Annotated in this window: 35 protein-coding genes and 1 pseudogene (1 of these 36 only partly in view); 19 read left to right on the top strand and 17 right to left on the bottom strand. The window is 69.3% G+C overall.

Going from position 1 to position 45,207, the window contains the following annotated elements:
• Nucleotides 1-607 precede the first annotated feature (607 nt).
• Entirely contained in the window at nucleotides 608-859 is a 252-nt protein-coding gene (locus tag L324_RS25830; RefSeq protein WP_037313903.1) for a hypothetical protein, read from the top strand.
• A 118-nt stretch (nucleotides 860-977) separates the two neighbouring features.
• On the opposite strand, the pseudogene L324_RS25825 reads toward L324_RS25830, so the two are convergent.
• Nucleotides 978-1,654, bottom strand: a pseudogene (locus L324_RS25825) (peptidylprolyl isomerase).
• Between the two features lie 217 nt (nucleotides 1,655-1,871).
• On the opposite strand from L324_RS25825, the gene L324_RS25820 reads away from it, so the two are divergent.
• Complete coding sequence (locus L324_RS25820; protein ID WP_037313896.1) at nucleotides 1,872-2,474, top strand: hypothetical protein; 603 nt, start codon at nucleotides 1,872-1,874, stop codon at nucleotides 2,472-2,474.
• 13 nt (nucleotides 2,475-2,487) lie between these two features.
• Here L324_RS25820 and L324_RS25815 read toward each other — a convergent pair whose 3' ends face one another.
• Complete coding sequence (locus L324_RS25815; RefSeq protein WP_037313929.1) at nucleotides 2,488-2,757, bottom strand: DUF2631 domain-containing protein; 270 nt, start codon at nucleotides 2,755-2,757, stop codon at nucleotides 2,488-2,490.
• Between the two features lie 95 nt (nucleotides 2,758-2,852).
• Between L324_RS25815 and dxr the strand changes: the two genes are divergently transcribed.
• The 6 genes from dxr (at nucleotide 2,853) to map (ending at nucleotide 10,330) form a co-directional block, all read left to right on the top strand.
• Nucleotides 2,853-4,058, top strand: coding sequence for a 1-deoxy-D-xylulose-5-phosphate reductoisomerase (gene dxr / locus L324_RS25810; RefSeq protein ID WP_037313894.1), 1,206 nt, complete (start codon nucleotides 2,853-2,855; stop codon nucleotides 4,056-4,058).
• Between the two features lie 3 nt (nucleotides 4,059-4,061).
• Complete coding sequence (locus tag L324_RS25805; RefSeq protein WP_037313893.1) at nucleotides 4,062-5,303, top strand: M50 family metallopeptidase; 1,242 nt, start codon at nucleotides 4,062-4,064, stop codon at nucleotides 5,301-5,303.
• A gap of 118 nt (nucleotides 5,304-5,421) precedes the next feature.
• Nucleotides 5,422-6,573 (top strand): flavodoxin-dependent (E)-4-hydroxy-3-methylbut-2-enyl-diphosphate synthase, encoded by a 1,152-nt coding sequence (gene ispG / locus L324_RS25800; protein WP_037313891.1) that lies wholly within the window; start codon nucleotides 5,422-5,424, stop codon nucleotides 6,571-6,573.
• A gap of 154 nt (nucleotides 6,574-6,727) precedes the next feature.
• Entirely contained in the window at nucleotides 6,728-7,582 is an 855-nt protein-coding gene (locus tag L324_RS25795) for a GNAT family N-acetyltransferase (RefSeq protein WP_037313889.1), read from the top strand.
• Between the two features lie 61 nt (nucleotides 7,583-7,643).
• On the top strand, nucleotides 7,644-9,449 hold the full coding sequence (locus tag L324_RS25790) for a penicillin-binding transpeptidase domain-containing protein (protein WP_037313887.1): 1,806 nt from the start codon (nucleotides 7,644-7,646) through the stop codon (nucleotides 9,447-9,449).
• 23 nt (nucleotides 9,450-9,472) lie between these two features.
• Complete coding sequence (gene map / locus L324_RS25785; protein WP_037313886.1) at nucleotides 9,473-10,330, top strand: type I methionyl aminopeptidase; 858 nt, start codon at nucleotides 9,473-9,475, stop codon at nucleotides 10,328-10,330.
• Between the two features lie 73 nt (nucleotides 10,331-10,403).
• Here map and L324_RS25780 read toward each other — a convergent pair whose 3' ends face one another.
• On the bottom strand, nucleotides 10,404-11,093 hold the full coding sequence (locus L324_RS25780) for a FadR/GntR family transcriptional regulator (RefSeq protein WP_037313884.1): 690 nt from the start codon (nucleotides 11,091-11,093) through the stop codon (nucleotides 10,404-10,406).
• A gap of 48 nt (nucleotides 11,094-11,141) precedes the next feature.
• Between L324_RS25780 and L324_RS25775 the strand changes: the two genes are divergently transcribed.
• Nucleotides 11,142-12,389 carry a CynX/NimT family MFS transporter gene (locus L324_RS25775; RefSeq protein ID WP_037313882.1) on the top strand — a complete coding sequence of 416 codons (1,248 nt, stop codon included), beginning with the start codon at nucleotides 11,142-11,144 and terminating at the stop codon, nucleotides 12,387-12,389.
• 55 nt (nucleotides 12,390-12,444) lie between these two features.
• The gene (locus L324_RS25770; protein ID WP_235783649.1) at nucleotides 12,445-12,954 is read left to right on the top strand and encodes a hypothetical protein; all 510 of its coding nucleotides are present in this window, start codon (nucleotides 12,445-12,447) and stop codon (nucleotides 12,952-12,954) included.
• Between the two features lie 95 nt (nucleotides 12,955-13,049).
• On the opposite strand, the gene L324_RS25765 is transcribed toward L324_RS25770, so the two are convergent.
• Complete coding sequence (locus L324_RS25765) at nucleotides 13,050-14,444, bottom strand: mycothione reductase (protein ID WP_037313880.1); 1,395 nt, start codon at nucleotides 14,442-14,444, stop codon at nucleotides 13,050-13,052.
• A 262-nt stretch (nucleotides 14,445-14,706) separates the two neighbouring features.
• Between L324_RS25765 and L324_RS25760 the strand changes: the two genes are divergently transcribed.
• A complete protein-coding gene (locus L324_RS25760) occupies nucleotides 14,707-15,540 on the top strand; it encodes a S1 family peptidase (protein WP_037313878.1) in 834 nt (277 codons plus the stop codon).
• Nucleotides 15,541-15,573: 33 nt separating this feature from the next.
• On the top strand, nucleotides 15,574-16,056 hold the full coding sequence (locus L324_RS25755) for a GNAT family N-acetyltransferase (RefSeq protein WP_037313876.1): 483 nt from the start codon (nucleotides 15,574-15,576) through the stop codon (nucleotides 16,054-16,056).
• Here L324_RS25755 and L324_RS25750 read toward each other — a convergent pair.
• The 6 genes from L324_RS25750 to L324_RS25725 form a co-directional block, all read right to left on the bottom strand.
• The gene (locus L324_RS25750) at nucleotides 16,022-17,209 is read right to left on the bottom strand and encodes an 8-amino-7-oxononanoate synthase (protein ID WP_037313874.1); all 1,188 of its coding nucleotides are present in this window, start codon (nucleotides 17,207-17,209) and stop codon (nucleotides 16,022-16,024) included. The genes L324_RS25755 and L324_RS25750 overlap by 35 nt on opposite strands.
• 631 nt (nucleotides 17,210-17,840) lie before the next feature.
• Nucleotides 17,841-19,343: a DEAD/DEAH box helicase gene (locus L324_RS25745; protein WP_037313871.1), complete on the bottom strand. Its 1,503-nt coding sequence runs from the start codon at nucleotides 19,341-19,343 to the stop codon at nucleotides 17,841-17,843.
• 369 nt (nucleotides 19,344-19,712) lie between these two features.
• Nucleotides 19,713-20,771, bottom strand: a complete 1,059-nt coding sequence (locus L324_RS25740) for a lytic polysaccharide monooxygenase auxiliary activity family 9 protein (protein WP_037313869.1) — start codon at nucleotides 20,769-20,771, stop codon at nucleotides 19,713-19,715.
• Between the two features lie 135 nt (nucleotides 20,772-20,906).
• Complete coding sequence (locus L324_RS25735; protein ID WP_037313867.1) at nucleotides 20,907-23,696, bottom strand: beta-L-arabinofuranosidase domain-containing protein; 2,790 nt, start codon at nucleotides 23,694-23,696, stop codon at nucleotides 20,907-20,909.
• Between the two features lie 219 nt (nucleotides 23,697-23,915).
• Nucleotides 23,916-24,869, bottom strand: a complete 954-nt coding sequence (locus L324_RS25730) for a serine protein kinase RIO (protein WP_037313866.1) — start codon at nucleotides 24,867-24,869, stop codon at nucleotides 23,916-23,918.
• 247 nt (nucleotides 24,870-25,116) lie between these two features.
• Entirely contained in the window at nucleotides 25,117-27,942 is a 2,826-nt protein-coding gene (locus L324_RS25725) for an ATP-binding protein (RefSeq protein WP_037313927.1), read from the bottom strand.
• 309 nt (nucleotides 27,943-28,251) lie between these two features.
• Here L324_RS25725 and L324_RS25720 point away from each other — a divergent pair, with 309 nt between their 5' ends.
• The 3 genes from L324_RS25720 to L324_RS25710 all read left to right on the top strand — a co-directional run bounded on the left by L324_RS25720 (nucleotide 28,252) and on the right by L324_RS25710 (nucleotide 32,570).
• On the top strand, nucleotides 28,252-29,415 hold the full coding sequence (locus tag L324_RS25720; protein ID WP_037313864.1) for a S8 family peptidase: 1,164 nt from the start codon (nucleotides 28,252-28,254) through the stop codon (nucleotides 29,413-29,415).
• Nucleotides 29,415-30,962, top strand: a complete 1,548-nt coding sequence (locus L324_RS25715; RefSeq protein ID WP_037313862.1) for a S8 family peptidase — start codon at nucleotides 29,415-29,417, stop codon at nucleotides 30,960-30,962. The genes L324_RS25720 and L324_RS25715 overlap by 1 nt, the downstream gene beginning before the upstream one ends.
• A 75-nt stretch (nucleotides 30,963-31,037) precedes the next feature.
• On the top strand, nucleotides 31,038-32,570 hold the full coding sequence (locus tag L324_RS25710; RefSeq protein WP_037313860.1) for a phytoene desaturase family protein: 1,533 nt from the start codon (nucleotides 31,038-31,040) through the stop codon (nucleotides 32,568-32,570).
• A 53-nt stretch (nucleotides 32,571-32,623) separates the two neighbouring features.
• On the opposite strand, the gene L324_RS25705 is transcribed toward L324_RS25710, so the two are convergent.
• Together L324_RS25705 and yaaA are read right to left on the bottom strand one after the other, a co-directional pair.
• Nucleotides 32,624-34,075, bottom strand: a complete 1,452-nt coding sequence (locus tag L324_RS25705; protein WP_037313858.1) for a trypsin-like serine protease — start codon at nucleotides 34,073-34,075, stop codon at nucleotides 32,624-32,626.
• 87 nt (nucleotides 34,076-34,162) lie between these two features.
• Nucleotides 34,163-34,918 (bottom strand): peroxide stress protein YaaA, encoded by a 756-nt coding sequence (yaaA, locus tag L324_RS25700; RefSeq protein ID WP_037313926.1) that lies wholly within the window; start codon nucleotides 34,916-34,918, stop codon nucleotides 34,163-34,165.
• A gap of 59 nt (nucleotides 34,919-34,977) precedes the next feature.
• Between yaaA and L324_RS25695 the strand changes: the two genes are divergently transcribed.
• Together L324_RS25695 and L324_RS25690 are read left to right on the top strand one after the other, a co-directional pair.
• Entirely contained in the window at nucleotides 34,978-35,946 is a 969-nt protein-coding gene (locus tag L324_RS25695) for a GNAT family N-acetyltransferase (protein ID WP_037313856.1), read from the top strand.
• A 72-nt stretch (nucleotides 35,947-36,018) separates the two neighbouring features.
• A complete protein-coding gene (locus tag L324_RS25690; RefSeq protein WP_037313854.1) occupies nucleotides 36,019-36,954 on the top strand; it encodes a hypothetical protein in 936 nt (311 codons plus the stop codon).
• Between the two features lie 34 nt (nucleotides 36,955-36,988).
• On the opposite strand, the gene L324_RS25685 is transcribed toward L324_RS25690, so the two are convergent.
• Together L324_RS25685 and L324_RS25680 are read right to left on the bottom strand one after the other, a co-directional pair.
• On the bottom strand, nucleotides 36,989-37,891 hold the full coding sequence (locus L324_RS25685; RefSeq protein ID WP_037313852.1) for a 2-hydroxyacid dehydrogenase: 903 nt from the start codon (nucleotides 37,889-37,891) through the stop codon (nucleotides 36,989-36,991).
• A 28-nt stretch (nucleotides 37,892-37,919) separates the two neighbouring features.
• On the bottom strand, nucleotides 37,920-38,276 hold the full coding sequence (locus L324_RS25680; protein WP_037313850.1) for a VOC family protein: 357 nt from the start codon (nucleotides 38,274-38,276) through the stop codon (nucleotides 37,920-37,922).
• A gap of 127 nt (nucleotides 38,277-38,403) precedes the next feature.
• On the opposite strand from L324_RS25680, the gene L324_RS25675 reads away from it, so the two are divergent.
• Both L324_RS25675 and L324_RS25670 read left to right on the top strand, forming a co-directional pair.
• Nucleotides 38,404-40,152 carry a proline--tRNA ligase gene (locus L324_RS25675; protein WP_037313844.1) on the top strand — a complete coding sequence of 583 codons (1,749 nt, stop codon included), beginning with the start codon at nucleotides 38,404-38,406 and terminating at the stop codon, nucleotides 40,150-40,152.
• Entirely contained in the window at nucleotides 40,152-41,105 is a 954-nt protein-coding gene (locus tag L324_RS25670; RefSeq protein WP_037313842.1) for a DUF8017 domain-containing protein, read from the top strand. Before L324_RS25675 ends, L324_RS25670 begins: the two co-directional genes overlap by 1 nt.
• Before the next feature lie 303 nt (nucleotides 41,106-41,408).
• Here the strand turns inward: L324_RS25670 and L324_RS25665 are convergent, their stop codons facing one another.
• The 3 genes from L324_RS25665 to L324_RS25655 form a co-directional block, all read right to left on the bottom strand.
• Nucleotides 41,409-43,616, bottom strand: coding sequence for a bifunctional lysylphosphatidylglycerol flippase/synthetase MprF (locus L324_RS25665; RefSeq protein ID WP_235783647.1), 2,208 nt, complete (start codon nucleotides 43,614-43,616; stop codon nucleotides 41,409-41,411).
• Between the two features lie 70 nt (nucleotides 43,617-43,686).
• Complete coding sequence (locus L324_RS25660; RefSeq protein ID WP_037313840.1) at nucleotides 43,687-44,544, bottom strand: DUF8017 domain-containing protein; 858 nt, start codon at nucleotides 44,542-44,544, stop codon at nucleotides 43,687-43,689.
• A protein-coding gene (locus tag L324_RS25655) for a DUF8017 domain-containing protein (protein WP_037313838.1) crosses the window boundary here: on the bottom strand, nucleotides 44,541-45,207 show its 3' portion. It continues 242 nt past the right edge of the window; only the last 667 of its 909 coding nucleotides appear in the window; the start codon falls outside the window, past its right edge; it ends in the stop codon at nucleotides 44,541-44,543. Before L324_RS25655 ends, L324_RS25660 begins: the two co-directional genes overlap by 4 nt.

Here is a 45,207-nt window from a genome sequence, read left to right as displayed (position 1 = left end):
GAGAGGTAAGGCAAACGTGGCGTGATCGACTCGATGCCGTGAAGGTCCCCTTGCCTACCCTCAAGGTAGCGAAGGAGGCCTTCACTACTTGGCGACCTGCGTGGGACTGCCTCGCGAGACGGGGGCTTGTCCACAAAGGACCGTTTCGGCGACTCGGTGTCCGGTTGATGCCTAAAGGCACGTTCCTGAACGGGGTCGTGAGTGGTAAAGAGCGTTCTAACGCTCCTTGCCACTCACGACCACCTCGCGAAACCGCACAAACGACCCAAGCCGGACACTTTCCTCAGAAGAGTGTCTCTCGGAGTCGCGGCCCGGCTTCTGTCAGCCAGTCCGGACGCTCGCCGGGGCACGACATCTTTGCCTTACCCCTCAATATGCCGTCGAAAAAGAATGATCATTGCCGGATCTCGGGGTTGGCACCTTCGAGCATTCGGCCCGGGATCTGCTTACTGGATTGAGGGGAACGGTCTACCCTGCTCGTGGCCGACACCTATGACGCGGACCAGAGGGGAGCCGCCACCGTCGCCCCCCTCGGGGGGAGACGACAGGAAAGACCGCGTCGACGCGTGGTGGTGCGCAGGAAATCATCAAAGCTGGAGCTGGCCGGGTGAGCAAAGTGGAGCAGGTCGTTGACCTGAAGTTCGTGGCAGCGCCAGGAGAAAGCGTCGAGGTGTGCTTCGAGCCGACGGGAACCACGTTCGCCCTAAGCGACGGCGAGGCGATCTTTCTCCGGACCGCAATCTCGAACATCGCCTCGCTTGAGATTGTCTCGTGGCCTAACGGGATTGGGGTTTGGGTTCCCTGCCCTGGTGACTTCGCGATCATTGATTCAAAGGGGAACGAAATCGATACACTCTGATTCGCTCTCCGTAAGAGAGTGCCGGTGCTCCGGATATGTTGCGGGGCTGCTGATGACAACGCCCAGTCGGCGGTACCTCGTTTTTTGACTGCTTATCAATGGCGGCGGGAGTTAGTCCCTAGAAACCGACGGTCGCCTTCTGGATCTTCACCGGCTTAGCGGGCAGCCCGTCGGCGGGCCGTTCGGATCCGTCGGGATGATCCCGTTCGCCACGATCCGGTCCAGCACCTCCATACCCCGCACGACCTTGCCCATCACCGAGTAGTTCTTCGGGATGTTCGCGAACGAGTGCACGATGAAGAATTCGCTGCCGTTGGTGCCGGGGCCCTGATTGCCCATGGCGATGGTGCCGCGCTCGTAGGTCTCGGTGCCGTCGACCTCGTCCGCGAACTTGTAGCCCGGCCCGCCCTTTTCGGCTTCGTAGATGTCGCCGCACTGCAGGACACCGAGGCGCGCGGAGTTCGTCAGCCGCCAGCACTGGCTGTGGTCGTAGAAGCGCTGCAGCGCCAGGCTCGCCAGGTTGTGGACCGCGCACGGAGCGGCGCCGGCGCGGTTCAAGCGCACAGTCACCGGGCCGTAGTTGAAGCGGAAGGTGACGTCGACGGTGCCGCGGGTCAGCGCGAAGGGGAGCGGTCGCAGGACCGGGCGGGCCGCGGGGTTTTCCGGTGTCGGCGTGAACTCGCAGCGCACGATCGGCAGGGACGCCGAGGACGCGGGCGCGGCGTTGGCGACGCCGGGCAGCAGGACGGCGGCGAGTGCGGAAACGACAGCGGTGACACCCCAGCGCAGCTTCATGAGGGGGAACCTAACCCAAAAGGGTGGCCGCCGGGTAGCGCTTCACGCGGGCGCGCTGCGGGTGATCGCGGAGTCGGTCCGTGAAGTCCTCCTTGCCTACCCTGAAGGTAGCGAAGGAGGCCTTCACTACCTAGGCGGGTGAGGGTGGCGGTCCAGGTGGTCGTGACCGGCGATTCGGGCTAGAACACGAATCGCCACTCACGACCAACGGAGCCGCATGTTCACCGCCGCGTACCTCGCCCTCTCGCTCGTCCTGCTCCCGCCGACGGAGATCCGGCCCGACCAGGTCGAGCACATCGCCCTGCCCTGTGCCCAGGCGGGCGCGTCGGCCGACGACGGGGACGCCGCCAAAACCCTCAACCAGCAGCTCGGCGCGAAGATGCGCGGCTACATGAACCCGTACAACACGTCGTGCGCCAGAGTGATCGTCGACACCGTCCAGAGATCGGGCCTCAACGATCGCGCGGCGGCCATCGCGATCGCGACGGTGATCGTCGAGTCGAGTATCGCCAACCTCGACGGCGGGATGGGGGACTCCGTCGGGCTCTTCCAGCAGCGCGCGAGCTGGGGTTCCTTCGAACAGCGGACCGACCCGGTCTGGGCGACCGGCAGGTTCCTGGCCGTGATGCGCCAATTCTTCCCGAACGACTCGTGGAACACCGCAGCCATCGGTGACGTCGCCGCGGCGGTCCAGCGGCCGGCGGCGAAGTACCGGTATCGCTACGGGGTCGAGGCCGCCGACGCGGTCGTGATCGTCAACGAGCTGTGGGCCCAGAACGGCAACTGGCCCCCGTCCTCGCAGGAGAACGGGGGCCGGTGAAGCCGTGCAGGAGCTACTTGCGCCAAGCCGTGCGCTGCTTGCGGATGTCCAGCACCAGCGCGAACATGACCGCCAGCGACAGGCCGATCAGCCACAGGTTCTCGGTCCAGCCGTGGTGGTTGCCGTACAGCATCACCAGCAGGATGATCGCGGTCAGCCAGCCCGCGATCCGCGTCGCCTTCGGGAAGGAACCGTGCCAGCCCCACTCGGCCGACGGCTCGTCGCGGGGGTCAACGGTGTCGACGCCCACCCGGCCGCGCTTTTCGACCGCCTTGCTCGCCACGATCAACTCCTCAAAACCCGATGGTTCGCTTGCCCGCGAATGATCCCACACCTGGCTGCACGCGCCCGACGGGGCCCGCGCGACAATGACCCCCGATGACTACCTCGCGAAGTGTGCTCGTGCTCGGTTCGACCGGTTCGGTCGGCGCCCAGGCCCTCGACGTCGCGGCCCGTAACCCGGGGCTGTTCCGGGTCGCCGGGATCGCCGCGGGCGGCTCCGACCCCGCCGCGCTGGCCGCGCAGGCCCTGGCGCACCAGGTCGACGCCGTGGCCATCAGCAGGCCGACGGCCGTGGAAGACCTGCAGCTCGCGCTGTACGCCGAGGCGCAGAAGCGCGGCTACTCCAGCGGCGACTTCAAGCTGCCCCGCATCTTCGCCGGGGCCGACGCGGTCATCCAGATGATCGACGCCACCCCGGTCGACGTCGTCCTCAACGCGCTCCCCGGCTCCCAGGGGCTTCCGCCGACCCTGCGCGCGCTCGCCACGGGCGCCACGCTCGCGCTCGCCAACAAGGAGTCGCTGATCGCGGGCGGGCCGCTCGTGCTGGCCGCGGCCAAGCCCGGCCAGATCGTCCCGGTCGACTCCGAGCATTCAGCGATCGCCCAGGCCCTGCGCGCCGGTCGTGAGGCCGAGGTCGCCAGGCTGGTCCTCACCGCCTCCGGCGGGCCGTTCCGCGGCCGCAAGCGCGCCGAGTTGGCCGACGTCACGGTCGAGCAGGCCATGGCGCATCCGACCTGGTCGATGGGGCCGCTCATCACGATCAACTCGTCCACCCTGGTCAACAAGGGGCTGGAGCTGATCGAGGCGAAACTCCTGTTCGACATCGAGACCGACCGCATCGACGTGGTCGTCCACCCGCAGTCGATCATTCACTCGATGGTGACCTTCGTGGACGGCTCGACGATCGCCCAGGCCAGCCCGCCCGACATGCGGCTGCCGATCGCGCTGGCCCTGCACTGGCCGGACCGTGTCCCCGGTGTCGCGGCCGCATGTGTCTGGGACAAGCCCGCGAGCTGGACTTTCGAGCCGCTGGACAACGAGGCGTTCCCCGCGGTCGAGCTGGCCAGGCACGCCGGGACCGTCGGTGGCTGCGTCCCGGCGGTGTACAACGCGGCGAACGAGGAGTTGGTCGCCGCTTTCCTGGCACAGAACACCGGCTTCACCTCGATTGTGGACACTATTGCCCAGGTGGTGGAAGCCGCCGACGAATGGCGTCGCGAGCCTCGCGACGTGGACGACGTACTTGCTGCCGAGCGCTGGGCTCGCGCGCGTGCCGGTGCGCTGATCGGTAAGGGGAAGTAGCGCGTGGTCTTCATTCTCGGGATCGTGCTGTTCGCGCTGGGCATCTGCCTGTCGGTCGCACTGCACGAGGCCGGTCACATGTGGGCGGCCAAGGCCTTCGGCATGAAGGTCCGGCGCTACTTCATCGGCTTCGGGCCGACGATCTTCTCCTTCCGCCGCGGCGAGACCGAATACGGTCTCAAGTGGATCCCGCTCGGCGGATTCTGTGACATCGCGGGCATGACCGCGCTCGACGAGGTCACCCCGGACGAGTCGAAGCGCGCGATGTGGCGCTTCAAGACCTGGAAGCGCACCGTCGTCATGTCCGCGGGCTCGGCGATGCACTTCATCCTCGGCTTCATCATCCTCTACTTGATGGCCGTGACGATGGGCCTGCCGAACCCGGCCGCGCAGGCCGCTCCCACCGAGGCCGTGATCAGCGCCACGTCGTGCGCCCGCCCGGCCACCACCATGGAGCAGCTCAACGACACCTCCTGCCCGCCCGGCGCCCCGACTCCGGCGAAGACCGCCGGGCTCCAGGCGGGCGACAAGGTGGTTTCCGTCGCGGGCAAACCGATCAAGACCTGGCGCGAAATGCTCGCGGCCGTCCAGGTCGCGAGCGGCCCGACGCCGTTCGTGGTCGAGCGGAACGGGCAGCGGCTCGACCTGACCGTGGACGTGCCGAGGGTGCAGCGCCTGGTCGCCGACGGCTCCAACAAGACCATCGTCAAGGACGTCGGCATGATCGGCGCCTCGCCGATCCAGAACACCGCGCCGGCGCTGCTGACCTATGGTCCGGTCGACGCGATCGGCGGGACGCTCAGCTTCACCGGAACGATGTTCTCCGAGACCGCCCAGCGGCTGATCGAGTTCCCGTCGCGGATCCCGGCGGTGGTGGACTCCATCTTCGGCGGCGAGCGCGACCCGAACACCCCGGTCAGCGTGGTCGGTGCCAGCCGTATCGGTGGTGAGGCCGCCGAGCGTGGTCTGTGGGAGATCTTCGTCCTCCTGCTGGCGAGCCTGAACTTCTTCATCGGCGTGTTCAACCTGCTGCCGCTGCTCCCGCTCGACGGCGGGCATATCGCGGTCGTCTGGTACGAGCGGGTCCGGGACTGGTTCCGGAAGATGCGGGGCAAGGCGGCGGGTGGTCCGGTCGACTACACGAAGCTTTCCGCGGTCACGATGGTGCTCGTCTTCATCGGCGGCGCGGTCACTCTGCTCACCGTCACAGCCGACATCGTGAACCCGGTCAAGCTGTTCCAGTGACGGGCGGCCCCGGTTACGGAGCACGCTGTCAGGACCGTTGGGCTGCCCAGGTAATGCTGCTCACCGTGACGGCTGACGTCGTGCGTGTCCGCCGATCGGGGTAGGTACGCTTGGAGGCGTGACTGTCGCTCTTGGTATGCCAGCGCTTCCTCCTCCCGTCCTCTCCGAGCGTCGTAAGACCCGACAGCTGCAGGTCGGGTCGGTCGGCGTCGGCAGCGAGCACCCGATCTCGGTGCAGTCGATGACCACCACGCTCACCTCCGACGTCAACGCGACGCTGCAGCAGATCGCCGAACTGACCGCTGCGGGCTGTGACATCGTGCGGGTCGCGTGCCCGTCGGCGGACGACGCCGAGGCGCTGCCCGCGATCGCGAAGAAGTCGCAGATCCCGGTGATCGCCGACATCCACTTCCAGCCGAAGTACGTGTTCGCCGCGATCGAGGCCGGTTGCGCGGCGGTCCGGGTGAACCCGGGCAACATCCGGAAGTTCGACGACCAGGTCAAGGAGATCGCGCGGGCCGCGAAGGACCACGGCACGCCGATCCGGATCGGCGTCAACGCGGGCTCGCTGGACAAGCGGATCATGGACAAGTACGGCAAGGCGACCCCGGAGGCGCTGGCCGAGTCGGCGCTGTGGGAGGCGTCGCTGTTCGCCGAGCACGACTTCCACGACGTCAAGATCTCCGTGAAGCACAACGACCCGGTCGTCATGGTGCGCGCGTACGAGATCCTCGCCGAGCAGTGCGACTACCCGCTGCACCTCGGCGTCACCGAGGCCGGCCCGGCGTTCCAGGGCACCATCAAGTCGGCCGTGGCCTTCGGCGCGCTGCTGCGCCAGGGCATCGGCGACACCATCCGCGTTTCGCTGTCCGCGCCGCCGGTGGAAGAGGTCAAGGTCGGGATCCAGATCCTGCAGTCGCTGAACCTCAAGGAGCGCAAGCTCGAGATCGTGTCCTGCCCGTCGTGCGGCCGCGCGCAGGTGGACGTCTACACACTCGCCGAGCAGGTGACCGCCGGCCTGGAGGGCATGGAGATCCCGCTGCGCGTCGCGGTCATGGGCTGCGTCGTCAACGGCCCCGGCGAAGCGCGTGAGGCCGACCTCGGCGTCGCGTCGGGCAACGGCAAGGGCCAGATCTTCGTCAAGGGCGAGGTCATCAAGACCGTGCCCGAGCACGCGATCGTCGAGACACTGATCGAAGAGGCCATGCGGATCGCCGAGGAGTCGGGCCAGACGATCGGCGAGGGAGAGCCCATCGTCACCGTCGGCTGAGTGGTCGAGACCACGCCAGGAAAGGTCCTTTCCTCGCAAAATTTGCGAGGAAAGGACCTTTCCTGGCGCATGTGGGCCTCCACCAGCCAAGGTTCTCTCAGCGTGTCGTAAAGCTTGCGTTCCGTTTAAGGCGCTCATCTGGCACCCTGGAGTGGTGTTGCGGCTTGCAGGTGCACGGCTGCTCGATGATCGGGACTATCCGGCGGTCCGTGCCGCGCTCGCCGCAGACCCGGTCGGCAGCTGCATGGTCAGTGCCAGGGTGGAGACCGCGGGTCTCGACCCCTGGCGGCTCGGTGGTGAGCTCTGGGCCGCCGATTCCCGTCCCGTGCGCGCGGGCAGGCTCCAGGGCCTGTGCTTCTCCGGGCCGAACCTGATCCCGTTGCGCGGCAACGCCTCCGCCTTGCGCTCCTTCGCCGATCGCGCCCTGCGCCGCCAGCGGAGCTGTTCCTCACTGGTCGGCCCGGCCGAACAGGTACTCGGTCTGTGGGACGAACTCGAGCCCGAATGGGGCCCCGCCCGCGAAGTACGCCACGACCAGCCGCTGATGGCGCTCGACGGGATCCCGTCCGTGGCCTGCGATCCGCTGGTCCGCGCGGTGCGCCCGGAAGAACTCGACAAGTACCTTCCCTCCGCGATCGCGATGTTCATCGAAGAGGTCGGTGTCGACCCCCGCCACGGCGACGGCGGCGCCGGTTACCGGGCCCGCGTCGCGGAACTGATCGCCGCCGGCCGCGCGTTCGCGCGGTTCGAGGACGGCGAGGTCGTCTTCAAGGCCGAGATCGGGGCGATGTCCTCGACGGTCGGGCAGATCCAGGGTGTCTGGGTGCATCCGGAACGCCGCGGCGCCGGACTCGGCACGGCGGGCACGGCGTCGGTCGTGACCAGGCTCGTCCGCGGGATGAACCGCACCGCGAGCCTGTACGTCAACGCCTACAACAGCCCTGCCCTCGCCGCCTACCGCCGGATCGGCTTCCAGCAGGTCGGGCAGTACGCGACGGTTCTGTTCTAGCCACTGCCGGGATCGGCGTTGCGTCCGGTCGGAACCCGCCGGTACTGGCAGGATCCGGTGCATGCCAGCAGGTCGTCGTTTCGCCGTCGTCGTGCTCGCGGGGGTGGTGGGCCTGGCGGCCGCCGGCTGCGGTCTGTTCGCCGATTCCGGCCCCGACGACGCCATCAGCGGCTTCCTCAACGGACTCTCTTCCGGTGACACCGCCGCCGCGGCCTTCTTCACCGATTCGCCGGACGCCGCGCGGTCCTCGGTGGAGATGGCGCGGAGAGCGCTTTCCCCGGAGTCGATCAAGGTCGCCGAAACGAAGGTGCGGCACTCGTCCGGAGCGGACGACGGGACGGCGACCTATCGGCTCACCTGGAATCTCCCTCGCGGCCGGGTCTGGACGTACCAGGCCGACGCGCAGGTGCACTCCACTCAGGACGGTTGGAAGGTGCGGTGGCTGCCGACCGTGCTCCATCCGCAGCTGGCCGCGCAGCAGACGATCGCGCTGAAGTCCGAGCCGCCGGACCTCGCGCCGGTGCTGGATCGCGACGGACTGCCGTTGCTGCGCCCGCAGACCGTCGTCAGCGTGGTGCTCGACCCGGCGAAGGCGGGGGATCTGACGGCGGTCTCCGACAAGCTCGGCGCCGCGCTCAACCGGTTCGAAGCGTCGGTGACCGGGCAGTCGATCCGCGACGGGGTGAAGACGGTCAAGCCAGGGGCCGGGTATCCGGTGATGATCCTGCGGGCGGCCGACTACCAGCAGGTGAAACCCGAGATCTACGACCTGCCCGGGGTCCGGTTCAGCCAGCAGGACAGGCTGCTGCCCGACGACAGGAACTTCGGGAAGCAGGTGCTGCCCGCCGTCCGCTCGCTCGTCGAGGACCAGGTGGACGGCGCGGCGGGCTGGCGCGTCGTCACGCTCGACGTGAGCGGCGGCGAGATCGCCGACCTGTACAGCGAACAGCCCAAACCCGCCCCCGCGGTCGTCAGCACGCTCAGTGTGAAGGCGCAGGGTTCGGCGGAGCGGGCGCTCGCGCCGGTCCCGACGGCGTCCGCGCTGGTCGCCATCCAGCCGTCCACCGGTGAACTCCTCGCCGTGGCACAGAACGCCCCGGCCGACGCGCAGGGCGCGATCTCGCTCAGCGGCCGGTTCCCGCCGGGCTCCACGTTCAAGATCGCCACCGCCGTCGCGGCCCTGTCGGCGGGTTCGGTGCAGGCGAGCAGCCCGGTCGACTGCCCCGGCACGGCCACCTTCGAGAACCGGACGGTGCCGAACGAGGGCAAGTTCGCCCTCGGCGTCGTCCCGCTGTCGAAGGCGTTCGCCAAATCGTGCAACACGACGTTCGCGAAGCTCGCGACGGATCTCCCGCCCGCGGCGTTGACCGACGCCGCACGGGATCTCGGTATCGGGGCCGACTTCGTCATCCCCGGCGTGACCACGATCACCGGCTCGGCACCGCCCGCGAACACCGTCGCGCAGCGCGCCGAGAACGGGTTCGGCCAGGGGACCGTCGTGGCGAGCCCGTTCGGCCTCGCGGTCGCCGCCGCGACCGTCCAGTCCGGGAAGATCCCGGTGCCGACGCTGGTGCGGGGGATGGCCGCGACGTCGTCCGGCCTCGGGAAACCGATCCGGCCGGAGGTGCTCGACGCCGTCCGGGGGATGATGCGCGAGGTCGTCACCGACGGTACGGCGACCCTGCTCAAGCCCCTGCCCGAAGTGCGTGGCAAGACCGGGACCGCCCAGTTCGGCGACGGGACGCACGCGCACGGCTGGTTCGTCGGCTACACCGGTGACCTGGCGTTCGCGGTCTTGGTCACCGACGGGGGGACGTCCAAACCCGCGGTCGAGACCGCGCAGCGCTTCCTGGCGGGACTCGGGTAGCGAGCAGGTCGTAGGCTGGGCTCATGTCCGTTCGTGCCCCCTTGAAGCCCGGCGTCCAGACGCCGCGGCGAGTCGTCCCCGCCAGCATCGCCCGCCCCGAGTACGTCGACAGGCCGGCGCCGAAACGCGACACGGGCAACGGGGTCCGCACGCCCGAGGTGATCGAGGCGATGCGCGTCGCGGGCCGGATCGCGGCGCAGGCGCTGGAGGAGGGCGGCAAGGCCGTCAAACCCGGCGCGACCACGGACGACATCGACAAGGTGATCCACGAGTTCCTGCTGGACAACCACGCCTACCCGTCCACCCTCGGCTACCGCGCCTTCCCGAAGTCGTGCTGCACCTCGCTGAACGAGGTGATCTGCCACGGCATCCCGGATTCGACGGTGATCGAGGACGGCGACATCTGCAACATCGACGTCACCGCGTTCATCGGCGGCGTCCACGGCGACACCAACGCGACGTTCCTGGCGGGTGACGTCTCCGAGGAGGCGCGGCTGCTGGTCGAGCGCACGCGTGAGGCGACCATGCGGGCCATCAAGGCCGTGCGGCCGGGCAGGCAGCTCAACGTGATCGGCCGCGTCATCGAGGCGTACGCGAAGCGGTTCGGGTACGGCGTCGTCCGCGACTTCACCGGTCACGGTGTCGGCCCGGCGTTCCACACCGCGCCGACCGTCCTGCACTACGAGGAGCCGTCGGTCGACACGATCATCGAGCAGGGCATGACCTTCACGATCGAGCCGATGATCACCCTCGGCACCATCGACTACGACATCTGGGCCGACGACTGGACCGTCACCACCAAGGACAAGAAGTGGACCGCCCAGTTCGAGCACACCCTCGTGGTGACCGAGGACGGCGCGGAGATCCTCACCCTGCCGTAGGTCTTGCGGCTTGCGCGTGAAGGCCCCCTTCCCTCGGCTCAGCCGAGGGAAGGGGGCCTTCACGCGCTCCTCGTCAGTCCTCGTCCTGCGCCACTCGGGCCAGGAGTTCGTCGAGGAAGCCGCACGCCTCGGTGGCCGCCCGGTCGGCGTCGCCGTCGGCGATGGCCTCGGCGAGCCCCTCGTGGCCGATCTCCGGCAGGTATTCGCGCCCCGGCGTCACATTCGACGTCGCCGCCACACTGGCCGTGATCACCTCCGTGAGGCCGCGGTACATCTCGGTCAGCAGCGTGTTGTGTCCACTTTGGACGACGGCGAAGTGGAATTCCGCGTCCAGACGGGCGAAATCCTCCCAGTGGCGTTCCCGCAGTTCCTCGTTGCGGCGGGCGAGCAGCTCCCGTAGCGCGGTCACCTCCTCCTCGGTCCGCGACACGGCCGCGAGGCGGGCCCCTTCGACTTCGAGGATCCGCCGCACCTGGAGGACCTCGCGCAGCTCCGAACCGCACAACCGCCGGATCGCGCCCGAGACCTCGCTGGTCGCCCGCACGTAGGTGCCGTCGCCTTGACGGACCTCGAGCAGCCCCGTATGCGCGAGCGCACGGACGGCCTCCCGGACGGTGTTGCGTCCGACACCGAGCTGTCCCGCCAGCTCCGGTTCGGTCGGAATCCGCTGCCCGATGGGCCATTCTCCCTGCGTGACGGCGTCACGCAGCTGCTCGATGACCTGATCGACCAGGCCGGCACGGCGCGTGGTGGCCAATGGCACAGCGTTGTCCCTTCATCCAATCATCCTATGTATGTGATACTAGCCGACGTGCGTGTCGACTCCCGAGAATCCGTTTCCCCGTTCGACGAGCGTCTTGAACTCGAAGGCTCGATCGAGACGGAGTGGCGGCCGGGAGTGATCACCGGCGGTGTCCTGCTCGGCGTCGCGGTCATCCTGGTCGCCCTCAACCTGCGCCCGGCGATCACCAGTGTCGGCCCGATCCTCGGCGAGATGCGCGACGACCTCGGTGCGACCGCGACCTGGGCCGGCGTGCTCACCACGCTCCCCGGCCTCTGTTTCGCCGCCGCGGGATTCGCCGCTCCCGCCCTGGCCCGCCGGTTCGGGATGGGCGTCGCCATCGCGACCGCGCTCTCGGTGCTGGCCGTCGGCCTGGTGCTGCGGGTGATCGACGGGCCGTACGTCGTACTCGGCGGAACCCTGGTCGCCACGGCCGGGATCGCCTTGGCGAACGTACTGATCCCAGTCGTCATCAAGGACTCCTTCCCAGCGCGTGTCGGCATGATGACCGGCGTGTACACCGCCGCTCTCCAGGGCGGAGGCGCCCTGGGGTCCGCGCTCACCCCTCCCTTGGAGAACGCGTTCGGCGGCTGGCGTCAAGGTCTCGGCGCCTGGTCGGTACTGGCGGTGCTCGCACTCCTCGTCTGGATTCTCGCAGCCCGTGGTTCGGGTCGTGCTCCCGTCGAGGAGGCAGGAAAGCAGGGTAGCGGGCGATCGCTCCTGCGCAGCCCGCTTGCGTGGATGGTCACGCTTTTCTTCGGCACTCAGGCCTTTTTGGCCTACGTCGTGATGGGCTGGCTGCCGGAAGTGATGATCGACGCCGGGGTGAGCAAGGGTGACTCGGGCCTGCTGCTCGGGCTGATCTCGCTCATCGCCGTCCCGATCAGTCTCGTGGTGGCGCCGATGGCCGCGCGGCACCGCAGTCAGAGCCCGTGGATCGTCGGACTGGGCGTCTTCGGCTTCGTCGGCATGGTGGGCATGATGGTCGCCCCGGCCGCCTCGCCGTTGCTCTGGTGCGTGCTCATCGGGCTGGGAATGAGCGTTTTCTCGCTCGCGCTGACGGTGATCGCGCTGCGGGCGCGCACCGGGGCGGACACCGCCCGGCTGTCCGGGATGGCACAGGGCATCGGCTACCTGATGGCCGCCGTCGGGCCGTTCTTGTTCGGTCTGCTCCACGATCTCACCCACGGCTGGACCGTGCCCTGGATCATGATGCTCGCGGTCTTCGCCGCGCAGATGACCTTCGGCGCCTTCGCCGGGCGTCGTCGCTTCGTCTGAACGCGTTCAAAAAACTTCTTGACCCCATGCCGGGCCGAGCCATACCCTGAGTGAGTTGAACCTGTTCAAAAACTTGGTTCTGGGGGTCGGTGTGGTGGAGGAACTGGCGTACGGGACGGCTCTGGCCTGCTTCGCGGCGGTGTGCGTCGTCTTGGCGCCGTCGCGGCCGGCGGCCGCGGTCTCGTCGTTCGAGTTCTACCGCGCCGTGGACCGGGTGTGCGTACAGGTGGGGACGGCGAGCAGTGCGATCCAGCACTACTGGCCGGACCCGGAGGGGGACGTCGCGACGGAGCAGCGCAAGTGGGAGCACTTCTTCGCGACGAGGGTGGACGAGGCCAAGGACATCCTCAAGGGGGCGACAGGGGTCCGCGCGGTGCCGGGAGGGGCGGCATCGGCGCGGGAGGAGTTCTTGGTGGCCGTCCACCGGTACGTCGAGGCGGGCGAGCGGTTCCTGAAGAACGGGGCCCGCTCGGCCACCTTGATGGGGATCTCGGACACCCGGATGAACGAGGTGAGCGAACTCGCGGTACGGAACGGGGCCCGCAACTGCGGACGCGTCATCTGAGTCGCGTTTAGTCCTCTGAATGCGACCCAGATGACGCCAGCGCGCGTCCAGAGGCCGCATCCAGAGGACTAAACGCGGCGGGGCGCGCGGAGCGGTCAGTCCAGCGGCAGGTTCAGCAGCGCGTTCTCGACCAGTTCCGGCATCGCCGGGTGGATCCAGTACTGCCCGCGCGCCATGCTCTTCGCGTCGAGACCGAAGCTCATCGCCTGAATCAGCGGCTGGATCACCGAAGACGCCTGCGGGCCGATGATGTGCGCGCCCAGCAGCTGCCCGGTGGCCGGATCGGCGAGCAGCTTCGCGAAGCCGGTGGTGTCCTCCATCGCCCAGCCGTAGGCGATACCGGCGTAGTCCTGGTGCGACGTCACGTACGACACGCCGCGCTCGCGCGCCTCGCGTTCGGTCAGCCCGACCGAAGCGACCTGCGGCGAGGTGAACACCGCGTGCGGGACGAACCGGTGGTCGGCCTCGATCCGCTCGTCCGGGTGCAGCAGGTTGTGCTGCACGACGCGCTGTTCGTGGTTCGCGACATGCTTCAGCTCGAAGGACGACGAGATGTCGCCGAGCGCGTAGATCCCGTCGACCACGGTCTGCTGGTACTCGTCGACCACGACGTGCCCGCGTTCGCCGGTGGTCACACCGGTGGCGGCGACGTCGAGGATGTCCGAGTTCGGTGTGCGGCCGGTGGCGACCAGCAGCACGTCGGCCTCGACGGTTTCGGCGCCCTGGGGGCCTTCGAGGTCCAGAGCGATTCCCGAAGCGGTCTTGCGGGCGCGGACGGTCTTCCGGTCGAGCCGGACGTCGAACCGCTGCGAGGCCAGTTCGGTGAACCGGGCGCTGACGTCGTCGTCCTCGGAGCGCAGCAGCGCGCCGGACCGGTTGACCACGGTCACCTTCACCCCGAACGAGGCGAAGACGTGCGCGAACTCGGCCGCGATGTAGCCGCCGCCGAGGATCACGACGCCGGCGGGCAGTTCGTCGAGCCGCATCACCGTGTCGGAGGTGTGGTAGCCGGTTTCGGCGAGGCCGGGGATGTCCGGGATCACCGGGCGCCCGCCGGCGGCGAGGACGAACCGGTCGGCGGTGATCGTCTCGGCCGGGCGCCCGTCGGGGTAGCTGACCTGGAGTTCCTTGTGACCGGTGAAGCGGCCTTCGCCCTCGTACACGGTGACGTTCTTGTTGTCCTCGTGCTGGACGCGGTACTCGCGTCCACCGGCGGCGATCGGGTCGATCCGCCCGAAGATCCGGTCGCGGACGTCGCGCCAGCGGACCCCGGTCAGCTCCTCGTCGACACCGAACTTCGCCGAAGACGCGGGGGTGGCCGCGACGTTGGCGGCGTGCACGAACATCTTCGTCGGGATGCAGCCCACGTTCAGGCAGGTGCCGCCGAACGTGCCCTTCTCCACGATCGCCGTGTTCCAGTCCGCGAAGCGCGGGTCGAGGATCGAGTTACCCGATCCGGTACCGACGATCACCAGGTCGTAGTGGGGCACGCTGTCTTCCTTTGCGGCGGGAGCGGGTGGTTCCGACTCTAGCCAACCTGTCACGGTGACCGGTTGTTCCCGGTCGTGAACGAAGGTCCACCCGTTTCAGTGACACCGCATCGGGCCTTCTCCGATTAGGGTATTCGCGATCGCTTGTGTACGCGCTGGAGTCGATTGATCACGACCACGATGATCGCGATGGCCCAGTGCCGCGGCGCCCCGGCCCCTGCCACCAGATGGCAGTACGTACGCCCCGGTGAAGGGACAGAACATGCCCAAGAAGTCACGTCGCACCCTGCTGCTCGCGGTCGGAGCGGTGCTCGCGACGGCCGTGATGGTGCCGATCGCGGTCAACAGCGCGTCGGCGGACGACAGTGCGGTGAGCGGGCCGGACAAGGCCGCCGAGCCGAGGATCGTGGGCGGCGGCAAGGCTTCCGTCTCGCAGTACCCCTACGCGGTCTACTTGGCCGATCGCGGCGGCAACCAGTACTGCGGAGCGGTGATCGTGAGTTCCACGACGATCGCGACGGCGGCGCACTGCGCGGTCGCGGTCAAACGCGCCGACGTCCGGGTGGTCGCGGGGCGGCAGGACAAGCGCACGCGGGACGGCGTGGAACTGCGTGTTTCGCGGATCTGGGTCAGCCCCGACTACAGCGGGGATCCCGGCAAGGGCGACGACATCGCGGTGATGACGGTCAGCGGCCAATTGCCGTACCGGCCCGCGAAGGTCGCGGACAACGGTGACGCCGACCTCTACAGCGAAGGCACGAAGGCGACGGTCCTCGGCTGGGGCCGCGTCGCCGACGGCGGCGCGCGTTCGGACTACCTGCGCAGCGCGGTGGTCCCGGTGGTCAGTGACAAGACCTGCCGCACCGCGTACTCGGGCTACGACCCCAGTGACATGGTGTGCGCCGGTTATCCCGAAGGCGGGATCGACGCCTGCCAAGGTGATTCGGGTGGCCCGCTCGTCGTGGGTGACACGCTGATCGGGATCGTTTCGTTCGGTGAAGGCTGCGCGAAGCCGAACAAGCCGGGCGTCTACACCCGAGTCTCGCACTACGCGAACGAGATCTCCCAGCAGAACGGCCGCGGGCTGATCGGCTGATCGATGCCTTCTTCACGTCCGATGTGCTAACAAGTGGACGTGAGCACCGACACCCCGATCATCGAGACCACGTCGTTCCCGCTGTCCGTCGCCGGTGACGAGATCACCGCCGCACAGCTGCACGGCATCCTCCGCCTGCGCGTGGACGTGTTCGTCGTCGAGCAGGACTGCGCCTATCACGAGATCGACGGACGCGACCTCCTGCCCGGCACGAGGCATCTCTGGATCGGCGGTTCCGTCGCCGTCGACTCGTACCTTCGGGTGCTGCAGGACGCCGGCGGCACCTTCCGCATCGGCCGGGTGTGCACGGCCGTCCGCTCACGCGGCAAGGGACTCGCGGGACGGCTGATGGAGACCGCCCTCGCGGGGATCGGGGACGCGCCTTGTGTCCTCGACGCGCAGACGTACGCGACGGATTTCTACGCCAAGTACGGCTTCGTGATCGAGGGCGAAGAGTTCATGGAAGACGGGATCCCGCACATCACGATGTGGCGCCGGGCGGCGCCGCGGCCGTGATCACCGCGACAGCGCGGTCCACATCGGCCTCGGTGAGGTCGGCCCGCGCGGTCAGGCGCAGGCGGGAGATGCCGTCGGGTACGGACGGCGGGCGGAAACAGCCGACCCGCACGCCCTGATCCGCGCACTCGGCCGCCCACGCGACGGCCGCTTCGGGGGACGGTGCCTGGACCGAGATCACCGCGGCGTCCGGGAGACTGACCCGGAACCCCGCCGCTTTCAGTTGCATCGCGAGGTTTCCGGCCGCTCCGGTCACCTTGGCGGCCAGCTCCGGCTCGGCCTTCAGCGCGCTGAGCGCGGCCAGTGCGGCGGCGGCACTGGCGGGCGCCAGCCCGGTGTCGAAGATGAAACTGCGCGCGGTGTCCACGAGATGCTTGATCACGCGACGCGGCCCGAGTACCGCTCCGCCTTGCGCCCCAAGGGATTTCGACAGCGTGATCGTGGTGACGACGTCGGGCGCGCCGGAGAGTCCCGCGGCGTGGACGGCACCGCGGCCACCCTCGCCGAGGACACCGAAACCGTGGGCGTCATCGACGAGCAGTGACGCGCCGTGCTCGCGGCAGACGGTGGCGAGCTGCTCCAGCGGGGCGATGTCGCCGTCCACGGAGAACACGGAATCGGTGACGACGAGGGCGCGCGGTTTGCGCCGGGTCGCCAGCGCGTGCTTGAAGGCGCTCGGATCGCTGTGCGCGACGGCGGCGATGTCCGATCGGGACAGCCGGCAGCCTTCGATCAGCGAGGCGTGGATGTACTTGTCCGTGACGATCGCGGAATCCGCGCCGGACAGGGCCGTGACGGCACCGAGGTTCGCGGTGAAGCCGGAGGAGAAGACCAGCGCGGCCTGTGTCCCGCAGAAGCGGGCGAGTTCGTGTTCGAGTTCGGCGTGGACCTCGGTGGTGCCGGAGACCAGGCGCGACCCCGTCGCCCCGGCGCCCCAGCGCAACGCGGCGGCCGCGGCCGCGCCTGCGACGCGCTTGTCCCTGGCGAGCCCGAGGTAGTCGTTGCCCGCGAGGTCCAGCTCCGGTTCCTGTGCCTGCCGGATGCGCAGCTTGCGCACCAGTCCGGCCTCGGCCCGCTTCTCCGCCTCTACGTCGAGCCAGTCGAAGACCTGGTCGGGAGGGAGGTTCTGGGGAGCGGGGCCGGGAGTAGTCACGTCCCGCAGTCTCCCATCCGGCTTCCGGCGCCGGGCGTGGTGGTCCCCACAGCGAACGGGTTCGCGGCTGAAGGGCGCCTTCCCCGCATCGCATGCGGCGAAAGCGCCCTTCGCCGCATGCGATGTGGGGAAAGTCCCCTTCAGCTCCTGGTCGTGAGCGGTAAGTGTCGTTAGAACCAAGGGTGTTTCAGGTACCTGGCGGGGGTAGGTTCGTTAGCGGCTGGCCGTGAAGGCCTCCTTGAGGGACTCAGGGTCCCTCAAGGAGTCCTTCACGGACGGCTCGGACCATCGCCACAGGCTCAGTGGCACCACCGGTCACAGGGGTAGCGCGTGAAGGACCCCTTCCCTCGGCTCAGCCGAGGAAACTCGACCTTCACACCTTCCCCAGTACATGATGGTCCCCTTCCTTGCGCCTAGCGCAAGGAAGGGGACCATCATGTACTTCACCGCGAGCAAGGCCGCAGGCTACGAGTAGGTGCCCAGGTGAGGGTTGGTTAGAACGACACTTACCACTCACGACCCCTGGAACCCAGGACGACCCCGAACGCCATGAAAGGTCCTTTCCTTGCGAAATTCGCAAGGAAAGGACCTTTCATGGCACTAACCGCCGGGTGGACCGGCTTCAGTTACTTCAGCTGTCGAAGCTGCGACGCGGGCGTCCACCCGGACGCTGCGGGCGGCCGCTGCCGCCACCGGACTCGCCGCGACGCGGGCGGCCGCGGAAGCCGCCGGGACGGCCGCCTTCGCGGTGACCGTGACCCTCACGCGAACCCTGGTAGCCGCCGCGGTCGCCGCCACCGTAGCCGCGGCCACCGCCACGACGCGGGGACTCACGACGACGCTCGACGACCGGCTCACCGCTGGGCTGCTGCGCACCGGTGATGCGGGCGAGCTCGGCGTCGCCGGGGCGGACCGTGGTCTGCTCGGCGCGGACACCGGCGCGGTCGGTCATCCGGCGCACCATGCGGCGCTGGTCGTGGGTGACCAGCGTGACGACGACACCGGACGCCCCGGCGCGCGCGGTGCGGCCCGCGCGGTGCAGGTAGTCCTTGTGGTCGGCGGCCGGGTCCACGTGCAGCACCAGCGAGATGTCGTCGACGTGGATACCGCGCGCGGCGACGTCCGTGGCCACGAGGACCGGGGCGAAGCCTTCCTTGAAGTCCGCGAGGACCCGGTTGCGCTGGCCCTGCGTCTTGCCGCCGTGCAGTGCGGCCGCGTGGACGCCCTTTTCGCGCAGGCGCTCGGTGAGGCGGTCCACGTGGTGCTTGGTGCGGACGAACATGATCGTGCGGCCCTCGCGGGCGCCGATCTCGGTGATGATGTCCTGCTTGTCCTGGTGCGACACCTGGAACACGTGGTGGTCCATGGTGGTGACGCTCGCGGTCGACGGGGCGACCGAATGCGTGACCGGGTTGGTCAGGTACGCGCGGACCAGGCGGTCGACGTCACCGTCGAGGGTGGCGGAGAACAGCAGGCGCTGGCCGTCACGCGGGGTCAGGTCGAGGATCTCGCGGACCTGCGGCATGAAGCCCATGTCGGCCATCTGGTCGGCCTCGTCGAGCGCGATGAAGGTGCACTCCGACAGCGACGCGGTGCCCTGGCGGACGTGGTCCGACAGCCGGCCGGGGGTGGCGATCAGCAGGTCGACGCCGCGGGAAAGCGCGTCGGCCTGGCGGGTGAAGGCCATACCGCCGACGGCGGTGCGGCACCACAGGCCGAGGGACTTGGCCAGCGGGGTCAGCGAGTCGGCGACCTGCATGGCCAGCTCGCGGGTCGGCACCAGGATCAGCGCGCGGGGGTGCTTCGGACGGGCCCTGCCGCCGTTGAGCCTGGTCAGCATGGCCAGGCCGAAGGCGAGGGTCTTGCCGGAACCGGTCTGCGCGCGGCCGAGGACGTCGCGGCCGGCGAGTGCGTCGGGGATGGTCGCCGACTGGATCGGGAAGGGGGTCGTGATACCGGCGTCGGCCAGCGCCCGCAGCAGGGGCTCGGGAAGACCGAGCTCCGCCCAGGTCTGGGCCTTGACCGTCTCGACGGCGTCGTCACGCAGCATCGCGTCACCCGTGGGGCGGGTACGCGGCTTGCGGTGCTGACGGGCCGACGGAGAAACGTGGCCGGAATTGAACGTGACTGTCACAAATGCCTCTCGGACATGACTCGTCGCAAGGGAGGCCCGGGCTGCCCGCGCGCAGGCAGGGCAAGATGGTGTGCGGTGGGCGTTCACAGGGACGAACCCGGCACACCGCGTCTGCGTGACACCGCGCGCCAATTGGTTGATACGGATACCGCGAGCCATTCGGTTGGCTTTGGAGGCGACGGACACCACTCATCCACGCCGCCGGTTGCGGTCTAGCACTACTGTACCGGACCGTTATCCGCCCTCCCAATTGGAGGGACCGATTGTGGGCAGGGTCTCCACGATGGCGTCGTCCGGCGGACGCCACGAAGGGGCCTCCCAAGGCGTGAGCGCCTTGAAAGACCCCTTCGTGACACTGTGGACAGTCGGTCAGCTTCCCTGGCAGGTCACCGACGGCTGCGCCGGACTCGTCCCCGGGGAGTCGACCACGAGACCGAACGTCGTCTCGCCGTCCGGCGGCACCACGCCGTTCCAGTTGGCGTTGGCGACGTTCACCACGTTCCCCGTTTGGCTCAGCGTCCCGTTCCACACGCTGGCGATCCGCTGCCCGGTCGGCAGCACCCAGCCCGCCCGCCAGCCGCTGTAGCCCGCCGTGCCGTGGTTCATGATCGTCACGGTCGCCTGGTAGCCGCCGGACCACGTGTTCGTGACGTTGAACATCGCCATGCACGAATCGCCTCCGGGCAGCGACGAGGTGGTCGTCGTCGACGAGGGCGGCGTGCCGGGGTCGTTGATCCCCGTCACCTCGCCGTTGCCGCCGTCGAACACGACGTCGGAGCAGCCGTAGAACGTCTCGGCGCTGTCCGAGCGCTTCCACACCGAGTAGATGATGTGCCTGCCCGTCTTGTTCGTGGGCAGCGCGCCGCTCCACTTGTACTGGCCTTCGACGCTGCCGACGGGGCCGGTCACCGGCGGGTGGTCCACGGTCAGGAACGGCTGGTCCTCGAAGTCGTCCCAGCGCAGTGCCCGGTTCGGATCCCAGCCGTCTTTGGTGACGTAGGTGTAGAACCAGCCCGGATGCGCCGCCCACGCGTTGTAGGAGAAGTCGAACGTCGCGCCGGCCGTCAGATGCGTGAGCGGCCAGTCGCCGACGCCGTCGTAACCGGCGAATCCGGGGTTGCCGCCCGAGCACAGCTTCCCGTCGGGGATGAAGCCGCGGGTGCGTCCGGCACCGTCGGAGCGCAGGACGGAGAACCAGTTGTACAGCGAGTTCGCGCCGCTGGTCCGGACGGCGGCGGCGCAGGCCGGATTGTGCGGGACGATCTCACCGGTCGGGGACAGGCCGTCCTTCCAGCAGAGGAACGTGCGGCTGCCTGGTTTCATCATCGCGCCGTGCGCGGCGGCGGTGCCGGTGTTCAGCACCATGGCGAGCACGCTCGCCAGCAGCACGGTCACGACGGCCAGGACGGTACTTCGTTGTTTCGTCACTCGGCTTCGCCCTTCTCCCATCGAGACATGGCCGCCTGTCCGTGGCGGCCATGGATGTGGGAGCGCTCCCATCAGGAGGGTAAAGCATTTCGGGCAAACCTCGAAGAAGCTTTCATCGCAGTCGAAAAGCCTCGCTCACTTGGCGTAGGACGCCTGCCTGGCGGTGGTGACGACCTTCCGGGCGTCTTCGGCGCCGAGAAGCCCGGCGTCCCGCCAAGCGGTGGTCTTCGCCTGGACCTGACGGATCAGCGCGCCCTTGTCGGCGAACGGCGCCGCCGCCCAGATCTCGTCCAGCAGGGTCGTGCCGCCGGGCTTCACCGGGTTCGCCACACCCGAGTCGAGGGTGCCGAACACGATCGCGGGTTCGGCGCGCTGGAAGTAGACGTGCGTCGGATCCTCGGTCCCCTCGAAGAAGGGCGCCAGTTCGACGCCGTCGAGGGTGAAGTGCAGTGGCTTGCCCGCGACGGGTTTCAGCGTGGGCAGCAGATCGCCCGACAGCCCGGCGTTGCGGTACAGGCCGAACCGCAGGAACGTCGTGCGGGGATCGCGGGCCACTAGGGCGACCGGGCCGTAGAACAGGCTCTGGGTCGCCTGCGCGTCGGCCGCCTTCTCGACCCTGAGGCGGAACGGCGTGCGGATTTCGACGGTGTCGCCGTCCCGCCAGTCGCGCGAGAGCGGGAAGTAGGTGCCGGGCACGGCGGCCTGCCGCACCGGCTGCCCGTTGAGCAGGACCTCGAAGCCGCCCGTGCACCACGCGGGCACGCGCAGGCGCAACGTGAAGGCGGCCTTGCCGCGCACCGTGAGCGTCGACCTCTGCTCGTACGGGAAGGCGGTCCGCTGGGTGAGCACGATCCCTTTCTCGCGCCAGGACAGCGTCGACGGGCTGTAGAGGTTGACGTAGAGGGAGTTGCCGTCGGCGCCCTTGAGGTACACGGTGTCCTGGTACTTGGTCGCGCTCTCCATCCCGGTGCCTTCGCAGCAGGTCGTGCCCGCCTTCGGGGTGTAGTCCCGGACGTGGCCGGGGTTCAGCCCGATGAAGTAGGTGACCAAAGGCTTTTCCGCGTCCGCCTTGTCCTGTTTGGACCCGAGGACCTGGTTGTAGAGGGCGCGCTCGTAGTAGTCCATGTAGCGCGGATCCTGCTCGTGGCAGAACAGCATCCGGCCGAGTTTGAGCAGGTTGTACGCGCAACAGGTTTCGGCGGTCACGTCGGTGAGGGTTCCGGCGATGAGGCCGGGCGCCTTCCAGAACTCGCCGGTGCTCGTTCCGCCGATGGAGTACATGCGGGGCGGGACGACCATGCCCCAGAAGTTCCGGGCCGCGTCGAGGTAGCGCGCTTCGCCGGTTTCGTCGTGAAGCCGGACCAGTCCGGTGAGGATCGGGATGTGCTGGTTGGCGTGCAGGCCGGTGAGGATGTCTTCGCCCGCCACGCAGGAGTCGATCAGCCGGTCGAGATCGAAGAGCCGGGCCAGCGCGAGATGGTCCGGGGCGCCGGTGATCGCGTGCAGATCGCAGATCGCCTCGACGATGCCGCCGAATTCGCCGCTGGAGAACAGGCCCCACATGCGTTGCAGCGTGGTCTTCGGCAGTTTCGAGAGCCGCGAGTACATCCAGTCGCCCATACCGGACGCGAGATCGAGCGCGCGCTCGTCACCGGTGTTGGCGTGGGCGTCGAGCAGGCCGCGGAGGATCTTGTGCGCGGTGTAATAGGGCGCCCAGACCTTCGTGTAGTCGCTGCCCGTCATGGATTCGAGCGCGATGAACTGGGTTTCCGGGTAGGCGGCGAGGAAACCGGGGTGGCTCGGCCCGCCCCACGTGCGGCGCAGTCTCGCCGGTCCGGCGTGGCCGGACCGGTCCGCGAAGGTCCCCGTCGTCTCGGCGAAGGTGTACGACGCGAGGTCGCCGGTGGCGGACTCGTGCTGCAGCTTCGCGATCTCGTCGGCGCCGAGCGCTCGCGACCACAGGTTGGTCTCGCCGAACGCGCCCGCGAAGGCAGGGTCCGGATACAGCGAGCGGCCGAGCCAGTGGTTGCGCAAAGTGCCCAGTACGGCCGGATTCAGCGTCATCGAGGTGTTCCTGCCCGCCACGACACCGTTGACGTACAGCGTCCCGGTCGTTCCGGCGATGGTGACCGCGAGATGGCTCCAGGTGTTCAGCGGCAGGGCCGCCGAGCCGTCGATGGCCTGCTCCCGGCCGGCGCCGCCGTCGGTGATGGCGAACCGGGGGACACCGGAGGCGTTCCGTGCGGCGAGGTAGAGGTAGTGGTTCGTGTCGTCGCCGAAGTCGAACACCCTGGCCCACGCCGACGCGTGGGACGGCCGGACCCAGACCGAGACGGTGAGGTCGCGGGCGGTGGCCAGGACGGCGGGCGGGAGCTCGATGTACTGGGACGAACCGCGGACGTTGTCGACGCCCGAGCCGAACGGCCCGGACGCGGCCAGTCCGGTGGGGTCCTTCCGCAACGCCGCGCGGACTTCGGTGAGCGCGCCGATCATGGTGCGGATCTTGTCGGCGAAGACCGTCTCGCCGGTGCTGCCGTACGCCTGCGAAAGCATCGAGAGGAAGTGGCCCGTGTAGTGCCCGCGGAGGTTGCCGTTCGCCTCCCCGTCGAGGCCTTCCCAGCCGCCGGGCGCGACCGCGCCGAGGGTGGAAAGTCCCGCGTTGGCACGGAAAACCTGCAGCAGCCGGTTGACGTCGTAGCCCCGGCCGTAGGCGAGCATGAGCGCTCGCTTGGCGGCGAAGACGCCTTGCTGCAAGGTCACGTCGGCGAGCTGGAACGGCTGGACGGCCCAGCGCGCCGGGACCGCCGCGGCACTGGTGGGGGTGATGGCGGCGGTCGCTTGCGGCGCGGTGGCACTGACGGCGGGCACGGCGGTGGCGAGCGCCGCGGCGCGCAGCACGGTCCGGCGGCTGACGAGGGATTCCATGCGAGTCCTCACGTTCGATGAGTGTTAGCGCTAACATCTCGGGCCGGCGTGTGACCGGGAAATTCCGTTGGCGTGCCGGGGAAGTTACGGCGATCGCGGGACGAGCGTCAAGCCCCGAACGGCCCAAGCCCGCCCGCATCCAGAGGACGAAATGCGTGGGGGTGGGCGGCCCGGGATCGCATTTAGAGGACGAAATGCGATCCCGGGCTGCGGCGGCGGTCAGCGCAGGCCGGCGATCTCCCGCAGTTCCTCGATCAGCTCGGGGACGGCGGTCAGCCGCTCCGGCAGGCCTCGCGAGTGGAACCACGTGGCGATGTTCCGCACGTCCCGGGCGAGGAACTCCAGCCCGCCGGGGTTGGCCACGATGTCGACCACCTGGGGCAGGTCGATCACCATGATCCGCTCGCGGTGGACGAGCAGGTTGTACGCCGAGAGGTCGCCGTGCGCGAGCCCCTGCGTCGCCAGGAGTTCGAGCATCGCCGCGGTCTGGAACCACAGTTCCCGCAACTGCCCGGGCTCGGGCCGGACCTGCGCCAGACGCGGCGCGGCCGTCTCGCCGTCACCGAGGAACTCCAGCAGGATCTCGGTGCCGTCACGCTGCACCGGGTACGGCACCGGGGCGCCGACCGTCCAGAGCCTGCTCAGCGCGGTGAACTCGGCCACCGCCCATTGCTCGGCGATGAGGTTGCGGCCGAAGCTGCTGCGCGACTCCATGGCCCGCATTTCGCGGGACCGCCGCATCCGCCTGCCTTCGAGGTAGCCGGCGTCGCGGTGGAACAGCCGGTGTTCCCCGCTGCGGTACCGCTTGGCGGCCAGCACCGTGCCCTCGGTGTCGGGCAGGCCCCGCCGCACGAGATGGACGTCGGCCTCCTTGCCGGTCTTGAGGATGCCGAGTTCGGTGTCCACCGCCGCCAGTTCGGTGATCACCCAGTCCGGTCGCGGATGCGGGCCGTGTTCGGCTTCGTCCCAGGTGCTCCAGCGGTCGCCGCCACCGGGGATGGCGGTCTCGGTGTAGGCGTCTTCACGCAGCCGGGCGAGCCGGACACGTTCGGCCTCGGTGAGCCGTCCGCCGCGGGTGGGTTCGGGCTCGTCGTCGAACCGGGCACGCCGGGAACGGCGCGGACGGTCGGTCTTCTCAAAAGCGTGGGAATCTTCGAGATCGTGCTTGCGCACTGGTGGGTTCTCCTAGTCAGGGGTGCCCCACCGGGCGAGCGTCGTCGCTCAGCCTCGAGGGGCGAGTGGATGGGGGCGGCAAAGGCCCCGGACAGTCATCAGCACGAGGCACCTCCCAGTCGCATCCACCGGCACCCTCGGCCGGATCGCGCACGATCATGACGGACACCGTCCCGCGCCCGCAACCGAATTAAATCGAGGGGTCGTGAGTGGCAATGAGGGTTAGAACCGTCATTACCACTCACGACTACGCGGACCGCAGCCCCGCCAGTTCGCTCCTCGACCGCACCTTCAGCTTGCGCAGCACGCTCGCGACGTGCTGTTCCACCGTGCGCCGGGACAGGAACAGCACCTCGGCGATCTCCCTGTTCGTATGCCCGGCCGCCAGCAGCCGGGCGACGTCGCGTTCGCGCGGGGACAGTTCGTCGCCGTAGCCCCGGCGGCCGCGCCGGGAGGGGGCGACCGCGCCGGTGGACCGGAACGCGTGGCGGCAGCGCGCGGCGTCGCGGGTGGCGCCGAGCCGGTCGAACGCCTCCGCGAGCGCGGCGAAGGTCTCGGCGACGTCCTCGTTCACGGCGAGGCGGCACCGCGTGGCCCGTTCGGCGATCAGCGCCGCGTGATACGGCGCGGGGAGGGCGTCGAAACGGGTCCGCGCCTGCTCGAAGGCCCTGATCGCCTCGGCGTGGTCACCTCGCGAAGCCGCGATGAGCCCGCGGTTCGCGGCCAGCGCGGCGCGGGTCGACGGCGCGTCGAGGTCGCCGATCTCGCGTTCGAACTCGTCGGTCAGCGCCTGCGCCGCGGCGTCCCGTCCGGTGGCGCAGTACGCGTCGACGGCGGCCATCAGCAGATCGGCGCCCCAGGCCCAGACACCCTTGGCGCGCAAGAGTTCCAGCCCCTTCTCGGCCTGCGCGACGGCTGCCTCGCCGAGGTCCTGCGCGAGCAGCATGCCCGCCATCCCGGCGTGCGCGGCGATGGCGACCGGGGTGAACGCGTTCTCCGGCTGGTCCGCCGCGGTTCCGGCGAACCTGGCCGCGGCTTCGTCCCATTCGCCGCGGGCGGCGGCGAGCAGGCCCAGCACCAGACACAGTTCGCTGGTCACCGGCAGGAGGTCGCGGTACTCGTCGATCAGCGCGTCCGCCCGTTCGGCGAGCCCGTCCCAGTTCCCGGTGAGCCAGTCGGTGTGGACCGCCGTCGCACGCGCCGTGCTGACGACGTACGGCGCGCCGCAGTCGGCGGCCAGCTGCATCCCGCTGCGCAGCAGGCTTCTGGCGCGCCGGTGGTGGCCCGTCCAGGCGCAGGCGTCGGCGCCGTTGCAGTGCAGCCGCGCCAGATGCCGCTGTTCGTCGGCCGAACCGACGCTGGTGGGCGCCCGGTCAAGCATGGCCCAGCCGCGCGCGTCCCCGATGTGCAGCCTCGACGCCACGTTGTTGGCCATCAGGATGATCCTCAGCCGCTGGTCGGTGGCCCGTTCGATCAGCCCGTCCACCCGGTCCATCCAGCGCCGGTGCTCCCGCAGCGGGGTCGCGCCGACCCAGGGCTGCGCGAGTACCCCCATCCCGCGTCCGGCGAGGTCGGGCCGGTCGGCCAGGTCGTTGACGGCGATCTCGATCTCGGTCCTCGCCGCCTCCAGTCCGCCCGCCTGGCGGACCAGCAGGAGCCCGAGCCCCAGCCGGACCTCGCCGCTCAGCCGTCCGGACAGCCTGCCGTCGGTGAGCAGCTTTTCCAGTGCGGGGACGACTTCGGCCTGGGCGAGGCCGTTGCACGCCACCGAACTGAACTTGACCGCCAGTCTGTCCACATCGGACGGTTGCAGGCCCGGTTCGTTGAGCAGGGTGCGGAGCAGATCCGTCGCCGTGGCGAGGTCGCCGACCGTCGACGCCTGATCGGCGGCCGCCTCGCCGTACTTCAGCGCTCCGGCCCGGTCTCCCGCCTTGCGGCAGTGTTCGGCGAGCCGCACCAGCGACTGCGGGAGACGATCGCGCAGGAGCCGGGCGGCGCGCCGGTGCAGTTCCTGCCGATCGGGTCCGGGAATGGCGCGGTAGACGGCGCGCTGGGCGAGTGTGTGCCGGAAGCCGTACTCACCTTCGCCGGTCTCCACCAGGACGTTGCGTTCGAGCGCGAGGATCAGCGCGCGGTGGGCGCGTTCGGGGGTGAGCGCGGCCGCGGCGGTCAGCAGGTCCGGAGTGGATGGTGTGCCGAGGACGGCGGCCGCCTCGGTGATCCGCCGGGCGGCGGACGGCAGCGCGGCGAGGCGTTCGAGCGTGGCTTCCCGCAGCAGTGGCGGGACTTCGACCGCGTCGAGCAGACGCCGCGCGGTCGCGCCGTCGGCGTGCGAAGCGCCCTCGATACCGGCGAGCGCGTGCGCGACCTCCTCGACCACGAACGGGATCCCCGCGGTCCGCTCGTGCAGCCGCGCGGCGAACTCCGCCGAGACGTTCGCCTCGCCGAGCAGGGCCGATACCAGGGCCTGGACGCCGTCGCGGTCGAGCGGGCGGAGCGTGACGAGGACGTGCTCGGTGCCGGGCGCGGGCCGGAAGGCGCTGCCGAGCGGGATGCCGCCGGGTGTCTCCTCGCGCCGATAGGTGAGCAGGAGGGTCAATCCGGCGGGCGGATCGGTCATCAGGAACCGCAGCAGACGGCGGGAGCCGTCGTCCGCCCAGTGGAGGTCTTCGATGAGCAGGACATGCGGTCCCAGCGAGCCGAGCAGTTCCCGGACGGCGCGGAAGAGCCGGTGCCGTTCGGCCCTCGGGTCGCCGAGCCGGGGTGGCGGCTGGGGCAGGAAGGCCGCGAGCTCCGGCAGGTAGGGACCGAGAACACCGGTCACGGGATTGAGCTCGTGTGGCGGGCGGATGTCCTTCAGCGCGTCGAAGACCACGCCGTACGGGAAGGGCTCCCGCAACGGCTGGCAGCTTCCGGAAAGGACCGGGCGCCCGGCGAGTTCGGGGCAGGCCAGCAGTTCGGTGGCGAGCCGGGTCTTGCCCACGCCGGCTTCGCCTTCGAGCATGATCACCGACGGCGAGCGCATCGCGCCGTCGAGGAGTACGCGTAGTTCAGCATCACGGCCGACGAGCACCGGCGAACTCGTCCCGCGTCGGCATCCACCGATCACCATGCCGGGTCACCCCCGCTTCACGAACCACACCGTTCGAGTGAACGCAGCTTAAGCGCGTGCTCAGTGCTCACGGAACCCGCTCGGACGGTCACGGAACTTTCGTAGGGACGGGGGAAATCCCTATTAGATACGTAGTCCTACGGACCGTTGCCTCGCTTGTTCGCGCAGGTCCCGCCACCCGAAAGTGATTCCACAGTGACTGCTCGTCACGGCGCCGGCCCGGACCCTTGCCGGTGCGAACCACCTGTTCGAGTGAACGGAGCTCAGGAAATGCGTGGAGAACTTCGACGTCACCGGATCGCGGGCGCGGTGCTCACCGGGGCCGCCGTCGCGGCTTCCGTGGCTTTCGCCGGACCGGCCACGGCCGCCGAGGGGCAGATCCGCGGCGCAGGCGTGCCGGGCGCGGTCACGGACGGGTACATCGTCTCGCTGAAGAGCGGCGACGCCGGCCTCGCGGCCCAGTACGGCGGTCAGGTGAAGGCGACCTACACCGCCGCGCTGAACGGCTTCTCGGCCAAGATGACCGAGGCGCAGGCCAAACGGCTCGCCGCCGACCCCCGGGTCGACTTCGTCCAGCAGGACGCGGTCGCCCACATGACCGGCACCCAGACCGACCCGACCTGGGGTCTCGACCGGATCGACCAGAAGAATCTGCCGCTGGACAGGAAGTACACCTACCCGAACGACGGTGCCGGGGCCACGGTCTACGTCCTCGACACCGGCGTCGACTACCGCCAGACCGAGTTCGGCGGCCGCGCGACCAGCGGTTACGACTTCATCGACAACGACAGCGACGCCCGTGACTGCCAGGGTCACGGCACGCACGTCGCCGGAACCGTCGGCAGTGCCACCTACGGCGTGGCCAAGGGCGTCAAGATCGTCTCGGTCCGCGTGCTGAACTGCCAGGGCAGCGGCCAGTACTCGCAGATCATCAGCGGGATCGACTGGGTGGTGAAGAACGCCAAGGGCCCGTCGGTGCTCACCATGAGCCTGGGCGGACCGGCCGACTCCGGGGTGGACGCCGCCGTGCGCCGCGCCGTCTCGGCAGGCATCACCAACACGGTGGCCTCGGGGAATTCCAACACGGACGCCTGCTCCACCAGCCCGGCCCGGGTGCGTGAGGCCATCACCGTCAACGCCACCCAGAGCGACGACCGCCGGTCCTCGTTCTCGAACTACGGCAGCTGCACCGACATCTTCGCGCCGGGGACCGGCATCACCTCGCTGCGCAACGGCGGTGGCACCCAGCAGATGAGCGGCACCTCGATGGCGACGCCGCATGTCGCCGGCGCGGCCGCGATCTACCTGACCTCGCACCCGTCGGCGACCCCGTCCGCCGTCGCGACCGGCCTGGCCAACGCCGCCACCAACGGTGTCGTGACCAGCCCGGGTTCCGGTTCGACCAACAAGCTGCTGAACGTGGCGGGTCTCTGATGCGCCGCGGCGTACGGGTCGGCCTGGTGGCCGTCGCGGCCACCGCGCTGACGGCGCTCGCCGCCGGGAACTCTCTCGCCGAACAGGCGGAAGGCGTTGTCCTGCAGGCGAACCAGCATTACGGGGACCAGTACATCGTGGTGCTCCACGACGTCGGCACCCTGGCGGTCGAGCAGTCCTCGGCATCGCTGACCGGCCGCTACGGCGGTCAGGTCCGGTCGGCTTACAAGAACGTGCTCCGCGGGTTCTCCGTCAAGGGCATGTCCGAGCAGCAGGCAAGGCGGCTCGCGGCCGACCCGGCGGTCAAGGCGGTCTACCAGGACGGCACCGCGCGTGCGGTCGGCACGCAGACCAACCCGACCTGGGGCCTCGACCGCGTCGACCAGAAGAACCTGCCACTGGACAAGAGCTTCACCTACCCGAACACGGGTGAGGGTGTCACCGCGTACGACCTCGACACCGGGATCAACCCGGAGAACCCGGAGTACGAGGGGCGCGCGTCCATCGGCAAGGACTTCGTGGGCGGCAACGGGAAGGACTGCAACGGGCACGGCAGTCACACCGCGGGCACCATCGGCAGCAAGACCTACGGCGTGGCCAAGAAGGTCAAGCTCGTCGGGCTGAAAGTGCTCGGCAACGACTGTTCGGGCAACGGTCCGGACTCCGCCATCGTCGACGCGGCCGAATGGCTGACCGCGAACGGCACCAAACCGGCGGTGGCGAACCTGAGCCTGCGGATGGACCAGGTCGGGCTCGGCGACGACGTCATCAAGAAGTCCATCGCGGCGGGCTTCGTCTACGCGGTGGCGGCGGGCAACGAGAACCAGAACGCCTGCAACGTCAGCCCGGCCCGCGTTCCCGAGGCGATCACGGTCGGCGCCTCGGACCAGAGTGACAACAAGTCCTCGTTCTCCAACCACAGTTCGTGCGTGGACATCTTCGCCCCTGGCAGCAACATCACGTCGCTGTCCACTTCGAACGGTGGTTCGGCGAACATGAGCGGGACGTCGATGGCCACGCCGCATGTGGCCGGGGCGGCAGCGCTGTACCTCGCCGCCAACGCCGGTGCCACCGCGCAGCAGACGCGGGACGCGCTGGTGAACAACGCCTCCGACGGCGTGCTCAAGGGACTGCCGTCCGGCACGGTGAACAAACTGCTGAACGTGTCGTTCATCGGTGGCGGCGGACCCGCGCCGACGTGCGGGGCCAAGTCGAACACCACACCGGTGTCCATTCCGGACGCGGGCGACGCGGTGACCAGTTCGGTGACGCAGGAAGGCTGCGACGGCAAGGCGTCGGCGACGCTGCCGGTCAAGGTCGACATCGCGCACACCTACACCGGTGACCTGGCGATCGACCTGATCGGGCCGAGTGGCGCGGTGTTCGGCCTCAAGCAAGCGGGAGGGATCGGCGAGGCGACCGGCGTGCACACGTCGTACACGGTGAACGCCTCGTCCGAACCGGCGAACGGGACCTGGAAGCTGCGGGTCCGCGACGTTTACCGGTTCGACAGCGGGACGATCGAAGGATTCTCCATCACCTTCTGAGTCCTTGCGAACGGCGGCGCGCCGCGGTCACGATGACCGCGGCGCACTGTCGTTTCGTGGATCGGGAGGAACCGGATGGAGTCCTACGACGCCGTGGTCGTCGGTGGCGGGCACAACGGCCTGGTGGCGGCCGCCTATCTGGCCAGGGCGGGCCGCTCGGTGCTGGTGCTGGAACGCCGCGACGAGGTCGGCGGGGCCGCGGTCTCGTTCCGCGCCTTCCCCGGCGTCGACGTCCGGCTTTCGCGGTACTCGTACCTGGTGAGCCTGCTGCCGCGCAAGATCATCGCGGACCTCGGCCTCAAGTTGGAGCTGCGACGGCGGCGGATGTCGTCCTACACGCCTGTCGGCGACGGAGGTCTCCTTGTCGACACGGGCGACGACGGCCGGACGGCGGCGTCGTTCTCCGAGCTCACCGGGTCCACAAAGGACTTCGAGGCGTGGCAACGGTTCTACGCGATGACCGCCGGGGTCGCCGAGCGGACCTTCCCGACGTTGACCGAACCGCTGCTCTCCAGGGAGGAACTGCGTTCGGGCATCGAGCCGGCCGCCTGGGACGCGCTGTTCGAACGGCCGATCGCGGAAACGCTCACCGGGATGTTCGGCGACGACACCGTCCGCGGCGTCGTCCTGACCGACGCCCTGATCGGGACCTTCGCCGACGCCGGGGATTTCCGGCAGAACCTTTGCCTGCTGTACCACGTGATCGGCAACGGGACCGGCGACTGGGACGTCCCGGTCGGCGGGATGGGCGCGGTGACCGGTGCGCTCGTGTCCGCCGCGCGCGCCGCCGGGGCCCGGCTGGTGACCGGCGCCGAGGTGCTGTCCCTCGATCCGGACGGCTCGGTGCGCTATCGGCTCGGTGACGAAGAACGCGGCGTGCGCGGCGGGCACGTGCTGGCGAACGTCGCGCCGCGGACGCTCGCGCGGTTGCTGGGGGAGGAGCCGCCGGAGGCGCCGGAAGGCGCGCAGCTCAAGGTGAACATGGTGCTGTCGCGGCTGCCGCGGCTGCGTGATCCGGGTGTCGACCCGCGCGAGGCGTTCGGGGGCACCTTCCACGTCAACGAAGGCTATGAGCAGCTGGCGACGGCGTACGCCGAGGCCGCCGCGGGCAGGATCCCGTCGCTGCCACCGTGTGAGATCTACTGCCACTCGCTGACCGACCCGTCGATCCTCGGTCCGGCCGAACGCTCCGCCGGCGTGCAGACGCTGACGCTGTTCGGGCTGCACATGCCCGCGCGGTTGTTCGAGGGCCGTGGCGACGCCGCGCGCGAGGAGGCGCTACGGGCGACGTTGTCCTCTTTGGACAGTGTGCTGGCCGAGCCGATCGAAGACTGCGTGCTGCGCGCACCGGACGGGCGGTTGTGCGTCGAGGCGAAGACGCCCTTGGACCTCGAAGCCGAACTGGGCCTGCCCGCGGGACACATCTTCCATCGCGATCTGTCGTGGCCTTACGCGGCCGATGCCGCGCAGGTGGGGCGGTGGGGTGTCGAGACGGCACACGAGCGGGTGCTGCTCTGCGGCGCCGGGGCCGTGCGGGGCGGCGGTGTCTCCGGTATCCCTGGGCACAATGCCGCCATGGCGGTGCTTTCGCCGTCCGGAGTGTCATAAGGGGTCCCCATAGGACGAAATTCGTCCTATGGGGACCCCTTATGACACGCGTGCTACTGGACGGTGAGGGTGTAGACGGCACTGGAGGTCTTGCCCGCAGAGTCCGTCGCGGTGACGGTCACCGGGTAGGTGCCGCGCTGGAAGGGCGCGACCACCTGCATGGTCGAGCTACCACCGCTCGAGATCGTCTGTGGGTTGAAGAACGGGGCGAACGGAAGGCCCTGCCCGGACGCCGACAGTTTGATCGTGCCCGTGCCGCCAGTGGCGGAAACGGTGACGTTGCTGAAGAAGCCGGGCTGGGAGGTCCCGCTGGTGGGGCTCAGGCTCACCTTGAGTTCACCGGGCTGAGGCCCGCCGGCGCCGACGGTCAGCGTCAGGTTCGTGGTCGCGGTGTCGGCGGTGCCCTTACCCGAGATCGTGACCGTGTAGTCCTTTTCGGCCGTCCCGGCGGGCACCTCGATGCTCACCTTGGCCGACTCGCCCGAGTTGATGGACGTGGGCTGGAAGGTCGCCGTCGCGCCCTCCGGAAGACCGGACGCGCTCAGCTCGACCTTTTCCGCGCCGTTCTTGCCGGGCTTGCTGGTCACCGTGGCCGAAACGTACTTGCCCGGCTCGACCTTCAGCGAGGACGGCGTCACGGCGAGGGAGAACTTCTCCGGGTTCTGCGGCTCACCGATCTGCTGCTTGACCCAGTCGCCCATGTCGTTGTTGAGCCTGCCGTACACGCTGTACCACTTGAAGTCGCTGCGGCTCCACGACGCGACGCCGACGACCTTTCCGTCCACGATGAGCGGCCCGCCGCTGTCGCCCGGCAGGATCGTGACGTGGCCGTCGCTGTAGCCACTGCAGATCATCGTGGCTTCCTGGAAGCCCGCGCCGACACCGCTGCAGTTGCTGCCCTGCACGATCGGCAGGGTGAACTTGTGCAGTTCGACGTTGCGGGTGTCGTCGTTGAAGTCCTTCTTGCCGTAGCCGAGTCCCAGTCCGGACTTGCCCGGCTTGTTCAGCTCCGTGTCGGCCGACGTCGCGACCTTCGCGTACTGGCCGCCCGGCACCGGGATATCGGCGTCCGTGGTGACCACCGCGACGTCGTAACCCTGGTCGAAGTTGACGTACTTCGGGTGGGTGTCGTAGCTGACGACGCCGACCCTCGTCCCGCCACCGGCGTTGAGATCGTCCAGTCCGTAAAGGAAACTCTTCTCCCCGGACGCGGCCTTGCAGTGCGCGGCGATCAGGATCTTGCGCGGCGCGACGACCGAACCGGTGCAGGTCTGTCCCTGCGGCCTCGTCCCGCCTTCGCGAAGACCCGCGATGATGAACGGGTAGTCCCTGACGGAGGCGGGGGTGCCGCCGATGGAGTTCGTATGCAGTCCGCCGGGGACGACCGCTTGATCCGTCGGGGTGACGGCGGTCAGGGGCGCGGCGGCCGCGGGCGCGGGCAGGAGGACCGAGAGGCAGCCGAGGGTGGCGGTGGCGATCCCCAGAAGCCGTTGTCTTCTGTTCACGGTTGTTCCTTTCCAGATGGCTGGAAATCACTTTCCGCAGGTACGCCTCGCGGAACAACCGAGGAAGAAGCCCGTAGGGGTACGGAACTAATGCACTCCGTCCCCGGTGAGCAGCTCCAGACTGTGGTCGCCGGTGCGCTCGACGTCGAGGCCCGCCTTCGACAGCACCCGGATCAGCTGCTCCACAGTGGACGGCTCGCTGCGGGACTTCACCAGTTCGGCGGCCAGTCTTCCCTTGTACGCCTTGTTGAAGTGACTCACCGTGGTCCGGTTGCCCTTCGCGTCCTCGGTCACGACGCGGACGGTCACCGCGTCCGGCCGGAGCTTCGCGAGCGCCGAGTAGGTCCCGGAGCGCAGGTCGACGACCAGCCCCTCGATTCCCTGGAGCACCGGTTCGAGCACCGGCTTCCAGACACTGCGGACGGTCCCGAGCGACGGCAGCGCGTTCCCGCCGGAGAGCCGGTACGCGGGGATCGGGTCGGTCGCCGCGACCACACCGAAGAGCGCCGACGCGACGGCGAGGCGGTTCTCGGCCTTCGCCAGGGTCGCCTTGGTGAACGATTTGACGTCGAGCGCGTCGTAGAGCACCCCGGTGTAGCGGCGCAGCGCGGGCATCGTGGGCGAGGACCACAGGTCGGCGTTGCGGGCCACCTCGTCGGCCTGCCGCGGCGTGATGCCGAGCGCGGTGATGCTGGCGGGGACGTCGCCCGCCAGATCGGCCAGCGCGTCGGCCAGCTTCGCCCTGGTCGGGTTCAGTTCCGGGAACGACAGCGCGCCGAGGTCCAGCGGCGCGCCGGTGCCGCCGGCGGCCTTGGTTTCGGAAGGGGGGAGCAGCACGAGCACCACGGAAGCGTAACTAAATGGAGTGCGTCACCCGGAGGCGCGGGCTTAGCCTCCTCCGCATGAGCCTGACCTGGCGGCCGCTGACCATGGACGATATGCCGCGCCTGGCGGAGACCTTCGCCGAAGCGGAGCGCGTCGAGCCGATCGACGAGCACTACAGCGCGGAGGACCTCGCCGAAGAGATCTCTTCGCCCAACGTCGACCTGCCCACCGCGACCATCAGCGCCTGGGACGGCGGCACGCTGGTCGCCTACGGTCTGCTCAGGCGGCGTGACGCGGCGAATCCGGCGCATATGGTGCGGGTCGAGACGCTCGTCCATCCCGGTTACCGCGACGACGCGATCGCCGCGCGTCTCACCGGCTGGTTCGAGGAGGCGGGCAAGCGGATCCACGCGAAGTCCTTCCCGGACGCGCCGCTGGAACTGCACGCCGCCGCCAACACCAAGCAACGCTGGCTCTCGGGCGTGCTCGTGGCCTCCGGATACGAGCACGCCCGGTGGTTCGTCGACATGCGTGCCGACCTCGCGTCGATCCCGCCGGTCGAACCGCTGCCCGAAGAGTTCCCGCTCGTCACGTACGAGGACAAGTACGAGGAGCTCACGCTGCGGTCCCGCAACGAGACGTTCGCGGACCACTGGGGGAGTACGGCACAGTCCCCGGAGGCTTGGCGGCATCTCGTGGTCGGCGCCAAGGACTTCCAGCCGGACCTTTCGTTCCTGCTGCTGAGCCCGGACAGGGACAAGGTGGTCGCGATGGTGCTGAGCGCCTTCTTCGCCTCCGATGAGGCCGCCACGGGCGTGAAGGACCTGTACGTCAGCCACGTCGCGACCGACGCGGGCCTCCGCGGCCGCGGGATCGCGGGCGCGCTGCTCGGGCACACGCTCGTCAAAGCGAAGGCCAAGGGCTTCCAGCGGGCCTCCCTCAACGTCGACCAGGACAACACCCACCGCGCCCTCGGTGTCTACGAACGGGTCGGGTTCAGCGAGCATCAGCGCTGGGCCGGGTACGTGAAGCCCGTCCCGACCTGACCGCTTGTCACCCGAAAGGGTGGATTTCGGTAGAGTCGATCCTCTCTGAGAGATCGCGGGGGTGGTAGGGCGTTGCCGGTTTCCGCACGCCTCGGCTGGCATGACCTGCCGTCGGCGACGCGTGACGCCGTGGAGCGTGAGCTCGGGTCGGTGGTGCGCCGCACGCTGTGGCAGACCCCGGAATTCGACGGCGGTGTCGCCGCGAGGCTCGAACTCGAACGTGGTCGCCGCTGGATCTTCCTGAAGGCGATCCCCGCGAACAGCCCGCGTGCGGGCGGCTACCGGACGGAAGCCGCCCTCGCGCGGCAGCTGCCCGCGGAAGCGCCCACCCCGCAACTCCTGTCCTTTGTGGACAGCGACTGGCTGGTGCTCGCGTTCGCCGATTTCGACGGGACCCGGCCGAACCTGCGCCCGGGATCGCCGGACCTCTCCGCCGTGCTGGCCACCTTCGGCGCGCTCGGGCGCACGCTCACGCCGTGCCCGTTGCCCGACGTCCCGGACGCCCTCGACGATCTCGGACCGCTCCTGCGCGGCTGGCACGAACTCGCGAAGGAGCCGCCGGACGACCTCGACGGCTGGGCCGTCCGCAATCTTGACCGGCTCGTCCAGCTGGAGTCGTCCTGGCATCCCTGGGCGGCCGGGGACACGTTGCTGCACAACGACATCCAGCCCGAATACCTGGTACGGACCGGCAGCGGCCGGGTTCTCGTCACCAACTGGCGTTATCCGGCCAGGGGCGCGGGCTGGCTCGACCTGGTCGCGCTCGTCCCGTACCTGCTCGACGCCGGGCACGAACCCGCCGACGTCGACCGCCTGCTGCGGCGGCGCCCCGTGCTCACCGGCATCCCGGTCTGGGCGGTCACCGCGTTCGGCGTCGCCTTGGCTGGGCACGCCGAACGTGCCTGCCGGTTACCGGAACCACCCGCGACGACCGGGGTCCGCGCGGCACAACGCCGTCTCGCCGCGGGCATGCGTGCCTGGCTCGCCTACCGCACGCACTGGCACTAGCCGACGAACCGCATCCAGAGGACGAAATGCGAGGTCAGGAGACCACGTTCAGCGGCTCTTCCCCGGCGGCGTACCGGCGCAGCTGCTCGGTGACCAGCCGTTTCGCGCGCGGGTAGAACGACGCCGACCCACCAGCGATATGCGGCGTGATGACCACCCCGGGCGCCGTCCACAGTGGATGCCCGGCGGGCAGCGGCTCCGGCTCGACGACGTCCAGCGCCGCGCGCAACCGCCCGGCGACGGTCTCCGCCGTGAGCGCGGCGGTGTCGATCGCCGAGCCCCGCCCGACGTTCACCACCAGAGCACCGTCCGGCAGTGCCGCGAGTTCGGCGGCGCCGAGCAGCCCCATGGTCGCCGGCGTCTCGGGCAGGATCAGGACCACGATGTCGGCGGACGGCAGCAGCTCCGCCAGTTCACCGACACCGTGCACCGCCTCCGCGGGCCGTGCCCGGCTCGCAACCCTGGTCACGACCGCTTCGGCCGCGAGGAGCTGCCGCTCGATGGCCTGGCCGATCGAGCCGTACCCGACCAGCAGGACGCGGCTGTCGGCCAGCGAGCGCGTGTGCTCGCGCTCCCACGACCCCGCCGCCTGCTGCGCGAACCAGCGCGGAAGATCCCGCTGAGCGGCGTGGATCAGGGCGAGCGCGTGCTCGGCCACGCTGAGGTCGTGCAGGCCACGGCCGTTGGCCAGCTTCACCCCCGCCGGCACCAGCGGGAGCAGCTTTTCCACCCCGGCCGAAAGCGACTGCACGAGCTTCAGCGACGGGAGCCTGTCGAGCAGCTTCGTCGGCTCCGCTCCGGAGTCGTACGGCAGCACGTAGAACTCGACGTCGCCGAGATCGCCGTCCGGCAGCGGGCCGGTGCCGTCGTACAGCCGGGCACTCAGGCCCTCGGGCAGTGCGAGGTCGGACCAGGGCAGGATGGCGCGCTCCGTCATAGCGCCATTCTGACCATCGCGACCCGGCTCAGCCCTGATGGGTGGCGACGCAGAACTCGTTGCCCACGGGATCGGCCAGCACCGTCCAGGTCATCCCCGGCATCTCGTGCACGTCCAGCTTCGTGGCACCCAAACCGATCAGACGCTCCACCTCCTTCTCCATGTCGTCGGTACCGAAGTCCATGTGGACCCGGTTCTTGCCGGCGCGTTCCTCCGGTACCCGCTGGAACGCGAACACCGGCGCGCTCCCCACCGCGGGGCGCAGGATCAGGAACTCGCCGTCGTAGTCCTGGTCCACCTCCACCCCGAGCGCCTTCGTCCAGAACGCCGCCAGCCCTCGCGGATCGGCGCAGTCGATCGTGATCATGCCCAGTTCGATGCCCATACCCGGCAAGCTAGCGGCACCCACCGACAAAACCGGGCGCCCGCGATAACCGGTTGAAGCGCCCCAGGGCGGGGTGACTACGCTGCGCAGAACGTCTAAGCGCGTAATTCCAGCGAGGAGCCCAGAAGTGATCACCAGGATGTCGTCGTTGTTCCTTCGCACTCTGCGCGAGGATCCGGCGGACGCCGAGGTACCGAGCCACCGGCTCCTGGTACGTGCCGGCTACGTCCGCCGGGTCGCCCCGGGCGGCTACTCCTGGCTGCCGCTGGGCCTGCGGGTGCTGCGCCGTATCGAGAACGTCGTCCGCGACGAGATGAACGCCATCGGCGCGCAGGAGATCCAGTTCCCCGCGCTGCTGCCGAAGGAGCCTTACGAGGCCACCGGCCGCTGGACCGAGTACGGCGACGCCCTCTTCCGTCTCAAGGACCGCAAGGGCGCCGACTACCTCCTCGGCCCGACGCACGAAGAGCTCTTCGCGCTCACCGTGAAGGGTGAATACAGCTCGTACAAGGACTACCCGGTCGTCCTGTACCAAATCCAGACCAAGTACCGCGACGAGGCGCGCCCCCGCGCCGGCATCCTGCGCGGCCGCGAGTTCGTCATGAAGGACTCCTATTCCTTCGACCTCGACGACGAGGGCCTGACGAAGTCGTACGAGCTGCACAGGCAGGCGTACACGAAGCTGTTCGACCGCCTCGGCATCGAGTACGTCGTCGTCAAGGCGACCTCGGGCGCGATGGGCGGCTCGGCCTCCGAGGAGTTCCTCGCCGTCGCCGAGACCGGTGAGGACACCTACGTCCGCAGCACCGAATCGGGTTATGCGGCCAACGTCGAAGCGGTCACCACGCCCGCTCCCGAGGCGAAGCCGATCGAGGGACTGCCCGAGGCGAAGGTCCACCACACGCCGGACACCCCGACCATCGAGTCGCTGGTCAAGTTCCTGAACGACGCCGGCCTCGGCCGCACCTTCACCGCGGCGGACACGCTCAAGAACGTCCTGGTGAAGACGCGTCAGCCGGGTGCGAAGGAGTGGGAGCTGCTGGCCATCGGCCTCCCGGGCGACCGCGAGGTCGACACCAAGCGCCTCGAAGCCTCGCTCGAGCCCGCCGAGTTCGAACTGCTCGAAGAGGCCGACTTCGCCAAGAACCCCTTCCTCGTCAAGGGCTACATCGGCCCGAAGGCGCTGAAGGACAACGGCGTCCGCTACCTGCTCGACCCGCGCGTCGTCGACGGCACCGCCTGGGTCACCGGCGCCGACGAGCGTGATCACCACGTGGTCGACCTGGTCGCGGGCCGCGACTTCACCGGCGACGGCACGATCGAGGCCGCCGAGGTCCGCGAAGGCGACGCTTCGCCCGACGGCAAGGGCACCCTGGTCGCCGCGCGCGGTATCGAGATCGGGCACATCTTCCAGCTGGGCCGTAAGTACGCGGACGCGTTCGAACTGGACGCGCTGGGCCCGGACTCCAAGCCCATCCGCATCACCATGGGCTCCTACGGCGTCGGCGTCTCGCGTCTGGTCGGCGTGCTCGCCGAGCAGAACCACGACGACCTCGGCATCATCTGGCCGCGCGAGGTCTCGCCGTTCGACGTGCACGTGGTCATCGCGGGCAAGGACGAGACCGTCGCCGCCGGCGCGGAGAAGCTCGCCGCCGAACTGGACGCCGCCGGGATCGAGGTCGTCCTCGACGACCGCAAGGCGACCCCCGGCGTGAAGTTCGCGGACGCCGAACTCGTCGGGGTGCCGACCATCCTGGTGGTCGGGCGCGGCCTGGCGAACGGCGTCGTCGAGGTCAAGGACCGCCGCACCGGCGACCGCGAGGAGATCGCCGTCGACGCGGTCGTGGAGCATCTGGTCAAGCTCGTCCGCTCGTAATGGGGCTGTTCGGCAAGAAGCGCGGGGATTCCCCGGGCTACGAGGACAACGCGGCGCTGGACGGGTTCGGGGGCTATCAGCCCTCGGACTCGCCCGGCTACCGGCCTGCGCCTGCCGAACCCGCGCCGGAACCGGAACCCGAGACCGAACCTGAGCCCGCGCAGACGGCTAAGCAGCCGATGTCGCGAAGCGGGCGAAGGGCCATGTACGGCTTCTTCGCCACGCTCGGTGTCATCGCTGTCGCGGCGCTCGCGAACAACAGCTCGGACCGGTCGTCGAGCGACTCGCCGACCACCCGGACCCCGATCGTCTACACGCCTTCGCCGCGGGTCGTCGCGCCGCCGGTGACCGACGGCTGGCAGTCGGTGGCCGGGGCCGACGGCCAGGTCGCCTACGACGTCCCGCCGAACTGGACGCCGAAACCGACCACCATCCACGGCTGGGAGAAGAACGTTCTCGGCCCTGGGATCTCCATGTTCTCCAGCGCTTTCCTCGGTGAGGGCTACTGTCCGGCGGTCAAGGGCAGCCGGGTCGGGGGCAGCGGGCTGACGACCGTGAAGGTGGCCGACGCGCCCGCCGCGGCGGACAAGGCCCTCAACGATCTCGCGGTGAGCGCGTACAACCCCGACGGAGGCCCGGCGTCGGCCAAGATCGTGGCCGAACCGGTCCAGGCGGCGGAGTTCACGCTGGGCAACGGCAAGAAGGTCCCCGCGAGCATCCTCATCGCGGAGGTCACCCTCGGGCACACCGCGCCCTGTACCCCGAAGCGCGCCTTGGTCGGCGTACAGGCGGTGGACATGGGAGAGTCGGCGGCCGCCTTGCTCGTCTATTCGGATCAGGACGAACAGGGCAGTGCGGACCGCGAGCAGATCCTGAAGATCCTCAAGACCTACCGGGGCGTTCCGGAGGCCGACCGCAAGACCATCACCCCGCCGCCTTCGACCTTGCGCTGAGACGTCGGTCCCGCTGGTCTCGTGAGTGGTAATGAGGGTTAGAACCGTCATTACCACTCACGAGTCCCTTGCTGGACCCGGCCGGGACAGCCTTGAGCGCGTCTCGGATGTGCAGCGTGGGCCAGGCCCGGCCCGGTGGCAGGCGTCTCGAAGGCCCCCTTTGAGACGGTGAACGCCTCAAAGGGGGCCTTCGAGACACAGCCACGAGCGGCTGGTGGGCTGGGCTGGGTCGTGAGTGGTAATGAGGGTTAGAACCGTCATTACCACTCACGAGACCGGCGGCCAAAGAGTCACGTGAAGCGGTTATCCCGGGGGCAGGACGCCCTGATCGCCCACCGCGACCTGGGTCACCAGGCGCCGCCCCGCCGACGCCGGTCGCGGGTTCGCCGATGAGCGCTGGGGCTTCTTGCCGGACCTGGCGAGTTTGGCCAGCCGCAGCAGCCCGGTGTTCGGCAGGTAGGCCCGGCCGAGCGCGATCCCGATCCGCGGCAGATCCGCCTCGTCTCGGAACGCGAGGTACAGCGGGACGTGCCGCGGCTGGAACTTCGCCTTGAACGCGTGCAGCGAACGGAATCCGTAGAACGGCTCCATCATCGTGCCGAGCGCGTCGAGGACGCGTTCGACGGCGTGCGCGGGTTCGCCGGAACTCGCCAGCGGGGCACCGGACAGCGAAACGAACTTCGCGCCTTCTTCGCGGAAGGCCAGGCACGACGACGCGATCAGGAACTCCATCGTGGGGCGGAAACCGTCGGACCGCTTGCGCATGACGTCGAGCGTCCAGCCGCCGACGGCGCCTGCCCCGGTGTGGACCGGCAGCCACGACGTCACACCGTGGACCACGCCGTCGGCGTCCACCGCGAGACCGACCCTGGTCTCCGGGTCCATCGCCTCGTCGACGCCGCCGAGCGTGAAACCCATCTCCGGCATGCCCTTGTCGCCGATCCATTCCTCGGAGATGGCGCGCACCTGGGAGATCACCGAACGGGGCTGGTCGGCGAGCCGGACCAGCCGGAACTCGATGCCGTCCTTCTTGGCGCGGTTGAGCGCGGTCCGCACGTCCTGCCAGCGCTTGCCGCGGAACTCCAGCGCCTCCAGTTCGATCAGGGTGTCCTCGGCGACCTGGACCTGCTTCCAGCCGTGATCCGCCGTCTTGGCGGTGGTGTCCCCGGTGGCGGAGAACAGGCACGGCACGAGACCGGTGTTCTCGCACATCGTGATGAACTCGGCGATCGTCCGGTCACCGGCGCCATCGGGCGCGATCGGGTCGCCGAGGGCGATGGCGACCCCGGCGTGGCGCCGGTAGGCGAGGTAGGACTTGCCGTCCGCGGACACGAAGTACGAGTTCTGCGGCCACGTCGTCATCCACGAGAGCGTGCTTCCGCCGTGACGGCTGAGCAGCGTGCGGGCCAGCGCGGGGTTGCCCATCCGGCCGAGACGGCGGCGCTTCCGCCGCGACGGGACGCGGAAGGCGCCGCGGGAGGAGATCAGCAGCGCGAACTCGACCGTCCACAGGAGATTGTCCACGAAGAACAGGGGCGGATCCGAAAGCCCGGTGTCCTCACCGAGGACCTCGGCCAGCGCGAGCACCCCGCCGTAGGCCATCACCTGCAGGATGACGAACGACGTCAGGATCATCGCGCACCACCAGGCGACCTGACTGCCCTTGCGCAGGCCGTTCATGATCGGCAGCACGATCAGGCACAGGATGCCGACTTCCCAGGTGGAGAGCGAAAGCTCCTCGGACGAACCGAAGGGGCCGTTGCCCGGTACGAAGGACATCACCAGTTCCGCGACCGTGAGCACCAGCAGCCCGGCCACGACGTAGAACCGCCATTCGCGCAGGCTCGGCCGCCGTTCGCGGCCGGCGTCCGGCGAGCCGATGAACCTGCGCCCGAACGGCAGGGCCAGCACCAGCGCGAAGAAGTGCACGAGGTCGGCGAGCGTGCCGACGAAGATGATCGCGATCCCGGCGTAGACGCACAACCCGGCGCGCAACCGGAGCCGCCACGGCGGGCGCAGGGTGGCGCTGGCGACCGCGACCGCGGCGAGCGCTCCACCGGAGAAGCCGACGTCGAGGCTGCCCGCGACCCGCTCCGCCCACTCCCAGCCCGAGTTGCGGCTCAGGGCCAGGAACTGGACCGCGACCAGCACGCTGACGAACTGGCCGCCGATCGCGATCGCCATCGCCCGGCGCGTGCCGAGCCGCCATTCCGCGAAGCCCGCGAACAGCGCGAAGCTGAGCACCATCGGCAAGTAGTACAGCGGGACGACCGCGAACAGCGGTCCGGTGAACAAGGTCCACCACCGGCCTGATTCGAGCGACGGCAGCCCGTACGCGATGTACGGGTACACCGCGCGATCCTCCGCGGCGGACCACAGCGCGCCCGTGGCCAAGGCGAGCGCGAGCATGGTGACCGTGACGAGGGTCGTGAAAGGCAGCCGGTGCCTCAGCACCGTGGCGATCTTGTGTGTCCGGCCCGGCGCGGCCGTCCCGCTTCCCCCAATTGGCATGGACTCAAGGTAGGCGGAAGAGGGCTGCGAGGACATCGGGTAGCGGACCTATATTTCCCTTAGGGGAGTGCTACTCCCGACGGATGCTGCCACCCATCTTGAGGACTATGTCCCTGGCTATCGCACCGGGGATCCCCTGGTCCGCCAGTACCAGGAGGACGTGGTAGCGGCCGGATCCGGGCAGTGCGCGCAGGGGTAGGGCGATGGCGGTGATCGCGACCGACGGCGCCGGGCAGGGGTCGTCCGAGGTGGGGACGACGGTGGTGGTCACGGCCGTGGCAATCGTGCCGCCGTCGAGGACGGTCACCGGCCCGGCCGCGCCGGTCTCGGTCTTCGGGGTCCCGCCGCCGATCGAACCGTACGCGGCTTCGGCCCATCGGAGGGTCGTCTCCTCCGCCGCCTGGGCGATGCCGTCGACCTCGCCCTCGTCGATGGTGGTGAATCCGGCCATCGCCCGCGCCGAGAGTTCGGAGCCGGGGCAGAAATCGCGGCGGTACCGGGCGACGCCCTGCAAGGTGACGAGTTCCCCGGCCGGTGTCTCGTAACCGACGGCGACGTCGGGCTCCTCGATCGTCCAGTCCGGCGGGACGTCGAACACGAGCGGGTGATCGTCGGACAGGACCGGTTGCCAGCCCGCGATCACGGGACCGATCCGGGTGGGCATCACCGGATCGGGCAGGACGAAGTCCTCGGCGGACGGCGGTGTCGCGGTCCTGGCCTGGTAGGTGGCCGTCGTACCGACCGCGAGGACGATGACCAGCCCGATGACGCCCAGGGTCGGCAGCAGACGAGAGCGTCGCGGCGGAGCGGTGTCCCGGACGACGGGAATCGGCCGTGTCCGCTCGGCCTCGGATTCCAGCGGCTGCCCGGTGAACGGATCGACGAACCACAGTCGAGGTTCGTCGGATCGCCCACCGGGGCCGGTCATTGCTGAGGCCTCAGACTCGCGAGGATCATCTGCGCGTCCGAGTCGGGCAGGGCGTCGGGAGTGCCCTGGTCGAGGACCATCACGAAGCAGACGGTCTGCTGGCCGATCTTGAACGCCGCCGAAGTGACCTTCACGCTCGGCGCCCGGCAGCCTTCGGTCTCCCGCGGGGTGAACGTGGCGCTGGAACTGACCGCCTGGATCGTGCCGTCCGCGATGGGGACCGGCTTGATCTCGGGCAGCGGCACGTCGGCGTTGCCCGTGGCGGACTGGATCCACAGCCGGACAGCGCCCCTGGCGGCGTTTTCGACCGGGATCTGCTCCGCGGTGGCGAAGCCGACCATTCCCCGGTTCGAACCGCTGACGTCGGGGCAAGCGCCGAGTTTGTACCTCGACACCTCGTGGATGACCATCTTGAGGTCGCGCTCGGTGTTCCCGGTGGTGTAGCCCGCGGTGGTCTCCCAGCCCACCGGGGGCAGGTCGTACGCGGTCTTGTCCTGCCGGGACACGATTCCCTGCCAGCCCAGCGTCTTGGCCGGGACCTTGTTGCCCTCCTGTGCCTCGCCGCTCTGGGAGGTCGACGGCGATTTCGACGCGGACGCCGACGCGGAAGGCGGTGTGGGCTGGGGTTTGGGATCTTCGCCGTCACGCAGAACGAAGAAGAGC

Source organism: Amycolatopsis orientalis DSM 40040 = KCTC 9412, from assembly GCF_000478275.1.
Taxonomy (GTDB): Bacteria; Actinomycetota; Actinomycetes; order Mycobacteriales; family Pseudonocardiaceae; genus Amycolatopsis; species Amycolatopsis orientalis.
This window is presented reverse-complemented; position numbering and strand designations above follow the sequence as displayed.

Excerpts from the sequence above, each read along its gene's own strand:
- L324_RS25820 (WP_037313896.1), top strand. The coding sequence starts at position 1,872 with ATGTTCACCGCCGCGTACCTCGCCCTCTCGCTCGTCCTGCTCCCGCCG.
- dxr (WP_037313894.1), top strand. The coding sequence starts at position 2,853 with ATGACTACCTCGCGAAGTGTGCTCGTGCTCGGTTCGACCGGTTCGGTC.
- L324_RS25790 (WP_037313887.1), top strand. The coding sequence starts at position 7,644 with ATGCCAGCAGGTCGTCGTTTCGCCGTCGTCGTGCTCGCGGGGGTGGTG.
- map (WP_037313886.1), top strand. The coding sequence starts at position 9,473 with ATGTCCGTTCGTGCCCCCTTGAAGCCCGGCGTCCAGACGCCGCGGCGA.
- L324_RS25760 (WP_037313878.1), top strand. The coding sequence starts at position 14,707 with ATGCCCAAGAAGTCACGTCGCACCCTGCTGCTCGCGGTCGGAGCGGTG.
- L324_RS25735 (WP_037313867.1), bottom strand. The coding sequence starts at position 23,696 with ATGGAATCCCTCGTCAGCCGCCGGACCGTGCTGCGCGCCGCGGCGCTC.
- L324_RS25720 (WP_037313864.1), top strand. The coding sequence starts at position 28,252 with ATGCGTGGAGAACTTCGACGTCACCGGATCGCGGGCGCGGTGCTCACC.
- L324_RS25715 (WP_037313862.1), top strand. The coding sequence starts at position 29,415 with ATGCGCCGCGGCGTACGGGTCGGCCTGGTGGCCGTCGCGGCCACCGCG.
- L324_RS25710 (WP_037313860.1), top strand. The coding sequence starts at position 31,038 with ATGGAGTCCTACGACGCCGTGGTCGTCGGTGGCGGGCACAACGGCCTG.
- L324_RS25695 (WP_037313856.1), top strand. The coding sequence starts at position 34,978 with ATGAGCCTGACCTGGCGGCCGCTGACCATGGACGATATGCCGCGCCTG.
- L324_RS25685 (WP_037313852.1), bottom strand. The coding sequence starts at position 37,891 with ATGACGGAGCGCGCCATCCTGCCCTGGTCCGACCTCGCACTGCCCGAG.
- L324_RS25680 (WP_037313850.1), bottom strand. The coding sequence starts at position 38,276 with ATGGGCATCGAACTGGGCATGATCACGATCGACTGCGCCGATCCGCGA.
- L324_RS25670 (WP_037313842.1), top strand. The coding sequence starts at position 40,152 with ATGGGGCTGTTCGGCAAGAAGCGCGGGGATTCCCCGGGCTACGAGGAC.
- L324_RS25665 (WP_235783647.1), bottom strand. The coding sequence starts at position 43,616 with ATGCCAATTGGGGGAAGCGGGACGGCCGCGCCGGGCCGGACACACAAG.
- L324_RS25660 (WP_037313840.1), bottom strand. The coding sequence starts at position 44,544 with ATGACCGGCCCCGGTGGGCGATCCGACGAACCTCGACTGTGGTTCGTC.